The 57,671-nt window shown below is 37.9% G+C and carries 48 protein-coding genes and 1 pseudogene (1 of these 49 running past the window's edge); 22 read left to right on the forward strand and 27 right to left on the reverse strand.

The genetic code is table 11. The annotated features are described in order from the left end of the window. A partial coding sequence (locus HMPREF0013_RS0105385; protein ID WP_031978253.1) for an IS30 family transposase occupies positions 1–262 on the forward strand: 262 nt, incomplete at its 5' end. Between the two features lie 8 nt (positions 263–270). On the opposite strand, the pseudogene HMPREF0013_RS13455 reads toward HMPREF0013_RS0105385, so the two are convergent. The 3 genes and pseudogenes from HMPREF0013_RS13455 to pepN all read right to left on the reverse strand — a co-directional run. Further along, positions 271–801 (reverse strand): annotated as a pseudogene (locus HMPREF0013_RS13455) (molecular chaperone); the annotation flags it as partial. Between the two features lie 72 nt (positions 802–873). Then, entirely contained in the window at positions 874–1,410 is a 537-nt protein-coding gene (locus HMPREF0013_RS13460) for a spore coat U domain-containing protein (RefSeq protein WP_197697247.1), read from the reverse strand. A gap of 578 nt (positions 1,411–1,988) precedes the next feature. Then, positions 1,989–4,595: an aminopeptidase N gene (gene pepN / locus HMPREF0013_RS13465; protein ID WP_002119359.1), complete on the reverse strand. Its 2,607-nt coding sequence runs from the start codon at positions 4,593–4,595 to the stop codon at positions 1,989–1,991. Positions 4,596–4,913: 318 nt separating this feature from the next. Here pepN and HMPREF0013_RS13470 point away from each other — a divergent pair, with 318 nt between their 5' ends. The 3 genes from HMPREF0013_RS13470 (at position 4,914) to thiM (ending at position 7,342) form a co-directional block, all read left to right on the forward strand. Next, positions 4,914–5,171: a hypothetical protein gene (locus tag HMPREF0013_RS13470; protein ID WP_002119338.1), complete on the forward strand. Its 258-nt coding sequence runs from the start codon at positions 4,914–4,916 to the stop codon at positions 5,169–5,171. Between the two features lie 150 nt (positions 5,172–5,321). Continuing rightward, positions 5,322–6,479, forward strand: coding sequence for a hypothetical protein (locus HMPREF0013_RS13475; protein WP_002119356.1), 1,158 nt, complete (start codon positions 5,322–5,324; stop codon positions 6,477–6,479). A 35-nt stretch (positions 6,480–6,514) separates the two neighbouring features. Next, positions 6,515–7,342, forward strand: coding sequence for a hydroxyethylthiazole kinase (gene thiM / locus HMPREF0013_RS13480; protein ID WP_002119326.1), 828 nt, complete (start codon positions 6,515–6,517; stop codon positions 7,340–7,342). Between the two features lie 122 nt (positions 7,343–7,464). Here the strand turns inward: thiM and HMPREF0013_RS13485 are convergent, their stop codons facing one another. Continuing rightward, positions 7,465–7,824 carry a 5-carboxymethyl-2-hydroxymuconate Delta-isomerase gene (locus HMPREF0013_RS13485; RefSeq protein WP_002119324.1) on the reverse strand — a complete coding sequence of 120 codons (360 nt, stop codon included), beginning with the start codon at positions 7,822–7,824 and terminating at the stop codon, positions 7,465–7,467. Positions 7,825–7,867: 43 nt separating this feature from the next. Then, entirely contained in the window at positions 7,868–9,580 is a 1,713-nt protein-coding gene (locus tag HMPREF0013_RS13490) for an AAA family ATPase (RefSeq protein WP_002119362.1), read from the reverse strand. Positions 9,581–9,810: 230 nt separating this feature from the next. Between HMPREF0013_RS13490 and mdh the strand changes: the two genes are divergently transcribed. Together mdh and HMPREF0013_RS13500 are read left to right on the forward strand one after the other, a co-directional pair. Beyond that, a complete protein-coding gene (mdh, locus tag HMPREF0013_RS13495; protein ID WP_002119340.1) occupies positions 9,811–10,983 on the forward strand; it encodes an iron-dependent methanol dehydrogenase in 1,173 nt (390 codons plus the stop codon). Positions 10,984–11,178: 195 nt separating this feature from the next. Continuing rightward, a complete protein-coding gene (locus HMPREF0013_RS13500; protein WP_002119321.1) occupies positions 11,179–12,147 on the forward strand; it encodes an alpha/beta hydrolase in 969 nt (322 codons plus the stop codon). Here HMPREF0013_RS13500 and HMPREF0013_RS13505 read toward each other — a convergent pair. Then, complete coding sequence (locus HMPREF0013_RS13505; RefSeq protein ID WP_002119349.1) at positions 12,144–13,334, reverse strand: helix-turn-helix domain-containing protein; 1,191 nt, start codon at positions 13,332–13,334, stop codon at positions 12,144–12,146. The two genes, HMPREF0013_RS13500 and HMPREF0013_RS13505, sit on opposite strands and share 4 nt — an antisense overlap. Positions 13,335–13,476: 142 nt before the next feature. Here HMPREF0013_RS13505 and HMPREF0013_RS13510 point away from each other — a divergent pair, with 142 nt between their 5' ends. The 5 genes from HMPREF0013_RS13510 (at position 13,477) to HMPREF0013_RS13530 (ending at position 19,760) form a co-directional block, all read left to right on the forward strand. Further along, entirely contained in the window at positions 13,477–14,988 is a 1,512-nt protein-coding gene (locus tag HMPREF0013_RS13510) for an aldehyde dehydrogenase family protein (RefSeq protein WP_002119354.1), read from the forward strand. A gap of 220 nt (positions 14,989–15,208) precedes the next feature. Then, positions 15,209–16,645 carry an ethanolamine permease gene (gene eat / locus HMPREF0013_RS13515; protein WP_002119334.1) on the forward strand — a complete coding sequence of 479 codons (1,437 nt, stop codon included), beginning with the start codon at positions 15,209–15,211 and terminating at the stop codon, positions 16,643–16,645. A gap of 14 nt (positions 16,646–16,659) precedes the next feature. Beyond that, positions 16,660–18,045: an ethanolamine ammonia-lyase subunit EutB gene (locus tag HMPREF0013_RS13520; RefSeq protein WP_002119346.1), complete on the forward strand. Its 1,386-nt coding sequence runs from the start codon at positions 16,660–16,662 to the stop codon at positions 18,043–18,045. A gap of 10 nt (positions 18,046–18,055) precedes the next feature. Beyond that, positions 18,056–18,871 carry an ethanolamine ammonia-lyase subunit EutC gene (gene eutC, locus HMPREF0013_RS13525; RefSeq protein WP_002119351.1) on the forward strand — a complete coding sequence of 272 codons (816 nt, stop codon included), beginning with the start codon at positions 18,056–18,058 and terminating at the stop codon, positions 18,869–18,871. 166 nt (positions 18,872–19,037) lie between these two features. Continuing rightward, positions 19,038–19,760 carry a glutamine amidotransferase gene (locus HMPREF0013_RS13530; RefSeq protein ID WP_005803549.1) on the forward strand — a complete coding sequence of 241 codons (723 nt, stop codon included), beginning with the start codon at positions 19,038–19,040 and terminating at the stop codon, positions 19,758–19,760. Positions 19,761–20,186: 426 nt separating this feature from the next. Here the strand turns inward: HMPREF0013_RS13530 and HMPREF0013_RS13535 are convergent, their stop codons facing one another. Next, the gene (locus HMPREF0013_RS13535; RefSeq protein ID WP_002122255.1) at positions 20,187–21,914 is read right to left on the reverse strand and encodes a glutamine--tRNA ligase/YqeY domain fusion protein; all 1,728 of its coding nucleotides are present in this window, start codon (positions 21,912–21,914) and stop codon (positions 20,187–20,189) included. 167 nt (positions 21,915–22,081) lie between these two features. On the opposite strand from HMPREF0013_RS13535, the gene HMPREF0013_RS13540 reads away from it, so the two are divergent. Further along, positions 22,082–22,591 carry a peptidylprolyl isomerase gene (locus HMPREF0013_RS13540; RefSeq protein WP_002122280.1) on the forward strand — a complete coding sequence of 170 codons (510 nt, stop codon included), beginning with the start codon at positions 22,082–22,084 and terminating at the stop codon, positions 22,589–22,591. Positions 22,592–22,606: 15 nt separating this feature from the next. Further along, positions 22,607–23,326, forward strand: coding sequence for a UDP-2,3-diacylglucosamine diphosphatase (locus HMPREF0013_RS13545; protein ID WP_002122216.1), 720 nt, complete (start codon positions 22,607–22,609; stop codon positions 23,324–23,326). A 7-nt stretch (positions 23,327–23,333) separates the two neighbouring features. Here HMPREF0013_RS13545 and HMPREF0013_RS13550 read toward each other — a convergent pair whose 3' ends face one another. Further along, on the reverse strand, positions 23,334–23,564 hold the full coding sequence (locus HMPREF0013_RS13550; RefSeq protein ID WP_005803551.1) for a hypothetical protein: 231 nt from the start codon (positions 23,562–23,564) through the stop codon (positions 23,334–23,336). Positions 23,565–23,699: 135 nt separating this feature from the next. Here HMPREF0013_RS13550 and nfsB point away from each other — a divergent pair, with 135 nt between their 5' ends. After that, positions 23,700–24,353, forward strand: a complete 654-nt coding sequence (gene nfsB, locus HMPREF0013_RS13555; RefSeq protein WP_002122258.1) for an oxygen-insensitive NAD(P)H nitroreductase — start codon at positions 23,700–23,702, stop codon at positions 24,351–24,353. A gap of 39 nt (positions 24,354–24,392) precedes the next feature. Here nfsB and HMPREF0013_RS13560 read toward each other — a convergent pair whose 3' ends face one another. From HMPREF0013_RS13560 to tsaE, 5 genes are all read right to left on the reverse strand, one after another. Beyond that, a complete protein-coding gene (locus HMPREF0013_RS13560; protein ID WP_002122237.1) occupies positions 24,393–25,250 on the reverse strand; it encodes an EamA family transporter in 858 nt (285 codons plus the stop codon). Positions 25,251–25,390: 140 nt separating this feature from the next. Next, a complete protein-coding gene (gene hfq / locus HMPREF0013_RS13565) occupies positions 25,391–25,903 on the reverse strand; it encodes an RNA chaperone Hfq (RefSeq protein ID WP_002122267.1) in 513 nt (170 codons plus the stop codon). A 94-nt stretch (positions 25,904–25,997) separates the two neighbouring features. Further along, positions 25,998–26,942: a tRNA (adenosine(37)-N6)-dimethylallyltransferase MiaA gene (miaA, locus tag HMPREF0013_RS13570; RefSeq protein ID WP_002122252.1), complete on the reverse strand. Its 945-nt coding sequence runs from the start codon at positions 26,940–26,942 to the stop codon at positions 25,998–26,000. A gap of 6 nt (positions 26,943–26,948) precedes the next feature. Continuing rightward, complete coding sequence (gene mutL, locus HMPREF0013_RS13575) at positions 26,949–28,898, reverse strand: DNA mismatch repair endonuclease MutL (protein ID WP_002122200.1); 1,950 nt, start codon at positions 28,896–28,898, stop codon at positions 26,949–26,951. After that, complete coding sequence (tsaE, locus tag HMPREF0013_RS13580) at positions 28,891–29,364, reverse strand: tRNA (adenosine(37)-N6)-threonylcarbamoyltransferase complex ATPase subunit type 1 TsaE (protein ID WP_002122283.1); 474 nt, start codon at positions 29,362–29,364, stop codon at positions 28,891–28,893. The genes mutL and tsaE overlap by 8 nt, the downstream gene beginning before the upstream one ends. 120 nt (positions 29,365–29,484) lie before the next feature. Here tsaE and HMPREF0013_RS13585 point away from each other — a divergent pair, with 120 nt between their 5' ends. From HMPREF0013_RS13585 to HMPREF0013_RS13595, 3 genes are all read left to right on the forward strand, one after another. Beyond that, positions 29,485–30,393: a pseudouridine synthase gene (locus HMPREF0013_RS13585; protein ID WP_005803556.1), complete on the forward strand. Its 909-nt coding sequence runs from the start codon at positions 29,485–29,487 to the stop codon at positions 30,391–30,393. A 110-nt stretch (positions 30,394–30,503) separates the two neighbouring features. Then, positions 30,504–30,812 carry a type II toxin-antitoxin system RelB/DinJ family antitoxin gene (locus tag HMPREF0013_RS13590; protein WP_002122138.1) on the forward strand — a complete coding sequence of 103 codons (309 nt, stop codon included), beginning with the start codon at positions 30,504–30,506 and terminating at the stop codon, positions 30,810–30,812. 98 nt (positions 30,813–30,910) lie between these two features. Then, positions 30,911–31,354: a GNAT family N-acetyltransferase gene (locus HMPREF0013_RS13595; RefSeq protein WP_002122286.1), complete on the forward strand. Its 444-nt coding sequence runs from the start codon at positions 30,911–30,913 to the stop codon at positions 31,352–31,354. Here the strand turns inward: HMPREF0013_RS13595 and HMPREF0013_RS13600 are convergent. Both HMPREF0013_RS13600 and HMPREF0013_RS13605 read right to left on the reverse strand, forming a co-directional pair. Beyond that, positions 31,347–32,051, reverse strand: a complete 705-nt coding sequence (locus HMPREF0013_RS13600) for a pseudouridine synthase (RefSeq protein ID WP_002122183.1) — start codon at positions 32,049–32,051, stop codon at positions 31,347–31,349. The genes HMPREF0013_RS13595 and HMPREF0013_RS13600 overlap by 8 nt on opposite strands. Before the next feature lie 101 nt (positions 32,052–32,152). Then, the gene (locus HMPREF0013_RS13605; protein ID WP_002122273.1) at positions 32,153–32,371 is read right to left on the reverse strand and encodes a hypothetical protein; all 219 of its coding nucleotides are present in this window, start codon (positions 32,369–32,371) and stop codon (positions 32,153–32,155) included. A gap of 249 nt (positions 32,372–32,620) precedes the next feature. Between HMPREF0013_RS13605 and HMPREF0013_RS13610 the strand changes: the two genes are divergently transcribed. Next, a complete protein-coding gene (locus tag HMPREF0013_RS13610) occupies positions 32,621–33,073 on the forward strand; it encodes a DUF441 domain-containing protein (RefSeq protein WP_002122149.1) in 453 nt (150 codons plus the stop codon). Positions 33,074–33,133: 60 nt separating this feature from the next. On the opposite strand, the gene HMPREF0013_RS13615 is transcribed toward HMPREF0013_RS13610, so the two are convergent. Then, complete coding sequence (locus HMPREF0013_RS13615) at positions 33,134–34,054, reverse strand: LysR family transcriptional regulator (protein WP_002122195.1); 921 nt, start codon at positions 34,052–34,054, stop codon at positions 33,134–33,136. 287 nt (positions 34,055–34,341) lie between these two features. Then, on the reverse strand, positions 34,342–35,139 hold the full coding sequence (locus tag HMPREF0013_RS13620; RefSeq protein WP_005803562.1) for a DUF4198 domain-containing protein: 798 nt from the start codon (positions 35,137–35,139) through the stop codon (positions 34,342–34,344). Positions 35,140–35,353: 214 nt separating this feature from the next. On the opposite strand from HMPREF0013_RS13620, the gene HMPREF0013_RS13625 reads away from it, so the two are divergent. Further along, positions 35,354–36,553 (forward strand): MFS transporter, encoded by a 1,200-nt coding sequence (locus tag HMPREF0013_RS13625; protein WP_002119446.1) that lies wholly within the window; start codon positions 35,354–35,356, stop codon positions 36,551–36,553. Between the two features lie 26 nt (positions 36,554–36,579). On the opposite strand, the gene HMPREF0013_RS13630 is transcribed toward HMPREF0013_RS13625, so the two are convergent. The 7 genes from HMPREF0013_RS13630 to HMPREF0013_RS13660 form a co-directional block, all read right to left on the reverse strand. Further along, the gene (locus HMPREF0013_RS13630; RefSeq protein ID WP_005073642.1) at positions 36,580–37,563 is read right to left on the reverse strand and encodes an ion transporter; all 984 of its coding nucleotides are present in this window, start codon (positions 37,561–37,563) and stop codon (positions 36,580–36,582) included. A gap of 116 nt (positions 37,564–37,679) precedes the next feature. After that, a complete protein-coding gene (locus tag HMPREF0013_RS13635) occupies positions 37,680–38,114 on the reverse strand; it encodes a hypothetical protein (RefSeq protein ID WP_002119709.1) in 435 nt (144 codons plus the stop codon). 227 nt (positions 38,115–38,341) lie between these two features. Continuing rightward, positions 38,342–40,981, reverse strand: a complete 2,640-nt coding sequence (locus HMPREF0013_RS13640) for a bifunctional aconitate hydratase 2/2-methylisocitrate dehydratase (protein WP_002119674.1) — start codon at positions 40,979–40,981, stop codon at positions 38,342–38,344. A 253-nt stretch (positions 40,982–41,234) separates the two neighbouring features. Beyond that, on the reverse strand, positions 41,235–41,597 hold the full coding sequence (locus HMPREF0013_RS13645) for a hypothetical protein (RefSeq protein ID WP_005073636.1): 363 nt from the start codon (positions 41,595–41,597) through the stop codon (positions 41,235–41,237). A gap of 134 nt (positions 41,598–41,731) precedes the next feature. After that, positions 41,732–42,967, reverse strand: coding sequence for a lactonase family protein (locus HMPREF0013_RS13650; protein ID WP_002119597.1), 1,236 nt, complete (start codon positions 42,965–42,967; stop codon positions 41,732–41,734). Positions 42,968–43,238: 271 nt separating this feature from the next. Next, positions 43,239–47,747 (reverse strand): translocation/assembly module TamB domain-containing protein, encoded by a 4,509-nt coding sequence (locus tag HMPREF0013_RS13655; RefSeq protein ID WP_002119577.1) that lies wholly within the window; start codon positions 47,745–47,747, stop codon positions 43,239–43,241. A 26-nt stretch (positions 47,748–47,773) separates the two neighbouring features. Beyond that, positions 47,774–50,509 (reverse strand): autotransporter assembly complex protein TamA, encoded by a 2,736-nt coding sequence (locus HMPREF0013_RS13660; RefSeq protein ID WP_002119628.1) that lies wholly within the window; start codon positions 50,507–50,509, stop codon positions 47,774–47,776. A 166-nt stretch (positions 50,510–50,675) separates the two neighbouring features. Here HMPREF0013_RS13660 and HMPREF0013_RS13665 point away from each other — a divergent pair, with 166 nt between their 5' ends. Continuing rightward, positions 50,676–51,998, forward strand: coding sequence for an MFS transporter (locus tag HMPREF0013_RS13665; protein WP_002119599.1), 1,323 nt, complete (start codon positions 50,676–50,678; stop codon positions 51,996–51,998). Positions 51,999–52,001: 3 nt separating this feature from the next. Then, positions 52,002–52,637 carry a 2-polyprenyl-3-methyl-6-methoxy-1,4-benzoquinone monooxygenase gene (gene coq7, locus HMPREF0013_RS13670; RefSeq protein WP_002119684.1) on the forward strand — a complete coding sequence of 212 codons (636 nt, stop codon included), beginning with the start codon at positions 52,002–52,004 and terminating at the stop codon, positions 52,635–52,637. A 44-nt stretch (positions 52,638–52,681) separates the two neighbouring features. On the opposite strand, the gene HMPREF0013_RS13675 is transcribed toward coq7, so the two are convergent. Next, on the reverse strand, positions 52,682–53,230 hold the full coding sequence (locus tag HMPREF0013_RS13675) for a DUF2799 domain-containing protein (RefSeq protein ID WP_016803020.1): 549 nt from the start codon (positions 53,228–53,230) through the stop codon (positions 52,682–52,684). 406 nt (positions 53,231–53,636) lie between these two features. On the opposite strand from HMPREF0013_RS13675, the gene HMPREF0013_RS13680 reads away from it, so the two are divergent. Beyond that, the gene (locus tag HMPREF0013_RS13680) at positions 53,637–55,061 is read left to right on the forward strand and encodes a glutamine synthetase family protein (RefSeq protein ID WP_002119736.1); all 1,425 of its coding nucleotides are present in this window, start codon (positions 53,637–53,639) and stop codon (positions 55,059–55,061) included. 77 nt (positions 55,062–55,138) lie between these two features. Here the strand turns inward: HMPREF0013_RS13680 and HMPREF0013_RS13685 are convergent, their stop codons facing one another. Continuing rightward, positions 55,139–55,855, reverse strand: a complete 717-nt coding sequence (locus HMPREF0013_RS13685; RefSeq protein WP_000625746.1) for a response regulator — start codon at positions 55,853–55,855, stop codon at positions 55,139–55,141. A gap of 11 nt (positions 55,856–55,866) precedes the next feature. After that, a protein-coding gene (locus tag HMPREF0013_RS13690; protein ID WP_002119605.1) for a sensor histidine kinase crosses the window boundary here: on the reverse strand, positions 55,867–57,671 show its 3' portion. It continues 850 nt past the right edge of the window; 1,805 of the gene's 2,655 nt are visible here — the last part of the coding sequence; its start codon lies beyond the right edge, outside the window; it ends in the stop codon at positions 55,867–55,869.

Genomic DNA, 57,671 nt, shown 5'->3' on the forward strand with positions numbered 1-57,671 from the left:
AGATTTAGGCATAGATGTATATTTCTGTGACCCACATTCACCCTGGCAAAAAGGCACATGCGAAAATATGAATGGTTTAATTAGGCAATATTTACCTAAAGGGATTGATTTAAATCAGGCAGATCAGCATTATTTAAATCAAGTTGCCATGTCACTGAATACTCGTCCTAGAAAAGCGTTAGATTGGCTTACACCATTAGAGAAATTTGCTCAGCTTGTTGATTATCATAAGACTTTTCAAACTGTCGCACCTCATGTTTGAATTCGCCGACTATTTAACAGCGCATGTCGGTTACCTATATTGCTAATATTTAAAGAAGGTGTGTTCTGGTTAACATCAATTTTCCAACTCAGTTTGGTAATCGCATCTTTATTTACTACAAATACAGGTAATGATGAGCGAAGTAATACATTTACTCCCTGAGCTGCTTTACGGCTATCAATTGGTTTGGGTAACTCATCAATAATAATACGATAGGTTTTTTCACCAGAAATAGGTTCTGGGTTAATTCTAACTACACGTAAGTTATAAGAGTCACTAGGTTGTAGTTTTAAAAATGGTGGACTAACTACAATTTCATCCGTAGGGATTAACTGATCTTGCCCAGCATTTTGTCTCCACTCAAATACACGCACCTGCAAATCAGCACTTTCATTTGACTGGTTATATAAACTAATTGAAGCAGCATTTTGATTACTTAATATTTCTACATTTACAGGTGAAAGACGGATTGTTGCGGCGTTAATAGAGCTAGATAAAGATAAGAATAATCCCATAATAATAAAAATATTTTTTTTCATGATTTGCTCAAATATAACTTTTTAATGTATTAGCCCTTTCAAAAGGGCTAACGTAATTCTAATTTATGCAAATTAATAAGTTACCGTGACAGTCACACTGTCAACATAGCTACCTGCACTTGGTAAAGTTGTTCCTGCAGGAATACGACCATATACATTTATAGTTTGAACATTACCCGTTCCGGTTCCACTGTAGGCAGTCGTTGCAATACCAATTGCTGTGGCACGTCCTGTGTCAGAGAAAAGGTTGTAAGGAATATATTCATTGCTAGTCGCCCCACCGATCATGCGACGTTGTGTTGATAAAACATTCTGACCACCATCAAATGACAAAGTCCATGGCACAGTATTATTACAAAGGACTTTAATTGAGGTACCACCAGTCGTTGTGGTATCTGCATCAACATTGCCAGCAAGTGAACTTAAAGTACCAAAGTCTAAAACGGCATTTGTTGTCGTGCCAGTTGCAGAGGTATTCAATACACAACTATTCGTTACTGTTGCTCTAACAGTTAATGTACCTGTTGCTGTAGCTGCATTTGCCGCATTGAGAGAAAATACTCCTGCAACAACTGCTGATAAATAAATAAAAGTCTTTTTCATGGCCAAAACCTTTTAAACTAAATTGTCGAATTAATAGATATAAAAAATTTAACCCTTATTCTTACAATCATTTTTATTTGACTGCTCTTTTAAAGCTTATTTTTTTATCCTACTTTCCAACATAATACATAAAAATAAATAAAATGCATGTTCACGTTATTATTTTAATTTCTAATCAATAAAACAAATTTACCTAAACCTATCTTACGGATACAAAAAAACAATATTTACAAAATATAAATATTTGATTTAAATAATTTTAATAAAAACACTAGAAAAAATATTAAGATAAATTTAAATAAATATTTCAAAATTTAGCTAACTTTAAAAAATTAAATAATTTTTACGAGTCAATTTATTTTTTATATTATTTATCTCTTTAATTTTCATTTTATATTATTTCTTAAAAGTGCACCTTCAGAAAAATATTAAAGATTATAATTTATATAAAAATAAAATGATAAAAAATGATCTACAGATGAACTATAACAAGGATAGTTTTATTTATTTTAAATATTGAAGAGCTATGAGATATAAAAAAATAAAGGCCTCTTTAGAGACCTTTATTTAGTAAATTTAAATAATTAAACGCTCAGCATGCTATTTAAAGTTTCAGAAACATTTTTCGATTTCACTTTAGGCTGCAATGCTTGTAAAGCTTGTTGTACTTGAGTGCGCTGAGGCTCTGCAAGAGTATACCAACGAGATAACACCTGTAACAGGCGTGAACCTAAAATCGGGTTTTTCTCGTCTAGATACTCTGCAAGATTAATAAAGTGAGCTACACCAAAACCCCAAGTATTTTCAGGATTATTTGACAAGCCACCACTTACCGCACGAATACGATTTGGAGTTGTTAAATCATAGTCTGGATGTTGAGTAAGGTACTCAATTGTTTCTGTTGTCGCATTTGGGTTTGCAGCTTGAATCATAAACCACTGATCTAAAGACAAGGCTTCATCTTTAAAGCGATCATAGAAATCAGCAAGTACCTCTTGAGCTTGAGGTGCATTTTGCCAAACTAATACACGTAACGCACCTAAACGTTCAGACATATTGCCTGTGTTTTGGTATTGAACATGTGCTAATTCAAATGCACTTTGATCGCCTTGACGAGCCATCATCATGAGCATGATATTCTTTAATGCACGAACGCCCATGGCTAACGAGAATTCTTTTTGCAAGTCTGGGTCAAGGGTAAGATAAGTATCTTTCCAGAATGAACCCAACTCTTGTGCTAAACGATTAAGCAAGGCTTCACGTTTTACATGAATATCTGCTGGTGCATAGTTCTGATCAATACGACTACCCAAATAACCTTCACTTGGTACATCAAACAAACGTGATGCTAAAAGCGGGTCACGACCAACCAGCTCAGACAAAGTGCTCTGAATAGCTTGAATATACGCATCTGCAGAATGGTCTTCTAGCAAAATACGCTCAAGCAAGGTTTGCGTTGCTTGCCATTGGTTAAAGCCGTTGGTTTCGTGTTGAATTAAGAACGCTAATTCAGCATCGGTATAGTCAAATACAAGATTTACAGGCGCAGAGAAATTACGGAGTAACGACACAACTGGCTGTTCAGTCATACCTGTGAATTCAATGGTTGCTTCGTCTTGATCAAACAAGTACACACCATCTTTAACATCATTTACGAATAAGCTGTCACTGTGCAATGTATATTGTTCACCTGTTTTAGCGTTAAAAAGCGCTAAAGCAACAGGAATTGGAACAGCTTTTAAATTTGGATATTTAGGATGTGCTTTTAGGCTTTGTTTAAAACTTAAACGGTAAGTTTGCGTCGCTGCATCATATTCACCTTTTGCTTCAAGCTTTGGCGTACCTGGTTGGTTATACCAAGTTAAAAATGCAGATAAATCGACACCTGAACCTGCAGATAATGCAGCAACCCAGTCTTCTACCGTTACGGCTTGTCCATCATGACGGCGGAAGTATTCGTCTGTTCCCTTACGGTATTTTTCTTTACCAAGTAAGGTCGACATCATACGGTTAATTTCCGCACCTTTTTCATAGACTGTCGCTGTGTAGAAGTTATTAATTTCGACAAAGTGATCTGGACGCGGTGGGTGCGACAATGGACCAGCATCTTCAGGGAATTGATGTGATTTAAGTACAGCAACGTCATCAATACGTTGAACAGCAGCAGATTGTAAATCTTCAGAGAAAGACTGGTCACGGAATACGGTTAAGCCTTCTTTTAAGCACAGCTGGAACCAGTCACGGCAAGTAATACGGTTCCCTGTCCAGTTATGGAAATATTCATGGGCAATCACAGACTGCACACGCATAATCGCTGCGTCAGTTGTGTATTCTTCATCGGCAAGTACGCATGAAGTATTAAAGATGTTTAAACCTTTATTTTCCATTGCACCCATGTTGAACTGACTAACAGCAACAATCATATAGTTGTCTAGGTCATAAGCACGGCCGTAGTGTTCTTCATCCCAACGCATAGAATGCTTTAATGCTTCCATCGCGATATAGCATTTTGGAATATCTTTCTCGATTGCATAGATTTCTAGAGCAACATCACGCCCTTCCGAAGTCGTATAACGATCTTTAAGAACAGCTAAATCACCAATAACACAAGCAAACAAATAGCTTGGTTTTTTAGTCGGATCTTGCCAGATCGCAAAGTGACGGTTTTCACCCACCTCACCTGTTTCAAGCAAGTTACCATTGGCAAGTAACACTGGATATTTTTTGTCTGCTTCTACACGTGTCGTAAAGACTGAAAGTACATCTGGACGGTCTGGATAGAACGTGATTTTACGGAAACCTTCAGGTTCATTCTGAGTTACAAACAACTCATCTGCTTTATATAACCCTTCAAGCTGAGTGTTGGTTTCAGGATGAATAATCACTTGAGTCTGTAAAATGACTTCATCTGGTGCATCAGTGATCACCAGTTGTTCACTATCGAGTGAATATTGTGCAGGAGTAAGATCTTGACCATTGAGCTGAATAGATTGCAACTCAAGATCACGGCCCAATAACACCAAGTCTCCAGCAGTTTGACGCTTCATGACTAATGTTGAATCAACAATTGTTTTGTCATCATATACTTGAATATCAAGATTAATGGATTCAACCAAGAACGAAGGTTTTTGATAATCTTTTAAATAAACTGTTTGATCTGCCTGAACTGGAGGCTGCGCCGCAATATTCATCTTTATTCCTTATATACTTTTCGGAAACCGTAGTACGAATTTTATGAACTTGATCATACACATTCATACATACCGTGTTTGTTTACCTTTATAAAATTAATGGGACTTCATTTATACATTTCAAATTAGAATCGTCTTTTATTAGCACAGATTAGACGAAATTTACGATAATCGTTGCTTATATAATCAATCTATACAATAAAAATAAAACAACTTCAGCTTTTAACATTTTTTAGAGTCAGCTTACATTTTGGGCATGGTTCTTGCCTTCATTAATACACCAATATAAATATTTCAATCAGAACAAGAGGTGTCAGTATGGAATTAAAAGCACATTTTCATCGTTTAGAAAATATTAAAGCGATTCATGATCTAAACGCAGCAGGTCTTGATCACCATGTGATTGCGGTGTTTTTATCTGCAGAAGGTATTTCAATGACTGCTCAGGAGGTAACTTCTATCGTCAATACTTACGACGCTTTAGGTAAAGTAAAATTACCAAGTAAAAAAGTGCAGGCACTTATCAATGCCAAAAAGCTTGGACAGAATGATGAGAGCTTGCCGTGCCCTGTTTAATTTTAATTTTTAAACCCTTATGAAAACCTAAAGTTAAGACAAGACTTTAGGTTTTCTATTTTTGCACCAAACAAAAAGACAATCTCAGCTATCGGCAATGCGGCTGTGTATAATAGCTCTATCCTTACTAATTTATGCATTCGGAGCGAAATGGTCTTACAAATTCTACAGAAACAGCTAGATGAAAGTAGCCATTGTCCTCTCTGCCAAGCTTCAATGTACTGGGTAGATGCCGAGCAATTTGAACAAGACATTCAGTTTCATGAATGCAGTCATTGTCAGCACCGTGTATTTAAAGATACGAAAATGACTTGTCATTGTGAGACATGCACAAAACAACGAAAAAAGCTTTTACAGCAAACCCGCCTACAAGAACAACGCCAGTTTAAGTCAAAAGATCAACCTCAACGTAGTCTGGAACAGCTCAGTTTTTTACATAAACTTTTTTTACTTAGCCTGCTCGACGACTATGCACGAGACGATGTTGCTCATGACGAATACATTCACTGGGACCAAATTAAATATCACTCTATTACCCCGAACTGGATTTTTCAAAACTATCTGATTAAGCAACTCCATAAAGATGGAATTTTAAACGCCCAAGATCAAGCTGATGAACCTCAGTGCTTTTATTTAAACATTCGCTTGGACGGTTATAGTGACCCAAGTTTATTTAGTGTAGCCCAGCAACTACGCCACTGGTTTTATGAAAATTTAAGTCTCGGTATTCCGTTTCGTAGTGCCGATGAAGTAAAAGACGTACTTTTTCAGGTGCTCTATCAAGAAATTATTCAGTTTATGCAATTCTATTGCCGAACTTGGGGCATTCAAATTGCAGGAAGCTCTAATTTCCAAACTTTTTGTTATCGTTTAATGGATTCATTGGCAATTGGTCAGATTTATTATTTAATTCAAACCGCACTTGAGTACCTTTATAAACAGAAAGCCCTACAGCCGCGTAATGAAAAATTTATTAACACCAATTTGTTGAAGAAAACCTTAGAGCAATATCGCGAGAGAGCCTTAGCTGAAAAGTGGGAAACCTCAATGTTGCCTCGTCCTCACAATATTCCCTACAGTAAAATGAGTTATATTTTACTTAACCGCTTCTTAGGTTACGACGAACAGATCTTTGTACAACCTGTCTGGAAAGCATGGCGAAAAATTGAACCTCGATTAAACTTTTATTCAGTTAAACGTTGTATGCATTGTGGTTCAAACGATTTAAGTGTTGATTATGATGCAGCAGATTATGTTTCCTTAATTTGCCAAAGATGTAAGCATCAAGATCATTATTTTACTCACTAAATCTACAATCACTTTGGCTTAATAAGGATAATAATATGACATCAGCATCGACTTTGATTGAGCAGGTAATTGACGCTTGGCAAAACATGCAGGCAAAAACGCCTCTTGTGCAATGCATTACCAATAGCGTCGCGGCCAACTATACAGCCAATGTCTTACTTGCTTCTGGTGCTTCACCTGCCATGATTGATAATCCTTATGAAGCAGAAAGTTTTACCAACATTTCATCGGCTTTGAGCATTAATTTGGGCACACCTACTTCAGAGCAAATGCAAGCCATGCAAATATCTGCCAAGACTGCACAGCTTCATAACATCCCGTGGGTGCTTGATCCGGTAGGTTATGGACCAATTTTAGCTTGGCGTAGTCAAATGACAGACGAGCTTTTACAGTTCAGGCCAAGCGTTATTCGTGGTAATGCCTCAGAAATTAGTACACTTGCAGGCAACCAAGTTCAATCTAAAGGTGTCGATAGTACTTTAAGCAGCGATCAAGCCTATCAACAGGCTTATGCACTATTAGCACATGCGGGCTGTATCGCTATTTCAGGTGAGTCAGATTATATTTTATCTAGAGAATTAGATGCTGTGATCCAAGTAAACGGCGGAAGCCCTTTACAGCCCAAAATTACAGCAACAGGCTGTGCTTTAGGTGCGTTAATCGCAGCATATAGCGCTGTGACGACGCCAACAATTGCTGCTCTTTCAGCTCATGTTCATTTTGCGATTGCAGGTAAACTTGCTGCAAATCAAGCTCAAACTATGGGAAGTTTTAGTACCATCTTTATGGATTACATCCACATGCTAGATGACAACTTGATTGAGCAATATGCAGATATTAAGCTTTTAGAGATACTGGCATAATGTAGGTTATACCTGTATCACGCTAGACTCACTTTAAAAGTAAGTAGATGTCTGTTCATTCGATAGCACTACTTTTACATAGTGCTAATCGCTATTCTTGATCGAAATTGCGCTTTTTAGTGTTATACAACTTGCTTGAAATAATCTTCTCTTGGCATATCGACAAGCTCAACGCACAATTGAATTTCTTTATTAAACTCTTGTTGTAGATATTTTTTATTACTAAGCGCCGCTAATAACTGCTCACCCATCAGCTGCTTTTGCTCAGCAGTTCTTCCTGACAAAATGTAGGCTTTTACATGAATGTAGGCTTGATCAGCCCCTAGGCCAATGAGGAAAACATCATCTTTACGCGCACGGCTTTTAATGTCTTCTGGACTAAATAGCTCTGTCTCAACCAATGTGGTATTAATTTCTTCAAGTAATTGTTTTGCGTTTAATCCAGTTAAATTTTCTGAATAATCAACTATAACGTGCGGCATAGCCACCTCAATTTATATAATAAGTCATTAAGCTAATTAAACTTTACTCAATAAATAATAAAGCTAATCGAACCTGATCATATCCCATTCGAGGGCTGGTTGCTTCAACAATTGGTCTTAGTTTGATCGAACCATCATCAGAAAAATGATCTGGATTTTGGCGCTTTTTCAGCTTCTTATAAATTTTACGAATTTCTTCGACCACTTCTTCACCCGGATGAGCAACCGAAATATCTAGCTTTTGCTCTTTATGAAGTCGAGCCAAGTGATTAATAATTGTCGCTGGGGTTAAACCACGTTCATGCGCGATGTCTTCAATCTCATAGCCTTCTTCAAACAGCACACGTGTCTCATCTAACGTTGCCGTAGCGTAATTTTGCTTTCCACCTTTTGCGAGTTTCTTCTCATTACGAGAAATCTCGGTTTCATTTAAGGTGCCGCCACAGTGACGAATAAAGGCTTTGTGCTGAGCGGTTAAATCTACATCTGCAAAGTTGTCTTCAGCTTCTTTTGAAAGTTCTTGGAAACGACGATCCGCTTTGACAGCTAAACTGTCTAACTCTAAAGCTTGCTCGTTAATACCTAATAATTTTAGACCAGTTAAAGATTTTAAGCGTGACAATGCAACATAACCCTGACCTTTTTCAAAGGTATTCATCAGGTTAATTTCAGCGGCTTCTAAAGTCATCCCTTGGCTTTTATGAATAGTAATCGCCCACGCTAAACGAAGCGGAATTTGCTGAAAACTTGCAATCACTTTGCCTGCTTCATTTTCAACGGACCAAGTTTCAGGAGCAACCAGCAAAGTCGTGCCATCAGTCAGTTTTACTTTCGGCAGTAAGCCATTTTCGTCATCTTCCTCAAAGCCGATGACTTCACCCAAACTTCCGTTGATATAGCCCATATCAAAGTTATTTTTTACAAACATGACTTTGGCATGCTTTTTAAGTGTGAGTTCTTCTGGCGCACGCACTGAGGATTTTAAAGTTTCTAATAACTTTTCATTACCATCTAAAACAGCATTAAATTGATGCCCTTCATTATCAATTTCATTTAGGTGCTGATAATTGATATTGTCGACATCCATATTGTGTGTATAAAGACGAGTAAAGGTCTCACCAATATCATGCGAGCGTGATTGACGCAGTGCTTGCAAATGATCGGGTTGAATATTTTGCGCACGAATAGCGTTTAAAATCTGGTTAAGAATTTCATCGTCTTGACGGTGCTGTTCTGTTAAATAACATACGCGGAATTTGGCTTCGACCCATGCATCTGACATAAAGCAGAACTTGTCACGATTGGCTTCACCATTACGTCCTACAGGCGGCAACTGGAAGAAATCTCCAGCCACAATGACTTGAATACCACCGAAGGCTTCATCGCTTTCTTTAAAATATTTTAGAACTTGATTGACCAGATTAAGCTGTTTCGCATGTAGCATTGAGATTTCATCAATCACAAGAACTTGCGCATTTTCAAGGTGTTCCTTGAGATATTTACGCTCTTTCATGCGTTTTAGATCGTCGTCAGTTAACAGATCTTTAATGCCAATGCCAGCCCATGTATGAATGGTCATACCGTTCATATGTGTTGCTGCAATACCTGTAGAGGCCGTAATTGCCACAGGCACTTTACGTGCTTTTAGATATTGGATGTACTGATTAAGTGTATAGGTTTTCCCTGCACCAGCCGAACCGGTTAAAAAGACATTTTCACCTGCTTTAAGCAGTTTAAGCGCAGTTTCCTGTTTCATAATCTCATATGTACATCTTCAACAGCCCATAGCTTAACGATTTTCCCGAAAAAATTAAATGAATGTGCCAAACTTTCTAAAAAGCACATATAAATCAATAATTAAAAACAAAATAATATTTGGTAGGTTTTTGGTAGGTAGGAAAATAAACTTCACATCACAATACTAAGGCCATGGTGAGGCTCACCTGTAATAACAAACAATGGATTTATGGAAGAAGGAATCACTCCATGGCTTTTAAAAATATTGCAGATCAAACAAACGGTTTTTATATTCCATGCGTATCACTCTTTGGACCAGGATGTGCTAAAGAAATTGGTACAAAGGCACAAAACCTCGGCGCAAAAAAAGCATTAATTGTGACCGATGAAGGCTTATTTAAATTTGGTGTTGCAGATCTTATCGCAAACTATTTAACTGAAGCAGGCGTTGCAAGCCATATATTCCCAGGCGCAGAACCTAACCCAACCGATATTAATGTTCATAATGGCGTAAATGCCTATAACGACAATGGCTGTGACTTTATTGTGTCTTTAGGTGGCGGTTCATCTCACGACTGTGCAAAAGGGATTGGTTTAGTCACTGCGGGTGGTGGTCATATTCGTGACTACGAAGGCATCGATAAAAGTAAAGTACCGATGACCCCATTGATTGCAGTCAATACAACGGCTGGTACTGCATCTGAAATGACTCGTTTCTGTATTATCACCAATACCGATACTCACGTAAAAATGGCAATCGTTGACTGGCGCTGTACCCCACTTATTGCGATTGATGACCCGAAACTCATGATTGCAAAACCGGCAGGTTTAACGGCTGCAACAGGTATGGATGCGCTAACACATGCGGTTGAAGCATATGTTTCTACGGCGGCAAACCCAATTACTGATGCCTGTGCAGAAAAAGCGATTACGATGATTAGCCAGTGGTTACAACCTGCTGTCGCAAATGGTGAAAACATCGAAGCACGTGATGCAATGAGCTATGCACAATATTTGGCTGGCATGGCATTTAACAACGCATCTTTAGGTTATGTTCACGCAATGGCGCACCAGTTGGGCGGTTTCTATAACCTACCTCACGGCGTATGTAATGCAATCTTGTTACCACACGTCTGTGAATTTAACTTAATTGCTTGCCCAGATCGCTACGCAAAAATCGCAGAATTAATGGGTGTAAATACTCACGGACTCACCGTAACAGAAGCTGCCTATGCCGCAATTGATGCCATTCGCAAACTGTCTTCATCAATTGGTATTCCATCTGGCTTAACCGAGCTTGGTGTAAAAACTGAAGACCTTGCAGTGATGGCAGATAATGCTCAAAAAGATGCATGTATGCTCACCAACCCTCGTAAAGCAAATCATGCACAAGTTGTGGAGATTTTCAAAGCAGCACTCTAATACTGATGTAATGGCATATCCCTCTAGTAAGTCAAATCCCTCCGACCGTTGACTTACTTTTTTTGGGAATACTTAGCTCCAGCGGTATTCCCTTTTTTTAGAATCTATACTCCAACCTTTTCCAAACCTAATTGACAATTCGCCCATTTCATTGAAGGATACTCTGCATGTCTTAATTACAATAGCTCGATAAAAATGAATACATCTTTAGCTAATCAAACTTATGTTCCAGATATTTTAGGCACAGGTTACGAACAGCTCACACTTAGTTTTCCTGATGATTATGAAGGGAAAGTTGTAGCTACCTTAGTACGTAAAAAGGCCGCTCAATCGACTCAAAAAGCCGTGCTGTATATTCATGGTTTTTTAGATTATTTCTTTCAAACCGAAATGGCTGAGCAATTCAATGCTCATGGTTATGACTTCTATGCACTTGATTTAAGAAAATATGGCCGCTCAAAGCTACCTCATCAAATTTTCTATAATGTGCTTGATTTAAAAGAATATGATGCCGAAATTACTCAAGCATTAGAGATTATTGGCGAAGAGCAACACACTCAGGTTTTACTCGCAGGGCATTCAACTGGTGGTTTGACAGCAACACTTTATGCTGCCCATCATCCAGATCATCCTCTTATTAAAGCGCTATGGGCAAATAGTCCATTTTACGATTTTAATTTAAGCTTAGTCGAAAAGAAGTTTGGTATTCCAATGCTCAGTCGAGTAGGAAAATATCTACCAAAAGTTAAATTTCCAAGCCAATTAAACAAATGGTACACCACTAGCCTTCATAAGCAGCTGAAAGGTGAATGGGAGTTCAATCTTGACTGGAAACCGACCTCTGCCCCTACAGTTCAACTCAGCTTTGTACATGCAATTCATACAGCACAAAAAGAGATTCACCGTGGGGTTAAACTGAACGTTCCCGCCCTGATTATGCATTCGCACCAAACTAAAAATCCAAAAAAATGGGGAATAGATGCGACTCAAAGTGACGTGATTTTAGATGTTAAAGACATTGAAAAACATGGTAAAAAAATTAAAGGCGATGTTTCAGTTGTCTCTATTCACAATGGATTGCATGACTTAGTCCTTTCGGTCCAGCCAGTACGAGAACAAGTCTACCAACAATTGTTCCAGTGGCTGGATCAAAAAATTACTTAACTAAGCTTAGGTGAGTCAAGGTATTTCACCAGCAGTTGATGCGCAGGATGTTCACTTGGTAAGAGCTCCATAAGGCGTTCTACCGCATCAATTGCTTCAGGGAAATGAGCTAGATGCTTTAACAGTAAATCTGTTTCTTGGGTTTTAAAAATTGCATCGCTCAAGCGTGACTCAAGGCAGTCGCGCCATGCACATAAAAACGGACTTTCAGTTTTTGCCAGAAATACACCTGTGTAAAGCTGCAAAGCCGAGGCTGCATATCCCGCATCGAGCGCTTGTTCAGCTTGTAAAAAATCGGCTTCAACATGCACAAGCAGACGATATGGACGTGAACCAAGTAAACCGCCTAAAATATCTCGCAGTTGAGACATTTCAGCTTTAAGCGTACCCATACTGACTTTACGTTCACCATACAGCGCCTGATAAAGATGCTCTAAAGTTAAACCATGCGGACATAGTGCCAATATTGTTAAAATTTCAATTTGACGCGGCGTTAATAGCAAACTTTTACCGTTAAATTTAACTTGCGGCGTCGAAAATGCTCGGATATGTAATTGCTGGCGCTGCTGCTCTAGCAAAGCAGATTGAATAATGGATGCACAACGTTCAGCAGCCAGAATTCCTAAACTATTATGGTTCTTCCATGTGGTTGATAAATCAACGACACCTAGCGTTTGTTTTGAGTATGGATCGATAATCGGTGCGGCATAACACACCCAATCATGAATCGACTCCATGTAATGTTCGTTTGAAAAAACACAGCTTGATTGTTGAGTTTTTAAAGATAAAGCCAAGGCATTGGTGCCCACAAATTCTTCACGCCACTGACCACCTTGTACAAAATGTACACGCTCAGCAGCACTTTGCATTTGAGCACTTGGTGCCGTCCAGATAATCGTACTGCCAATATCACCGACAGCAATCACCATTGAAGATTGCTCTGCAATATGACGTAAGTCATCGGCACATTGGCTTAAAGCCATATCTAAAGCATTTTGTGAAGCAGATTTTTTTTCGACTAACGGAGCCGCAAAACGCTCTTTAGGAATCGCAGCAGAGGCTGATCGTTCCCACGAGCTTGCAATACTTTGGCCGAGTTTGGCAGCGTTCTGAGGAGAGAGACTATTTTGCGTGCGCAGTTGATCAATCAACGTCCGTTGCTGCAATAAATCCTTTTTTGTGAACATTTGTAAATTCCTTATATATCCACATTTCTATTCCAACCTTTCTCCAACCTTCTTCTTTATATCCTAATTATACAAAGTACGAAAGTACCTACTGACAGGGTTCTTGTTAGTCTTTAGTCCTAAAAAGCAAAGGAATATTTATATGCGCTATATCGATCCAAATCAACCAGGCTCAAAAGTTCAATTTAAATCACAATATGAAAATTTTATTGGCGGTGAATGGGTGGCACCTATAAAGGGTGCATATTTTGATAATGTATCTCCTGTTGATGGAAAAGCTTTCACACGTATTCCACGCTCTAGTGCCGAAGATATTGAACTCGCTCTAGATGCAGCACATAAAGCGAAAGCAACATGGAATAAAGCATCACCAACAGTACGCTCAAATATACTTTTAAAAATTGCCGATCGTTTAGAAGCAAATCTTGAAATGCTTGCGGTTGCAGAAACTTGGGATAACGGTAAAGCAGTTCGTGAAACTTTAGCAGCTGACCTTCCGCTCGCGATCGACCATTTCCGTTATTTCGCAGGATGTATTCGTGCTCAAGAAGGCGGCATCTCTGAAATTGATGAAGATACCATTGCCTACCATTTCCATGAACCACTCGGTGTAGTTGGTCAAATTATTCCATGGAACTTCCCGATTTTAATGGCTGCATGGAAACTTGCACCTGCTTTAGCAGCTGGTAACTGTGTGGTGATTAAGCCAGCTGAACAAACGCCAGTAGGTATTTTGTTGGTGGCTGAACTCATCCAAGATATTTTACCGCCGGGTGTACTTAATATTGTCAATGGTTTCGGTTCAGAAGTCGGCCGTCCTTTAGCTACCAACCCACGTATTGCAAAAATCGCATTCACAGGTTCAACTCAAACTGGACAAATGGTGATGCAATATGCGACCGAAAATATTATTCCAGTGACATTAGAACTTGGCGGTAAGTCACCAAACCTTTTCTTTGAAGATATCATGGATAAAGAAGATGACTTCTTAGAAAAAACACTTGAAGGTTTTGCTATGTTTGCCTTAAACCAAGGTGAAGTATGTACTTGCCCTTCTCGTGCTTTAGTACAAGAAAGCATTGCTGATCAGTTCTTAGAAATGGCTGTCGAACGAGTAAAACGTATTAAAACTGGTCATCCACTTGATACTGAAACGATGATTGGCGCACAAGCATCTTTGCAACAACAAGAGAAAATCTTACGTTGTATTAACACTGGTCGTGAAGAAGGTGCAGAGCTCTTACTTGGCGGTAGCGGCCGTAAAGAAGTAGGCGATGGTTACTATGTCGATCCGACTATTTTTAAAGGTCACAATGGCATGCAAGTTTTCCAAGAAGAAATTTTTGGACCTGTACTTGCTGTGACAACATTCAAAGACTTTGACGATGCAATTAAAATCGCCAATGACACCATGTATGGTTTAGGTGCAGGTGTATGGTCACGTTCAGCTCACATTTCTTATCGTGCTGGTCGTGCTATTGAAGCTGGCCGTGTTTGGACAAACTGCTATAACATCTACCCTGCACATGCTGCATTTGGTGGTTACAAGAAGTCTGGTATTGGTCGTGAAAACCATAAAATGATGCTAGATCATTATCAACAAACTAAAAACTTGTTAGTGAGTTATTCAACTAAACCAATGGGCTTCTTCTAAGTTTCGCACCAAGTTGATACCAAACTATCAACACTAGAAAGAAGTAAGATAATTAATTATATAAGAAGCCAGTAATTTAGATTGCTGGCTTCTTTATTTCCGATTGTTAAGCTTGAATTTTTATCATGTAGAATAAAAAAGCTCCATCTATTCTCTAAAGTGCTTCATTTAGGCATTGCTTTTGCATTGATTCATACAAACCCACTCGCAGGAGTATTGTATGAATCAACCAGAAACAGCTTCCGTCATTTCTTCAAGTACAGAAGTCTCATCAGCAGAATATTTTGCTCAGCGTCAACTCAAACAAGGTACGGTTGGTTGGTTACTCCTGATTGGTTTAGGCGTAGCGTATGTGATATCAGGTGATTTTGCTGGCTGGAACTTTGGTATTGCTCAAGGTGGTTGGGGTGGTATGTTTATTGCCACTGCACTCGCTGCAATCATGTACCTATGTCTATGTCTTTCTATGTCAGAAATGTCCACTATGATGCCGACAGCAGGCGGCGGTTATAGTTTTGCGCGTGCTGCCTTTGGCCCTTTTGGAGGCTATTTAACAGGAACAGCCATTTTAATTGAATACGCAATTGCTCCTGCGGCGATTGCCGTATTTATTGGCGGTTATTGCGAATCTCTATTTGGCATTAATGGCTGGATGATTTACCTCGCCTGCTACGCCATTTTTATGGGTATACACCTCAAAGGTGCTGGCGAAGCCTTAAAAATCATGTTTGCCATTACGCTTGTCGCCGCAGTTGCTCTTGTTGTGTTTATTGTGGCAATGATTCCACACTTTAATGTACAAAATTTATTTGATATTCCAGTTGGTACAGGTGTTGGCGTAAGTCTTTTTTTACCTCATGGCTATTTGGGTATCTGGGCTGCAGTTCCTTTTGCTATCTGGTTTTTCCTTGCAGTTGAAGGTGTGCCATTAGCCGCCGAAGAAGCAAAAGATCCAGCAAAATCTCTCCCACGCGGTTTGATTGGTGCAATGCTCATCTTAACGGCGTTTGCAATGCTCATTTTATTCTTAGGTGCAGGTGCAGCAGGTGCAAGTACTTTACAAAACTCAGGAGCTCCCCTCGTCGATGCTCTGGTTAAAGTTTATGGCAGCAACACTTGGCTTGCAACTTTTGTTAACTTTGTTGGATTAGCAGGTTTAATCGCAAGTTTCTTTTCAATTATCTATGCCTATTCACGTCAAATTTTTGCACTCTCTCGTGCTGGCTACTTACCTACTTCACTCTCTTTAACCAATAAAAATAAAGCCCCTTATCTCGCAATTATTATTCCGGGCATTATTGGGTTCTTGCTTTCACTTACCAAAGAAGGTGATTCACTGATTTTAATCGCGGTTTTTGGTGCCACTATTTCCTATGTGTTGATTCTTTTATCTCACATCAAACTACGCCTATCTAAACCCGACATGCCTCGTCCTTATAAAACTCCTGGAGGAATCGTTACTTCAACTATTGCCTTAGTTCTAGCAGTCGCTGCTGTAATTGCGGGCTTTGTTGTTAATCCGAAAGTTTGGTTTATTGCTGCTGCTATTTATGTCGTATTTATTGCTTACTTTTTATTCTATAGCCGTTATCATTTAGTTAAAGGTACACCAGAAGAAGAGTTTGCAAATATTAAAGCCGCAGAACAAGAACTATAAAAAAGGATGCAACTATGAGTTATCGCAATATTGTCGCCAATCAACAGTATCACTTTGCTGATTTGAAGACCTTGATGGCAAAAGCAACGCCGTTACGTTCAGGTGATGAATTAGCAGGTGTAGCGGCCAAAGATGCAACCGAACATGTTGCGGCACAAATGACTTTGGCCGATGTACCACTTAAAACTTTTTTGAATGAGGTTGTGGTCGATTACGAAACTGATGAAATTACAAGACTAATTATTGATGAACATGATCTGGCAGCCTTTGCCCCTATTTCACACTTTACAGTAGGTGATTTTCGAAATTGGTTACTTGGAGAAGAAGCCACTGCTCAAAGTTTAAAAGCCTTAGCATCAGGTTTAACTCCAGAAATGGTAGCTGCTGTCAGCAAAATTATGCGCAATCAAGATTTAATTTATGTCGCCAGCAAATGTGAAGTGGTCACCCAGTTTCGCAACACGATTGGTTTAAAAGGCCATCTTTCTACCCGTTTACAACCGAACCACCCGACCGATGATGTGCTCGGTATTTCTGCCAGTATTTTAGATGGTTTAATGTATGGCAATGGCGATGCCGTAATTGGCATTAACCCCGCCACAGATAATCTTCATAATTTGTCAGAGCTACTAAAATTACTTGATCATGTCATTCAGGAATATCAGATTCCAACGCAATCTTGTGTTCTCACACATATCAGCTCAGGCATTCAACTTGCTGAAAAAAATGTGCCAATTGATTTAATGTTCCAATCAATTGCCGGCACCCAACTAGCTAATGAAGGTTTTGGAATTTCACTCGATTTACTACAAGAAGGATATGAAGCCACACTTGCACTCAAGCGCGGAACCATTGGACAAAACGTCATGTACTTTGAAACGGGCCAAGGCAGTGCGTTATCCAGCAATGCACATCACGGAGTGGACCAACAAACATTAGAAACTCGCGCTTATGCATTAGCCCGTAAATATAATCCGCTTTTAGTGAATACAGTCGTTGGCTTTATTGGTCCTGAATACCTTTTTAACGGTAAACAAATTATACGTGCCGGACTAGAAGATCACTTCTGCGGTAAGTTGCTTGGCGTGCCAATGGGCTGCGACATTTGTTACACCAACCATGCCGATGCCGACCAAAATGATATGGATGTTCTTCTTACTCTATTTGGCGCCGCGGGTATTAACTTTATTATGGGGATTCCGGGTTCAGACGATGTCATGCTCAACTATCAAACCACTTCATTCCATGATGCCCTCTATTTAAGACAACTCCTCGGTTTAAAACCCGCTCCTGAGTTTTCAGCATGGCTTGAACAGCAAGGTATTTTTAAACAACAAAACTCTCAAATCTGTTGGGCAGACCACATGCCTGACCAATTCTCTCGTCTGCTCATGAACTAGGGAGAACACCATGAAACTGAACCGTGATATTCAATATCCATCTTCTACCCATCAAGATCAGTGGGAAAAACTTAAACAGTTTACCGATGCCCGTATTGCTCTGGGCCGTGCGGGTTGTAGTATCCCAACACGAGCCTTACTTGAATTTCAGTTGTCGCATGCACAAGCAAAAGATGCGGTTTATCAAGACATGAATGTTTCATATTTATCTGAGCAATTAACGCAAAAACAGCTGCAAAGTCTTCATGTCCAAAGTAATGCACCTAATAAAGAAATTTATCTTAAACGTCCAGATTTAGGTCGTCAGCTTTCAAACCTATCAAAAGAAGTCTTAATTAAGAAGTATGCAGAAAACACGCAACAGTATGATGTTTGTATTGTAGTTGGTGATGGCCTCTCTGCAAGAGCGATTGAAGCGAATGCTATCTCATTCATTACAATGCTGAATGAACAAATTCAGCAAGAAAACTGGAGCCTTGCACCAATTGCAATTGCGACAGGCAGTCGGGTTGCTCTTGGTGATGAGGTTGCTGAAATCTTTAAGGCACCCATGCTTGTGATGCTCATTGGTGAGCGTCCGGGTTTAAGCTCTCCTGATAGTATGGGAATTTACTACACGTTGAATGCATATTCAGGTTGCCTCGATGCTAAACGTAATTGTATTTCCAATGTCCGTTCAGCAGGCTTAAGTATTCCTGTGGCAGTACAACGGTTAATGGCTCTCATGAAAAAATCAAAACAGCTTGGTTTCTCAGGAGTTAATCTAAAAGATGAGCATCAACTTTCAAATATAGATTTTGCAGAAACTCAAAAGCTATTATTTTAGGCAATGGAATATGCAAAGAGATTTATTGAAAAATAGATAATCCTTCGCATAACAATATTATCTTAACGAAAAATATCAATTTTCAGGTATTGACGATTTATACAGATATTTTCTTCTTTATATTTATCGCTATACTCCATCTATTGATCTTCTATGAATCATTTGTATGAACACAACAAACGCCTTCCCTAAAACTATTTATGCCATTCAGCATCTTGCTTTCGAAGACTTAGGTTCATTAGAAGATGTCTTTTATCAACTCGGATTTCGCGTTCGTTATTTTGAAGCAGGTGTAGATGATTTAACTGCTGCTTTTGCACACGATGGATTAACTATTATTTTAGGTGGCCCAATCGGGGTTTATGAAACTGAAGATTATCCATTTTTAAAAGATGAAATTGCCTTACTTAAACAACGTTTAGCAGCAGATAAACCTACACTTGGTATTTGTTTGGGTGCACAGCTTATTGCTCATGCGCTTGGTGCAAAAGTATATGCAGGACATCAAAAAGAAATTGGCTGGGGTCCACTGAGCTTAAGTTTACGTCCTAATCAGGTATTATCTGCTTTGCTTAATAATATCCATGTTCTACATTGGCATGGTGACACTTTCGACCTCCCTGAAAACGCGGTGTTATTAGCTAGTTCAGAGATTTATACCAATCAAGCATTTGAAGTTGGAAATAATATTCTCGCGTTGCAGTTTCATATTGAAACAACAGAAGAAAATTTTGAGAAATGGCTCATTGGTCATACATGTGAACTTCGCCATGCAAATATTTCAATTCCAAAACTTCGCGAAGAAAATCAGCAATATGCTCAAAATCTCGAACATGCTGCTTTTGATGTTATTCAAAAATTCTTAAAAAGAATTGGTTATGGTGGATAAACTATAAAGATTCTAATGTTCGCGGATACTAAATTTTACCATTTGGTATGATTGCTTGCTTATTTTTCAAACAAAGAGAGTGCTATATTCGCCTTTAACAAACATTTAATAAAATTTTCAGTGTATTATTAATTTGTAACACAAAATATACGTTGATTTACTATGGATATCTGGAAATTTCTTAAAAGCTTTAATACGGTCAATACTTATTTATTGCTTTCATGTATTCTCCTTATAATCTTGGTTCTTTATTTTTATGTGATTAATCCAACCTAAGCTAATTTGCCAAGGATATTAATCATAAAGAAAAAGAAAATATGAGAAGACATCTAAATAAAAAGCCCAACTGAGTTGGGCTTTTTTAAATCTGCTGTTTACTCACAACATGTTGTTCGTCTTGCGAAAAAGTAAGAGATAATCAATCTCTTACTTTTTCGCAGGCTTGAAACTATCTTTCAAATCAAGAATACGGTTGAAAACCGGTTTCTCTGGTGAATGATCATATTGATCAGCAACGAAATAGCCTTCACGCTCAAATTGGAAACGATCTTCAGGATTCGCTTGTGCCAAAGCTGGCTCAATGACAGCTTGTACCACTTTTAATGATTCAGGATTAAGATTTGCCAAGAAGTCATCATCTGCATCAGGTGCAGCTTCAGTAAACAAACGATCGTAAATACGCACTTCAGCAGGAATCCCTTTAGTTGCAGATACCCAGTGAATCACGCCTTTAACCTTGCGGCCTTCCGGATTCTTTCCTAGAGTTTCAGGGTCAATTGAACATTTCAGTTCAATCACTTCACCATTTGCATCTTTAATGACTTCATCACATTTAATCACGTAAGCATGGCGTAAACGCACTTCACCGTCAGGAATTAAACGTTTAAAGCCTTTTGGCGGTACTTCTTCAAAATCTTTACGATCAATATAGATTTCCTTAGTTAAAGGAATCACACGATCACCCATATCAACATTAGGATGGCGAGCATGCGTAAGATCCATATCTTCAGGTAAATTAGTTAAAGTCACTTTAAGTGGACTTAAAACAGCCATACCACGCGCAGCAGTATTTTCTAAAGATTGACGAATACAGAACTCAAGCATTGCAACATCAACAATACCGTCAGTTTTTGACACGCCTACACGCTTACAAAAATCACGTAAGCCTTCAGGAGTAAAACCACGACGGCGCATACCGACTACGGTTGGCATACGTGGGTCATCCCAACCATTTACATACGCACCTTCCACCAATTTACGTAATTTACGTTTTGACGTAATGGTGTAATCCACGTTTAAACGTGAAGATTCGTACTGATGTGGAACAGCTTTAGATTTTACTTTTTCAACAATCCAGTCATAAAACGGACGGTGATCTTGGAATTCTAATGTACAAAGCGAATGGGTAATTCCTTCAATGGCATCAGACAATGGATGAGCATAGTCATACATTGGGTAGATTTTCCATTTATCGCCAGTTTGATGATGCTCTGAATGTAATACGCGATATAAAATCGGATCACGCATATGTACATTTGTACTTGCCATATCAATCTTGGCACGTAAAACCGCTTCACCCTCTTTAAACTCACCGCTACGCATTTTTTCAAAGCGAGCAAGATTCTCTTCAATAGAAGCATCACGGTATGGAGAGTTTTTACCTGGCTCAACAAAGCTACCGCGGTTTAACTTAATTTCTTCTGGAGATTGTAAATCTACATATGCATCGCCTTGTTCAATAAGTTGAACTGCCCATGCATATAATTGATCAAAATAACCCGATGCATAGCGTGGTTCACCATTCCAGTTAAAACCAAGCCATTTCACATCATTCGCAATACCGTCAACATACTCTTGTTCTTCAGCATCAGGGTTTGTATCGTCAAAACGCAAATTACACAAACCATCAAATTCTTCAGCCACACCAAAGTTTAAGCAAATCGCTTTTACATGGCCAATATGTAAATAACCATTTGGTTCTGGTGGAAAACGCGTTACGATCTGCTTTGCACGTCCCGTAGCCAAATCATCAGTAATGACTTGGCGAACAAAATCTAAGCCAGCCTGTTGTTCTTGCTGCGCAGAATCGACAGAGGCATGAGTATTCGGTGTCGGGTTATTAGGCAGGCTCGAGACAACATCATTAGGCTTCATAGTGTATCAATCACTTCTTTGTAGATAAATTTCGAAAAATTTAAACGCTATCTTCATTTTTCACAAAGATTTTAACGTTTTTTACTTGCCTTGTAGTTTACAGTTTGCTTATGCTTCTCTCAACCAAAAACCCATGGTCATAAGCCCATGTTTAGGAGATTAATGTAATGAGTTTTCCTCAAGTCGAATTAAACACCAATAAAGGTCGTATTGTTCTTGAACTAAATACTGAAAAAGCACCAAAAACAGTAGCAAACTTTTTAGAATATGTACGTGACGGTTTTTATGACGGCGTTATTTTCCACCGTGTCATTGATGGTTTCATGATCCAAGGTGGCGGGATGGATGAAAACTTCAAAGAAAAAGCAACTCGTGATTCTATCGAAAACGAAGCTGACAATGGTTTAAGCAATGATGTTGGTACGATTGCTATGGCACGTACTCAAGCACCTCACTCTGCTTCTGCACAGTTCTTCATTAACGTAAAAAACAACTCTTTCTTAAATCATACCTCTAAAACTGCTCAAGGTTGGGGTTATGCTGTATTTGGTAAAGTTGTTGAAGGTATGGATGTTGTTGAAGCGATCAAAGGCGTTCGCACTGGCAACCGTGGTTACCACGCTGACGTTCCTTTAGAAAACGTTGTAATCGAATCTGCTAAAATTATTTCTGAATAATTTTAGGAATAAGCTGTGACCTATTTGTTTATCTCTGATTTACACTTGTCACCTGAACACCCTCGACTTGTTCGAGGGTTTTTAGATTTATTGGTGCATTATCAAAATAAACAAACACAGCTTTATATTTTAGGTGACTGGTTTAACGCTTGGATTGGCGATGATTACTCAGCACCATGGCTCGATGAAATTATTGAGGCATTAAAAGACTTTAACAAAAAAGGAAATCGGGTTTACTTCCAAGTAGGTAACCGTGATTTTGCTTTAAATCAGATTTTCCTCAATAAATTTAACGGTGTATTACTACCTGACATTTATTATCTTAATATTGCTGGACATCAGTACCGCTTAGAACACGGTGATGCCCTATGTACAGATGACGTTTCCTACCAAAGATTTAGAAAAATTATTCGAAATCCACTTTTAGTGGCTTTTTTACGCCGTACGCCCCTGAGTTTTCGTACTAAACTGGTTAATGGCTTTCGAAAAAGAAGCTCCGCAGATAAACAGCAAAAAAGCTATGAAATTATGGATGTGAATGAACAAGCTGTTATTTCTGCTTTAACAGATGTAGATATACTGATTCATGGGCATACCCATCGCCCTGCAATTCACCAAGTACAAGCTAAACAACGAATTGTTCTTGGCGATTGGCGTGAAGATCAAGCTTATATTTTAGAAATTGATCCGTCTTCAAATATGCAACAGCTTGAATTGATTATCTGGAATTATTAACTAAAAATTAGTAACTTTTTATTTGAACTTTCAATTCTTTAATTTTGTTATTTAAATCAAAATCGTAAATCACACATATACTGGCAATAAATACAAATTTCCAGTTTATATGTCCATACTTTTGATACTCGATGTATAAAATTAAAAGACTCAAAACCAATGCAAAAATAATAAAAGCTTTAACAATTCTAATTTCCCGTAGCTTACTCTTCGCATCTGTTGGCATTAAATCAATCATTTTCAATAGATTACTAAAACTTTATATAAACATTATATTTCTTTATCAAACTATATACGAAATGTTTTTGAATAAAATAGCGTATGATGGCAAAGATTAAATTCTCTCAATTGCTATACTGATATGGAGTAAAGTATGGATTTATTAAATACGGTTAAAAGCCGCTATACAACAAAAGCATATGATTCTGAAAAGAAAATTCCTCAAGAAAAAATTAATAAATTATTAGAAATTTTACGTTTTACCCCTTCTTCAGTAAATATTCAGCCTTGGCACTTTATAGTTGCAGACAATCTTGCAGCTAAAGAACGAATCGCAAAAGCATTAACAGGAAAGTATGCTTACAATGCTCCTAAAGTACTTGAGTCATCACATACACTTGTATTCTGTACAAAAACGGATATTACATCTGAGTACTTAAATCAACTACTTGAGCAAGATGATTTAAGTGGCCGTTTTAAAGATGAAAAAGCAAAATTAGGCCAAAAAGATACTCGCCATGGCTACGTCGAGTTCTACCGAAATGAACAGAAAAATTTATTCGGGTGGATGGAAAATCAAACATTCATTGCTTTAGGACAGTTACTGTTTGCTGCGGGCTTAGAAGGCATTGATGCAACTCCAATGGGTGGCTTTGATGAAGAAATTTTAAATACTGAGCTCGGGTTAACTGAAAAAGGCTTACGAAGCTCTGTGATTGTTTCTCTAGGCTATCGCAGTGAAAATGACTTTAATGCTAAGCTTCCTAAATCACGTCTGCCAGATGAAGTGATTTTCACATATTTATAAAAATATCTATAGTTCAAGAGATTCTATTCTCTTGAACTATCAAGCCATTGCGCTAGCTAAACAAACTACCCCACTTATTCCTAAAAGAATCCCCAAAATAGTAGGCCATTTTAATTTTTCTTTATATAAAATCACTCCGCTTAAAATTCCCAATAACACAACAAGAATATTCATGCTCGCAAAAACAATAGCAGGAGAATCTTTTAAAAGAATATGAGCTTTTACATATAAAGCAATATTTGAAAAATTGAGTATTCCCAATATTAATCCAGCTATCGTACTTTTAAACTGCCACTTTTGAGTCCTCTGTAGCAATAAATAAGAAATCGACAATATAAAAGCAGTAATAAAAATAAGATTTAAAGTGAGTGCAAACTGCAGACCTAAACTACTTGTATATTTCAAGAGAATATCTACTGCTGCATAACCACACCATACACATAAAAGAGCAAAGATCGCTTTTCGAGATTGGTGATTTGCTGAAGAATTGATTTGCCCAAATAATACGAGTAAGACCGCAGAAATCCCTAGGCCTATACCCCACAGTTTTAAGGTATTAAATTGTTCATGAAAAAAGAAATATGCCGCAAGTAAAGAAAGAACAACTGAAAGACGCTGTGCAAGTTCGGTTCTCACAATTCCTGCATACTCTAATGATTTAGCAAGACATAAAAAAATACTAGGTAAAATTATTCCTAAAGCAAAGATTAACCACCAAGGCGTATGTTGTATTGAAACATGTTGAATATCAGGCTGAAACCACCAAAAACAAAGAAGACTTGCGCTTGCATAGTTCCATGCAATCATTTGTAGTGGTTGATAACCTTTTCTCTTTAAATTTTTTAATAGGATCGATACCAAGACACTGCTAAAAGCAGCAGCTAATATTAATAGCATTCATTAAAGCCCTATTTATTTAAATAAAATTAGTCATCATGGCAAATCATTCTCCATGACCAGTTAAATATTCTGAATCAACTTTTAAATACACATAAAAAAACCAGTCATTGTCTGACTGGTTTCTTTTAAGATTTCAATTAACGATTATTTTCGTCGTCTTGACCATCTTCAAATTTAGAATCGTTGTCAAAACCACCTTGATGACCACCGAAACCACCTTGACCACCGAAGCCACCTTGACCACCGAAGCCACCTTGACCACCGAAGCCACCTTGACCACCGAAGCCGCCTTGACCACCGAAGCCACCTTGAGCGCCACCGAAGCCACCTTGAGCGCCACCGAAGCCACCGCCTTGACCGCCGCCAAAGCCGCTACCTTGACCACCAAAACCGCCTTGAGTGCCGCCTTGTGCTGGGAAGCCTGTACCTTGTGCGCCTGCTGGACGAGGGTTACGTGCTGGAACAACAGTTGAAATCGCGTGTTTGTAAACCATTTGACTTACAGTATTTTTTAATAAAACAACATATTGGTCAAAAGATTCAATATGACCCTGTAATTTAATACCGTTCACAAGGAAAATAGAAACAGGGATACGTTCTTTACGGAGAGAATTTAAGAACGGATCTTGTAAAGTTTGACCTTTAGACATTTTTAACTCCAAAAAAAAATTTTTAAATCAGCGCAAAAAAACTATCTTTATTTTTCAACTAAAAATTATAAAAAGACAGTGTGCAAATTTTGCTTTATCCATAAGAGTTTCGCAAGTCTTCTTTCGCCTGCTTTATCGTCAAGTAAGTTTTAAAATCGTGTATTTCTTGCAAAGAACGTAACCACGTATATTGACGTTTGGCAAGTTGTCGTGTTGCAAATAAAGCTTTATCCTCCATTTCACGTTTACTTTTGAGACTTAGATCACTTTTTAATAGAAATTCTAGTGCTTGTCGATAACCCACCGAACGCATTGAGGGTAAATTTTCATCTAAATCGTATTTTTCAATTAGAGCTTCAACTTCACTCAAAAAACCGATATCCCACATTTTGCTTAATCTTTGCTCAATGCGTTGATGTAATTCTACCCGATCTGGAAGTAAAGCGTAGTTATGAAATATGTATCGATATGGTACGTTTTTTGGTTGTTCTGCCTGCAATTTAGTAATTGGTTCATCCGTAATTTTATAAACTTCCAGTGCCCGAATAATTCTTTGCTTATCAGTTACATTAAACTTTATAGCGGCGGCAGGGTCTACAGAAACCAACTCATCATAAACTGCTTGCCATCCTTCATTTAGAGCTTTTTCTTCAATGGCTGCCCGAACTTGAGCATCAGCACTTGGTAGATTACCAGATAATCCTTCTAACAATGCCTTGAAATATAACATTGTCCCTCCTACTAAAATAGGAGTTTTGCCACGTGAATGCATTTCATCAATCAATTTACATGCATCTTCAACAAACTGAGCAGCTGAATAGACTTCTAGAGGAGTAATAATATCAATAAGATGGTGAGGATAGAGTTCTTGCTCTTCACGAGTAGGTTTAGCCGTGCCAATATCCATATCTTTATAGACAAGAGCGGAATCAACAGAAATTAGCTCAAAATTTCCACGCTCGTATAATTCACATGCCAAAGCGGTTTTTCCGCTCGCAGTTGGTCCCATTAAATTGATGACGGGCAATTGATTTGACATGTAAAACTACTCTCCTCGAGCAAATAATTTATCTAATTGAGGTAATGGAAATGCACGCCAAGTTGGCCGCCCATGGTTACATTGGCTCGCAAATTCGGTTTGTTCCATTTGACGAAGTAAAGCATTCATTTCTGAAAGACTGAGTTGTCGATGTGCACGTACTGCTCCATGACATGCCATTCCAGCTAATAACTCATCTCTTTTTTGAAGTAATCCTTGTGCTTCATCATTTGGATCTAAATCATTTAAAAGCTCTGGAATAAGATTTTCAAAATCAGCTTTTTGTAATATAGCTGGCACACCGCGAACAATAACTTGCTCATCACCATATAAATCAATTTCCAAACCTAAGCGCTCAAGCTGAGGTTTTAATTCTTCGACCCTAACGGCTTGCATACGGCTAATGGAAATCACCTTAGGTATAAGCAATTGCTGAGATGTCCAAAATTCAGGTTTATCCCAAGCGTTTTTCATTTGCTGTAATAAAATACGTTCATGTGCCGCATGCATATCAACAATAATAAGCCCTTCGGTATTCTGCGCTAAAATATAAATTCCATGCAGTTGAGCAATTGCGATACCTAATGGAAATTCATCTACTTTAGCAACTGGCTCAATATCCTCATTTACCGAAAAATTAGTAGGTTGGTCGCGAAGTGGGGCTAAATAAGTTTTTAAAGCATTATTTAGTTGAGCAGAACCATTATATTTTGGTGTTTGATCTGCATAATGAACAGCTTTCGGACGACTAGCGTTAAAATCAGTTAATAATTCTGTCGGTGCAGGCTGAGTTCGTGCTTCACTGTCAGAATTTAAAGTTTCATTTGCACGGTGCAATGAAAATTGCTCTTGATATTTGGGCTGAGGTTGTACTGAATAATCTGAGCTTTCATCCGCTTTCATCGCTTGAGCTAGATCAGCACTCGCTGTCTGAAATTGTGCGAGAGTTTCTTTTGCATAATGTCTTACAAACTCATGCACTTCTCTTTGATTTAAAAATCGAATCTCATGTTTAGTCGGATGGACATTGACATCAATATTTTCAGGGTCAACTTCTAAAAAAAGTAAATAAGATGAATGTTGATGACCATGTAAAATACCGTCATAGGCCATGCGTAGCGCATGCGAAATCGTTTTATCTTTGACAATACGACCATTTACATAGACATATTGCATATCAGCCTGTGCACGTGCATCTGAAGGATGACCAAGCCAACCTGATAAACGCATACTAATACTTTCAGCATCAATCCAATATGCATTTTGAACAAATTGTGAGCCTAATAATTGCTGAACTCGTTGAAAACGCAGTTCTCCGCTATCTGCTATCGGTAAATTAATTCTAATATTATCATTGTGTTCAAGCACAAAACGTATATCGAAATGTGTTAGGGCTAGACGGCGAACGATTTCTTCAATATGACCAAATTCAGTGGTTGGTTTTTTTAAGAATTTACGACGCGCAGGAACATTAAAAAATAAGTCCTGAACTCGAATATGAGTACCTTTTTGTGCTGCAACAGCTTGTACCTCTTGATGATCAAATGCTGTACCGTTTACTTCAACTTGATGACCAATACCACTTTCATCTTGGCTACTGGTCAAAGTCAATCTTGAAACCGCAGCAATCGAAGCTAAGGCTTCCCCACGGAACCCCAAACTCACAATCGCATGTAAATCTTCAGCAGTTTTAATCTTACTTGTGGCATGACGCATGACAGCAAGTGCCAAATCATCGGGATGAATACCATGCCCATTATCAATGATTTCGATTAAAGTCGAACCACCTTGAGCAATCCGTACAATCAGCTCAGTTGCACCTGCATCAATTGAGTTTTCTAATAATTCTTTGACCACAGAAGAAGGACGCTCAATCACCTCACCTGCTGCAATCTGGTTCGCTAACGCTGCGTCTAATGTATGAATACGACGTTGTGTTAGCTTTTCATCAGTCATGAAGCTGTTCCTGCAAAGTCTGGTACAAATTTTCTGTTGGTAAAGTTAACGTTACTAAACGAGTCAACTCATCATCTGACTTTTGAATGTCAATGATGATATGCGCTTGTGGAATTTCATCACCACCTTTAGAAGGCCATTCAAATAAAAATAATGCATCTGTGATATCTAAATAATCACGGATTCCCATTAATTCAAGTTCGTAGGGGTCATTCAAACGATATAAGTCAAAATGAAAAATTTCTTTATCATTAATTTTATACGGCTCAACAAGCGTATAAGTTGGGCTTTTAACAGAACCTTTATGGCCCAAAGCCTGTAAGAAATAGCGCGTAAGTGTGGTTTTACCCGCACCTAAGTCCCCAATTAAATAAATTACACCCGACTGAACATGCTGCGCCAAAGCTCGAGCTAGACGCTCAGTATCTTCTTCATGATTTAAGACCAATTTCAATGAATACGACATAGCACACATAACATGATTCAAAATAATCGATATGATAACATTGCCCTGCCTTAAAAGCCTACTTAAGCCTTAGAAGTTGGCTTTTTTTATATCAATTTTCTTAAATATTCACACTTTTTTATGTCTAGTCCAAACGAATTTCTGCCGCCCATGATTGAGGGAGTAAGTGCGAGTCAAGTCTATCTTCCTGTACAAACAGATGCTCAAACGATTTATGAGTATCTCTGTGGTCACTTTCCACATATTAAAACTGAAGAATGGGAACAAAGATTTCAGGACGGCCTTATATATGCAGCAAATGGGGATAAATTAACTTTAACCAGTCCGTATGTCGGCAACACCCATATTTTTTATTATCGCTTTCTTGCATATGAACCACATGTACCTTTTAAGCATCACATTTTATTTGAAAATGATGATTTACTGGTGGTCGATAAACCACATTTTTTAACAATTAGCCCGACAGGACAATATGTTCAAGAAACTCTTTTAGTGCGGCTAAAAAAACAAACAGGCAATGAATTTTTAACACCCATTCATCGCTTAGACCGCGAAACCGCGGGTGTTGTTCTATTTTGCAAGCAGGTTGAGTCGCGTGGTATATACCAACAATTATTTGCAGAGCGCCAAGTCAATAAAATTTATCACGCTATTGCACCTTATAAAAAAGATTTAAATTTTCCTCAGACATTACATTTGCATTTAGATAAAGGTCTTCCTTTTTATACGATGCAGGTTATAGAAAATGCGAAAGCCAATACCCAGACTTATATTGAGCTGATCGAGCATAACCAGATTTGGGCAAAATATCGCTTAACTCCTACAACGGGCAAACAGCACCAACTTCGAGTGCATCTTAATTACTTAGAAATCCCGATTAAAAATGATCCATTTTATCCAGTAGTTCAGCACAAAGCTGAGGATGACTTCTCGGAACCATTACAGCTTCTGGCTAAGCATATTTCATTTACAGACCCCCTCACAAAAGAGGGAATGTCTTTTAATTCCGAGTTTGAATTGACATTGTAATGTAACCGTAATGACAAAAAGACTATTTTTTATGCCAAAAAGCATTGAAATTACATTGCGATGGTTTAAAATAAATTCCTAAAAATTAAAATCATTTGGTTTTGTTATTCATGCGAAAAACAGAAGTTTATCAGGTTCGACTTGACTCCCAAGAAAAAAAGCAGGCTTTTGCTGTTTTTAAACAACTGGGAATTACCCCTGCCCAAGCAGTACGACTTTTTTTTAAACAGGTCGTATTAACTAAATCTATTCCTTTTGCTATCGAAAATCAGAATATTAATATGGAACAATTATTAAAACTGAGAAAAGCAAAAGCATCTTCATTAAACCAAAATTCATCAACTTTAGCTGAAGATGATGACCATGAAGATTTATTTGAAGAGTTGAATGCACTTCTTGGTGAAAGCGACAAAACTTAACACTGTTGCATTTATAAACAAGTTTTAACGTCAAAAAGCTCTTTTTTTCGTTATGCTCTCTTTGTAAAAACATAATGATAAGTTACAAGGAGTGCCAAATGATCGTTAGACGAGCGACTTTTGAAGATTTAGAGCAACTCGCCGTTTTATTTGATGAATATCGCCAATTTTATGGGGCCTCTTCTAATTTTAATGAATCACTTCACTTCCTAAAACAACGTTTTGAGAATAGAGAAAGTGTGTTCTTCATTCATATTAAAGACGATAAAATTACGGGTTTTATTTTACTCTATTTAGGTTTTTCTTCAGTTGCTTGTTCCACTTACTATATCCTAGATGATGTCTATGTTACGCCTGTTTTTCGTCGTCAAGGTTCTGCTAAACAGCTAATCGATACAGCAATCTTATTTGCAAAGCAAGAGAATGCTTTGCGGATTAGTTTGGAAACTCAAAGCAACAATCATGAATCTCATCGCTTATATGAACAAATGGGATTTATTCGAGATAGCGAGTTCCAAACCTTCCATTGTTTTCTCAAATGATATTTTGAGCGAGTTGTTTTTGTTCTTCAGATAAATAAACCCATTCTCCATCTTCAAGTTCAGGTAAAACCAATTGCCCGACTTGATGGCGATGTAATGCTTCTACCTTATTTCCCACGGCTGCAATCATTCTTTTTACTTGATGATAAACACCTTGATGAATCGTCATGGTTAATTGATGCATTTCTAATATCGCTACATCCGTTGCAGCGAAAATACCTTTTTCTTGATGTAGGCTCACACCTTGGCTCAGCATTTCAATTTGCTCAGGTGTAACTGGATCTATAGTCGTAACATGATAAACCTTTGGAACATGCTTACGGGGATGAGTTAAAGCTTGAAGATATTTACCGTCATCAGTAAGTAAAAGTAAGCCCGTTGTATCTTGATCTAGACGGCCAATGGCTTGCACACCACGTTGAATCATGATTTCCGGTAAAAGGCTAAATACACTTTGATGATGGTGAGGTTGGTGTGAACACTCAAAACCTTTTGGTTTTTTTAGCGCAAGATAAACTTTTTCTCGATATTGATAAGTTTCCCCAAAAAGAGAAAATTCTAAATTTTCTGGAGAGAATTGCTTTTTGAGATCATCTGCAACCTCTCCATCAACACTTACAGATCCGTTTTTTATTAACTGCTGGCAATATTTACGAGAACCAAACCCTTGTGATTGTAAAATTTTTTCCAGCAGCATGAAGTTTTCTCATTAGAACTAAGCTGTTATTTTAACGTAGTTCCATTTTTTACTAAACACTACTCGCTACTGTTTTCATCTACTTGAACTAGCTCGCAACCTTACTCTTCAACGACTCGATAAATATTTTCGTTCTGTTCGCTTTCAAATAATAATTCTGTAGTAGGCAAAATAATTTCATTATCAACAATAATATGCTCAATTCGTTGGCTTAGTTTTAAAGATTCATTTTCATGTTCCACTAAATTTTTCTTTAGTTGTGCTTTTGCATCATGAATCTTATCAAACTGATCTTTGATCTTGATATCTATAATGTCCATAAAATATCCCGTACTCATGAGTAATGATTATTTTTATATCATAATTTTTAAACACTATACTTTTTAACTTGTTAATTTATATAACATTGTGTCCAAGCGTAACCAAAAATTAAAACTCCTTATCATTGAGAGATATACACTCAATTTTTAATTAAGAAGAGCTGAAATCAGCTGTATCTTTTAAAGCTTTCACATTCCAACTCTTAAATATTATACAATTCCATCTATTTATAATGCCCTCCGCTCGCCATGCTTGCCCAATTTGATGTTAATTTAGTTGTTCTACTCGTTCTGCTTGTCTGCGGCTTATTAAGTCAAAATGCAGCTGTAACTATTGCAGCAGGTGTATTGATTGTCGTTAAAATCACACCATTAAATGAGTTTTTCCCTTATATTCAAGCTCATGGTCTTAATTTAGGAATTCTTATTTTAACCATTGGCGTACTCACTCCAATTGCCAGTGGGAAACTCAGTGGTGAGAGTATTTTAAAATCCTTTATTAGTGTTAAGTCTCTTATGGCTATCGCAATTGGCCTGTTAGTCGCCTGGCTAGGTGGTCGCGGAGTAAAACTAATGTCGAGCCAACCTGACGTGGTCGCAGGTTTACTGATTGGTACAGTTGCAGGTGTCGCTTTACTCCGTGGTGTACCAGTCGGTCCTCTAATTGCGGCAGGCTTACTCTCTTTATTCATTGGTAAATAAGAAATCGACATAAAAAAGGTGCAATAAAGCACCTTTTTAACACTTAGGCTAAATTATTTTTTAGCCAGAATAATAAGCGTTTCGCTTTAGAGAGAACTTTTCTAACTGCTTTAAAAACCCTTCAAAATAACTTTTCTCTTTTTCTTCAGTTCGGTAGCCTGCATATAAAGTTCGTCTTAAACCTGTAGGAGAAACACAATCTAAACGACGACTTGTGACCCATCCCTTTTGTTCATACTCATTCACTACCCAATCAGGTAAAGCAGCAATACCTCGTCCACTGGCAACGAGTTGAATAAGCATTTGGGTTAAATCTGTTGTTCGTATTTGCTTAGGCTGAATATTCGCGGGGATGAAAAGTTTAGACATAATATCTAAACGGTGCTTATCAACCGGATAAGTAATTAAAACTTCTTCGGCCAACTCTTGAACTGTAATATTTTCAGCCCGTACCAAAGGATGCGTATTTGATAAGACTAACCGTGACTCATATTCAAAAATCGGAAAATACTCAATTCCTTTTAACGCAATTGGATCAGCTGTAATCAGTAAATCAAATTCTGCATTTTGTAAGAGTTCATGCGGATTGGCTTCAAAACCTGATGCAAAGTCTAAATCGACGTCAGGATATTGCTGGCGATACTGATTTAATAAAGGCATTAACCAGTCAAAGCAACTATGGCATTCCGATGAAAAAATAATTCTACCTGTCTGTCCATGCACAATACGTGTGATATCACTATGTGTAATCTGGATTTGTGGTAAAACATCATCAGCCAATTTTAATAAGCGCTGTCCAACATTAGAAAAACTAACAGGCCTACTTCGACGATTAACTACTTCTACCCCATACCAATGATCTAATTCTTTTAATTGATGGGAAATAGCAGATGGCGTTAAACAAAGGTCATTAGCTGCTGAAACTAATGAACCATGCTCGCGTAAAGCAACTAGAGTTTTAAGGTGGCGTATTTCTAACATGGGCCCAAGCCTAAAAAACAGATTTATCTATAAATGGATAAAGCTCATCTTTGCTTTTCCATAAAACTTTCGACAAATCTTTATTAATGAATTTTATTCAGTTTAACATAAAATTAATTAGTTTGTCTCAACATGAATTTTATTTCATTATCTTTTACTTGCAATGAATTTTTGTTTCCTCTGAAACTAAAGTGAAATTAAACGTTTTAATGAAGTTTTTTTAATGAGTAAGAATATGAAAACTAAAAATAGGCCTAATAAAGACCTATTTTTTAAAACGCTAAAAACTATTGCGCTAAAACATTTAAGCTAATAATCGTATAGCTCTGATCTTTAGGTTTTAATTTCAAATTTAGAGGAGCTGTTACTTCTACTAGGTACTCTCCAACTTTTGGAAACGTAAGTTCGACTTGACCGTTGCCTCCCGCCTTAAACTGATGCACTTGCTTGTCAGTTGCACCCTTTTCTCTTAAATTCACTTCAGCATAAGCTAAAGGCTGTCCTTTTTCAGTTATGGTTAATTTAACAGGTTGAGCAGCTTTAATCTGGTTTGGATGTACAGAGAAACTAACTTTAATCGGTGTATTCGGAAGCTGAATATCTGAAACTTTTCCTTTAGAAAGATAACTCTGCAATATCCACTCACGTGTTACTTGTTCTGTTTTAATTGTTTTTGTTTTAAGGTCAGTTGGAATCAAATATTCACGTTCTGCTTTCGGTGGAGCTTTATCAGCTGGCATATCAAAAAATAAATGCCATGCTTTTTGGTCGTATACATATTTCAAAGGATAACTTGCCTGAGTTTGAACAATGTATGTGCCTTCTTCAGGTAGATCTACATCAAAAACAGTAGCAGACTTATGCAGGGTTTCTGAATTGACGGTTTTAAGCTCATTTCTAGGTGTAATTACAGTAAGCTTAGCATCCTTTAAAGCATATTCACTATTTAATGCTTCTTCCGCATAACCAGCAATTACGGGTACTAGAGTCTGTTCAGTTTTATAAGCTACAGGAGCTACATAAGGTTCATGAGCAAAGCCTGTTGTACATATCAATGCAAGTGACGTCATTAGAAATCTATTCATTATTACAAAATCCTGTTATACGCAAAGTTAAAAATTTCAGACAAAATATAAGCGGATACAGTATACACAAATAAAAATAATTCTTATTATCATTAATAAATTTAATTTTACTTTAAAAAGAAATACGTAATCTTTCCCTCAATATTTTAGTTTTTTATTATTCTGTTCTGTTTTCCCTTATACTTCTCTTTTTTGTGTCTTCCCTTAACTTATTATGGCGTCCCCGCAATCTCCTCTTTCCACACCTCAACATTACTCTCTCTTTTTAGCAATTTTCTCACTCGCTGTAGGTGGTTTTTGTATTGGAACCACTGAATTCGTCGCAATGGGACTGATTCAGGAAATTGCAAATAATTTAAATATTACAGTACCTGAAGCTGGTCACTTTATTAGTTCTTATGCATTGGGTGTAGTTATTGGTGCTCCTATCATCGCTATTCTCGGAGCCAAAGTACCTAGAAAAACTTTATTGCTCGGCTTAATGCTGTTTTATGGTGTTGCGAATGCCTGTACTGCTTTAGCTCATACACCTGAAACTGTTCTAGTCTCACGTTTCATTGCAGGTTTACCACACGGAGCATATTTTGGAGTCGGTGCGTTAGTTGCAGCTGAACTAGCGGGTCCGTCAAGAAGAGCTTCTGCAGTTGCCCAAATGATGATGGGGCTTACAGTCGCAACAGTAATTGGAGTTCCTCTAGCAACTTGGTTAGGCCAAAACTTTGGTTGGAGAGCAGGTTTTGAGTTTTCAGCAACTATTGCTTTCGTCACTTTAATTGCTGTTGGCTTCTTTGTACCCAATATCCCAGTTCAAGCTACTGCCAGTATAAAAACTGAAATAGCTGGCCTTAAAAATATCAACATGTGGTTAACACTAGCAGTGGGTGCAATCGGTTTTGGAGGCATGTTTTCAGTTTATAGCTATGTCTCTCCAATTTTGACCGAATACACAGAAGTTAATATCCAAATCGTTCCTATCGCTTTAGCTATCTGGGGTATAGGTATGGTTATTGGTGGTTTAGCGGCAGGATGGCTTGCAGATAAGAACCTCAACAAAACTATAGTGGGTGTATTAATTAGCTCAGCTATCGCTTTTGTTGTCACTAGTTTTTTAATGAGTAATATCTATACTGCCATCGCATCTTTATTTTTAATTGGCCTCACGGTAATGGGGTTAGGCGGAGCATTACAAACTCGTCTAATGGATGTTGCAGGTGATGCCCAAACTTTAGCTGCCTCACTCAACCACTCTGCCTTTAATATGGCCAATGCATTAGGTGCATTTTTAGGGGGCTGGGTACTCAGCCACCAAATGGGTTGGATCGCTCCAATCTGGGTAGGTTTTGTTTTAAGCCTTGGCGGTCTGATTATCTTACTTATCGCATTTGCAGTAGAAAAAGCCAGCAAAAAAGCTTAATTAAACAAAAGGCTAACTTATTATTTCTAATCAGTTAGCTTTCCACCACAGTGCGGGCAATAACATTTTTTCTCTCGAACCGTCTCTTCTTCCTCTAATACTTTTTCACGCATAATTTGAATAATCAGGTTATGCGCTTGCTCTTTTGGCAATCCTACTTTTTGACGGACCCGCTCTATTTCAATTTCATCATGTAAAATATCAATACCTCGTGCTTGAAGTAGCTCACGAAACTCTTGCTCTAGTCTCTGATTCCGTTGATTAAGCTCATTTGCAAGTCCAGACGCCAAAATACCAGCAGGCAATGCTGCAATACCCACACCTAAAATAGTAATAAGCGCCCCTAATAACTTTCCTAGGCTAGTTACAGGAGTGACATCGCCATACCCCACTGTAGTTAAGGTAACCACTGCCCACCACATAGATTTAGGTATTGAGCTAAAAGCTTCTGGCTGAGCTTTGTTTTCAACCACATAAATTCCAGAAGCAGTCATAATAATCATGATAATTAAAATAAAGATAACTGCTTGAAAAGATCCCTTCTCGCGTTTAATCACACATAACAATATCTGTAGTGAGATAAAATAGCGTGTTAATTTTAATAAACGAAGTAGACGTAAAATCCGAAGCATACGAAGATCGATTCGTACAAAGAAATTCAGGTAAGCTGGCAAAATTGCCATCAAATCAATAATTGCTTCCCCACTTTTCATCCAATTCAAGCGAGTTTTCCATGCGGATTGTGTCGTATCTCGATCTGCAACACTCCACAACCTTAATAAATACTCAATACTAAAAATTGCGATTGAAATATTCTCAAAGTAGTCAAACCAAATACGATAATTTGAGTACAAATCATTTACTGTTTCTAATAAAACAGCAGCGACGTTACCAATAATTAAAATAACTAAAAAATAGTTAATGCATTTACTTACCGTCGTTTCATAGTCATGGTTATGAAGATTATTATAAAAAAACTTACGTAATCCCTTCCAAGCTGAATTATGCATATTGATCTGACCACTTAATATTGTAGATATAGTAAGCTCATCGCCTCTATTCACCAATATAGTCTTTAACAATTTTTGTTTTACTTACCCCAATATTTGAGCCTTAAATTTTTTCATCAATTCGTGGCTACACATCGAAATTCATTCTCTTCCCACCACATCACATCATAGATGCCTGGATGCGATTTTAAGATAATATTTATATAATTTTGCAACATCATAATATGATGAGTAATATCAATTTTTCTAAATAGAAATTTTCTTAAAATCGGAGTATTTGGAGAAATAAAAATTGCGAATCCATTACTATATTCTTCATAGACACTTATTCCAAGATACATCGTTATTTCAGCTAAGGGAATCTCAATTTCCCACCCCCAGGTTTCACTATATAACTCTACATTTAAATGATATCTATTCTTTAATATACTAAAAATATATTGTGCAATATCTTCAGTTTTTTGAACTAAAATACCACCTTCATCAGCATAAGTTTTTTGGTCATATAATTGATAATCATCAAATTTAAATTCAACAATTGTCTTTAGCATTCTTAAGTTCCCTATATAAAATACTCATATTTTTTTAATTATTTTCAAGTTCGTTCGAATATTTTAAAACAAAAATCAATTTAATATCTAGAGTAATATTTATTTTTACATTTTCATTAAATAAAATTTGATCTATTTATTATTTTCTAAGTCTAATAATGTACAAAGTCTCATTTAAAATAAAAAGGAGCTGAATAATCAGCTCCTTTTTTTACTAAATTGACGTATTAAGTCAATTGAGCAGCTTGGATTTTCTTAGTATCAACTTGATCAGCTTCTTTAGTATATTCGCTCATCTTGTCGAAGTTTAAGTATTTGTAGATGTCAGCAGAAGCGCTGTCGATTTGCGACGCGTACTGTTGATATTCTTCTGGGCTTGGTAATTTACCAAGAACCGCAGCTACAGATGCAAGCTCAGCAGACGCTAAGTAAACGTTAGCACCTTGACCTAAACGGTTCGGGAAGTTACGAGTAGAAGTCGATACACATGTTGTGTTCGGCGCTACACGTGCTTGGTTACCCATACATAATGAACAGCCAGGCATCTCTGTACGTGCACCAGCACGACCATAGATGTTATACAAGCCTTCTTCCATTAATTGGTGCTCGTCCATACGAGTTGGTGGAGCCAACCATAAACGAGTAGACAATGAACCACCAGGTACTTTATCTAGTAACTGACCAGCTGCACGGAAGTGACCGATATTCGTCATACAAGAACCGATGAATACTTCATCAATTTTGTCGCCTTGAACGTCAGAAAGAAGTTTCGCGTCATCTGGATCGTTCGGGCAACAAAGAATTGGTTCTTTGATGTCAGCAAGATCGATTTCGTAAACTTTTAGGTATTCTGCATCAGCATCAGCTTTTAACAAGCTTGGGTTATCTAACCACTTCTGCATGTTTTCAGCACGACGAGCAAGTGTACGTGCATCGCCATAACCTTCTGCGATCATCCACTTCAACATCGTGATGTTAGAACGTAGGTATTCAGCAACTTTCTCTTCAGAAAGTGTGATTGAACAGCCAGCAGCAGAACGTTCAGCTGACGCATCAGAAAGTTCGAATGCTTGCTCAACAGTCAAGTCATTTTCCATTTCTGATAAATCGATCTCAAGGATACGACCAGAGAAGATATTTTTCTTACCTTTCTTCTCTACAGTTAAATCACCCGCTTGAATTGCGTAGTAAGGAATTGCATGTACAAGGTCACGTAAAGTGATACCAGGTTGCATTTTACCTTTAAACTTAACAAGTACAGATTCAGGCATATCAAGTGGCATAACACCAGTTGCTGCTGCGAACGCAACAAGACCAGAACCCGCTGGGAATGAAATACCGATTGGGAAACGAGTATGTGAGTCACCACCAGTACCTACTGTATCTGGAAGTAACATACGGTTTAACCAAGAGTGGATAATACCGTCACCTGGACGTAAAGATACACCACCACGGTTCATGATGAAGTCAGGTAATGTATGGTGAGTTGTTACGTCAACTGGTTTTGGATACGCAGCAGTGTGACAGAAAGACTGCATCACTAAGTCAGATGAGAAGCCCAAGCATGCTAAGTCTTTTAACTCGTCACGAGTCATTGGACCTGTTGTATCTTGAGAACCAACTGTAGTCATTTTAGGTTCACAGTAAGTTCCTGGACGGATACCTTGACCTTCTGGTAAACCACATGCGCGGCCAACCATTTTTTGAGCTTGTGTGAAGCCTTTGCCAGTGTCAGCAGGTTGTACTGGAGTACGGAATAATGTAGAAGGTGCAAGACCTAATTCTTCACGTGCTTTAGCAGTTAAACCACGACCAATGATCAAGTTAATACGACCACCAGCACGTACTTCGTCTAAAAGTACTGGAGTTTTAAGATCTGCTTCAGAGATTTGCACGCCATCTTTAAAAGCAGTTACTTTTGCAGCAGCATGGTCAATTTTCAATACTACTTCGTCGCCCATGTTCATATTAGCAACGTCGATTTCTACAGGTAATGCACCTGCATCTTCCATAGTATTGAAGAAAATTGGAGCGATCTTAGAACCTAAGCACACACCACCGTCTTTTTTGTTTGGAATGTGTGGAAGTTCATCACCAAAGAACCAAAGAACAGAGTTAGTTGCAGACTTACGGCTTGAACCTGTACCAACAACGTCACCAACGTAAGCAACTTGATTGCCTTTAGCGATAAGTTCTTTAATTTGGCTTAATGGACCAACTTCACCTGGTTTTTCAGGGTTGATACCATCACGCTCGTTTTTCAACATTGCATTTGCGTGTAATGGAATGTCTGGACGGCTCCAAGCATCTTGAGCTGGAGACAAGTCATCAGTATTTGTTTCACCAGTTACTTTAAACACAGTGATTTTGATTTCTTCTGGAACGTCAGGACGGCTAGTGAACCATTCTGCTTCAGCCCAAGATTGTAAAACAGCTTTAGCAGCTGCATTACCAGCTTTTGCTTTATCTGCTACATCATGGAATGCATCAAATACAAGAAGAGTTTTCTTTAATGCTTCAGCAGCTAAGCCTGCAAGTTCAGCATTGTCAAGAAGTTCAACAAGTGGTGCTACGTTATAACCACCTAGCATAGTGCCAAGTAAGTAAACTGCACGTTCTTTAGAAACGAGTGGTGAAGTTGCTTCGCCTTTTGCAATCGCTGCCAAGAATGCTGCCTTTACGTAAGCTGCTTGGTCAACACCTGCAGGAACACGGTTTTCAAGCAAATCTACCAAGAACGCTTCTTCGCCTGCTGGTGGATTTTTTAATAGTTCAACAAGCTGAGCTGTTTGAGCGTCATCAAGTGGCTTCGGTGGGACTCCGAGTGCGGCACGTTCTTCAACGTGTTGGCGGTAAGCTTCTAGCACGGTGTTCATTCCTCTTTTTTTGAAAAATTACTTGCAAATTCCAGCTTTCTTAAAAGCTTCACAAGTAATATGGACTACAAAAGTTTACTAGAGTTCAAGGTAAAAGTTAATGAGCGCGGGGTGTTTCTCCGTGATGCCCATTATTTTGTATCTAAATACCTATGTTCAAATAATGAGCATATTGGGTAAAATTGAGCTATTTTTAAGCAAAAAGAGCTTCAGCCAGATGAAAATTCAATAACCTCATCCACAATTAGAATGATTTATATTTTGGCATTTTGTCATGAGGGGTTGCCAAACATTCATTCATCATTTGCTTTCTAACTTTTTCTTGGATTGCTTGAGGATCTTTTGTCAGTTCTTCTTTTGGAATTGCATAAACTTTTTCAATAACATTAAGAATGAATTTTTTAGTTATCTCATCTTCAATCTTATTTGCATGCTCAACTGCCTGCGTTTTTTCAATTGCTTGCTGACGATCAAAAACAATACTTCTTGCAGCATTTCCTACGCTAGTACAAAAGCCATGCCACTGCTCTTCTGGTGTTAATGGTTTCTTTTCTGAACAACCCACAAAGAGCAAACTCATTGCAATCAATAAAATCTTTTTCATCATTTCACTACACTAATTATTGCTGTCCATATCATACGGAAAATCATCGTTTTTGCCAAAACTGCTATAAAAAACCGAGATCAAAAAATCTCGGTCTTTTGTATTAAGCATTAGACATGCCTGTTTCATGTTTTGGATTAATTAAAGAATTTAATATCCGTAGGTGTTGATATTTTTGCTGCATCGCCAGCTGGTTTTAAGGTGCCATTTTTTGCATCAAAACGGAATAAACTAATATTGTTACTATAAACATTGGTTACATATAGATATTTACCAGATGCATCAAATGAGAAGGCACGTGGTTCAATACCATTCGCTTTATAAGCAACTGGCTTAGCTAGCAATCCATTCTGTTGGATTTTAAATACTAAAAGTTTGTTGTCTGCACCTCGATTGGCAGCAATCACATATTTACCATTTGGGCTAAGGATAATTCCACTCGCACTCTTAAATTCAGGTGTTTTATCCTCGTGGATTAGTTTTAGCTCAGCCACTTTTTTCAAATGACCATCTTGCACGTTAAATGTCACAATTTCACTTCGCATTTCTGCGGTAACATACGCATGTTTGCCATTTGGTGAAAAGACCATATGACGCGGGCCAGAACCATGCGTAAAAGTTACATCGCGGTTAGTATCCGCTTCAAGTGGCTGAGCCTTGTTCGGGTTATAATGAAATGTATAGACTTTGTCATTTCCAAGATCGCTAGCATATAAATACTTACCATCTGGACTGAAAGTTGTCGAATGAGCATGACCACTTTCTTGGCGACCTTTAACGTGGCCAGAACCTTCCTCAAAAACTATATTTTGTACTTTTTCACCCAAATGGCCATTTGGTAAAATTGGCAAAACAGCCACACCACCACGGCCTTTATCGAATGCAGAATAGTTCGATACAAACAGGAACTTACCATCTAAACTGATTGTTGCATGTGTTGGATGTCCACCATGACTATCCACAGTGTTCAACACTTCCACCTTTCCGTTTTGAATAGATAATGCAGTCACCGCACCTTCGTTTTCTTCATTAGTGGTATATGCAAAACGACCATCTTTCGATTTCACAATCCAAGAAGGACTTTTCATTTTCAGCACTTTAACAGGAGTTAAAGTTCCATCCTTATTCACTTGAAGCTGGTACAAACCTTCACTGGCTTGTTTTGGTTTTTGCGCAAGCGGTGCATTAGGAATTGATGTCCATGTTCCTACTAAAGCAATTTGTTGTTGTGCAGCATTTACGGTGGAGCACCATCCAAATGACAAGAGCGTCAATGACAATGTTGCTGTTAATTTTTGAATTAGGCCACGATATTTAACGTTGATATCGTTTTCCTTGCCATTTTTAATTTCAACATAAGTATCTATATTCACTACTATATCCTTGAAAAAAACCACCTTATTTGCATTTATCAACAAGGTATATCAATCTAATTTCATTTAATGTTTCTGAAAACTAATTTATAAAACAGCAATTTTCAAGTGAATTTTCTTTAACCAATACCTATCCAAGGCTTCTTTACTCTTAAGAGAAGCGATACTTTAGATGATAAACACTCAACTTTTTTAAATGTTATGAAGACGTTATTAAATTAAAAGCCCACAATAGTGAGCTCTTAATTCATTCATTATTAGTTTCAACTAACTAAAAGCGCCAGTTGTAGAAAAGATCGATTGCTCTTTCTAGAGATTGACTTGCTTCTAAATATAAACGTCGATTCATTTGATAACGTAAAGTGAGTTTGTTTACAGGAGTAAACACTCCAACACCATAGCGAATAAACAGATCTGGTGTGATATAACCCGTTAAACTCACTTGCGTATCATCACCTGTACCTTGTGCATCTAAAGCTAAACCGCTCAAACCAAACGTACGTCCAATCTGGTTAGTTAAAGCACGTGTACCACCCAAGCCCATACTAATACCCGCAGCAGCAATGGTGTTGTTTACATCAGATTTAAAACCTTCTGCATTACTCAAGCCACTCGAACCTTCATTAATACGACCCGTAACGAGCGCGTTCAATGCTTCTTGCTCAGATAGACCTGCATCGTTATAAACCTGAATGTTTGGTGATGTCGCAGTACCCGTAACACGTACGCCAACCATGCTTCCCTGAACATTTTTGTTCGCATCGATATCTAAAGTCGGGTTAGCCAATGGTCCATTAAAACGGGCAATTGCTCGGTTCAAGTCTAGACTTTGTCCATAAGCTTCAATTTTCACTTTTTGGCTGACACCAATCGCTCCATTAGCTCTCATTGCAGTTTCATAACCACGTTGGCTTAAGTTTAGACGACCAACTAATGGAATATTACTGTTAAAGCCTTGGAAGATAACTTGTTTTCCAATATTAACAGAAATATCAGCTCGAATATCCCAAGATTTAGCGGCCCGTAAAATTGCAAGTGGATCTTGACCTTGGCGCACAATGCGAACATCTGATGAAGTATTAATAATTGGAACAGTCGTTTCTGGCATTGAAATACGTGCACGAGGAACATCTACTGATCCTTTTAAGCTTAAACGCTTATCAAAAGGATACATATCAAGTGTCAGATTCGGGTTGGCAATTGCTGTAATTAATGGCGCTTGACGTACCAGTAAATTATCACCTTTCAGATTTAATTGAAGGCGCGGCGCATCTTTCCACTCAAAACTACCTTTAAGCAAGCCTACACCTTGCCCACTATTAAACGCTCCATCAATTGTTGCCATATCCTGACGAATTGATGAATACACCTGCACATTGGTTAGATTCACTGGCAGAGAAATCATGCTGATCGCACCATTCTTCAGGCGCATTTCACCAGTAAATTGAGGTTGAGTTAATGTACCGTTGACTTTACCAGCCAAGGCTAACGTCCCACTCATTGAGCGAACATCTTGAATAAATGGTTTCAAGACTTTTAATTGAACATCATTAAAGGCCACTTCACCATGCATTGGCATTGATGACTGGAATGGGTTGATAATAACGTTCGCGTAACCCGTACCAATATCTGGTGTTTTCACATCAACACGAAATAACAGACCCTCTGATACACTTTTTGCAATTACCCCTAACTCATCATAAGCCAAAGTCGTTGCAGGATCTTGTGGATCTTCAGCAGCTAAACCGATTTCACCTTTACGCGTAATTAAACGCGCATCAAGTTTTGGATTACCGCCATTTACCCACGATGCCTTAGCGTAACCATTTAATTGTCCAGTCATCGCTAAGCCTTCTGGCATAAATGCCGCGAAATCACTTAAGTCCATGTTCTGAGTTACAAAGGAAATATTCCCTCGTGCTTTACTCACTCTTACAGGCTGATCAAAACAGAGCTGACTATTGGTACTTTGCCAGCAATGTTGGCCCACATATAGCTCAGATTTCGCAGAAGAAAAAATTACTGGAGCATTTTGATTTTGTGCCAGACGAATTCGTCGTGAATCAAAACTTCCTTTCTGAATTTGACCTAACCAATCATTCTTTTGGTTAAACCCGCCTGCCAGCTGAACATAGAACTTGGAAACACTATTATTGCCAAGTACTTTTAATAAATGTGCTTTTCTTGTTCCTGTCAAATTCACTTCAGCGGACTGGATTTCTCTATTTCCGCTACGCAGATTATTTAATTTTGCGGTTAATTGAGTCGGTGTTGTTTCCGATGTTGGAAGCTCACCCTGAATACTCAATCTCTTCACACTTACGAGTGTATTAAAAGCAAAATTATCTACGGCAATATTGGCTGTTGCTTTTAAACGTGGTTGTGATTGAACATTCAAATCACCATAAGCTCGACCACGCAGTCCCGGATATAACTCGTAGAGTGCTGGCGCATTCAGCTTAATTTTTAGATTTTGTGCATTGCCAGTAGCTTGTAGCTGGTTCTGTCCATACACTAAAAATAAGTTATTTGCTTCAAATTGCTGAGGTAAAAAGCCATTTTGATTGGAATCCATCAATAGAGATAGATTACCCTTACCCCGAACAGGTTTATTATTTAAAAAGCCTGCAAGATTCAATTGCTGAATATTAATTCGCTTCAAGTGATCAGACCAAACCCCTTGAGTTTTCAGATTTCCTGAAATTTCACCTTTAACAGTTGAGGCAAAATATTGAGGCTTAAAGCGTACTAATGAACTATTAATATCCCATGCAATGCGGTCTTTTAAATTGACAGAACCAGTAGCATAGATTTTTCCAGCCACACCATCATGTTGTAACTGGCTAATTCGAATAAAATCTGGCGTGCCCGCTATAGAAAACTTCAACAAACCATTTGCCTGTTTTAAGGCTTTTAAAGACCCGTCATAATTAACCGCAAAGCCTTTAAAGCCGCCACCAGCTTTAACATCATGAAATAATAATGCTGCTGTACTTTTTCCACCTAAACTTACAGTTTCTTGACCTGCTTGAGCCAATCGACCAGTTAAATCAATTTTCTCAAACTGAATAATTTGCTGGTTTGGTTTAGCGAAACCATTTGCCTTAATCGAACCGTTTAACAGATTAACTGGCGCTGCTGCTTGAATACTTTGCGGATTAAAATCGTTTGCATTTAATAAAGCATTCCAAGCCAGCTGACGTTTTTCAGTAGGTAATAAAACTTTAGCCTGACCTGTTAAGCTACCTTTTTCAGCAGCAAAACTAAAATTAGGCACATTTAAGATATTATCTTTAACATTCAGGTTGGCTAGATATTGTCCTGCTGGCAATAAAGTTTTTTCATGCTGATATACTTTTGTAGCAACCTTAATATCTTGTTGACCGTCACGTAATGTTAAATCGACTTGACCATTATCACTACTTAACCATCCAATATAAGGCATTGCACGGTCTATATTCGCCCACGCCACATTCATGAGCATTGGTTGAGGTTTATTATTTTTTTCAGGCGCCTGATTAAGCTTGAGTTTCCAAGACTCATAACGGTCAAAATCAACGTTAGCAAATACTTCTGTGCCTTTTTCCAAAGAACCAGTTGAAGCAATAGCAGCATCTAAACTTGGCGGTAAGAAGTCTTGAACCACCTGAGGAATCGCTTTGTCTTTAGGATTAATGCGATCTAAACGACCTTTGATGTCCCAAGTCACATGATCTTTCCAATTCACCAGACCTTTAAGATTAACGGCACCTTTCATAACTTGGCCATTAAAATCGGTAATATTAAGCTGATGAACTAAATCAGTATTCATTAAAGCGTTGTACTGACCTTCAGGTAAATTCTCACCCTTTAAATCTGTATCAAGTGCCAAATTAAGCTGTTTAATATCACCTTGAAACTTAATCACACCATTTTTTGCAAATAGTTTTTGTTCTTGTAGCAAAGGTAAATGATAGTTTTTTAATAATAGTTCACCTTGCATTGGAACTTCATCGCGAACAGGATGCAATATTACCCAACCTGTTAATAGATCGGGAGTGGTTGTTGCAACCCCAGCTTTTATAGTATCTAAACTTCCCCGAGCAGCCACTTTAATATTTTGAATATTTAGACTTTTTAAAGATGGGATTCTTAAATCTGCTGTGGCATCTAATGGATATTTACCACTGAAATCCATTTTACCTGTTGCGTTATGGACTGAAAGATAGCCCATATCCATACTAGATTTTTCAAATTCCAGTTTGGTCTCTGACCAAAGTGCATCCTGCAAATGAACGTCATGAAAACTTACATCTGAGGTTGCCAACTTAATTTCTAAATGATCAACATCACCTTCATCTACGCGTAAAACAAAGGGTAACTTGATTGGTTTAAATTCAAACGGTTTACCAGAGGGCGGAGTTTTATTAATAATACGTAAGTTGCGTACATCTGCATGGCTTAAATGCACTTCTTTTTCTAATAATAAAGAACGCCATCCTAAGCCTACATCAGCTCGATCTAATGAAACATCGACATCTTTTAATTGCACCAACACATTTTTGAGAATAATGCCTCGCAATAAGTTGCCGCCTTCATATTCATATTTAATTATTTTCTGAGCTTCTAAAACTCGATCTAATAAAAAACGGCTTCCGCGATCCGTTGACATCATGATGACTAACGAAGAAGCCAATAATAACAATATGATCAATATCGTCAGCAAGAAGCTACGCAAAATGCGACGCTTCTTCTTAGGAGAGCTTGGTGCCGAAGTGGGCTGCTGTTCTACTTCCGCCATAAAATAAACCTAATAAAATTTTATTTTTAAAGTTGTGGGCCTATAAAGAAATGTAAACGAATCGGATGGTTCTCATCTGAAATACCCGAAGCGACATCTAAACGGATTGGCCCAATTGGAGACTTCCAGCGAATTCCGACCCCAACACTATAAGCTGCTGGATTACTGAAATCTTTATCGTAAGCATTACCAAAGTCAGAGAAAACAGCTGCTCGCCATCCATCTTTGAACTGATAGTTATATTCTAAAGAACCTACAGCTAAAGCTTGGCCCCCAATTTTATATCCATCTACTTCTGGAGAAAGACTTTTATAGTCAAATCCACGAATCGTTTGGTCACCACCCGTAAAGAATCTAAGATTGTATGGAACTTTGTCAAAGTCATCTGTAAAAATATAACTAAGGTCAGATCTTCCAACAAATTGGTGATCATCATTTTTACCTAGAGAATAAATAAATCTCCAGCCTGCACTCGCAATCGCCATATTGGCATCTGAGAGTAAACTCTCACTGCCTAATTCTAATTTATAAGTTTGTTTAAAAGCTTTTGTTGGGTTTAAACGTGTATTACTTGAGGTTTTAGATGTTTCATAACTAAACAATAATGCTTCTTGCTCAGATGCAGCTGTTTTAAAAGCATCTGGTAATTCAGAAATATCAACATTACCTTTTTGGGTCAAACGATCTAAACGATAACGAACACCAATAGTATGCTGCCAATTACCTAATGGACGTTTGATTATACGCTCACCGCCCACAACAGCAGATTCGGTTAACAGGCTTACATCCGGACCAATATCATCCCGTGTTTCACGCTCATAACCGCCAACGATATTGAAATAGTCATTTAACGGATGTTTATAGGGAATACTATATCGACCATCAATCGATTGACGAATTTCAGAAACTTCTAAGTTGGCATCAAAAGAATGACCATATTTATTTACGATAGAACGGCGATATTGACTACGTAAACGCGCCCCCGTATCGGTTCCATAACCAATACCAGTTTCCAAACTATTTAGCTTGTCAGCATTTAAAGTCACAATAACTGGAATTCTTTTTGTTTCACGTGCTTGAGCTTGTAAACGATCCTGTTCAGTTTCCTGTTCATCATGCTGAGCTGCGGCGCTTTGCAACATTGCAGTTTGAGGCTCTGCCTGTTTCGCATTTTGTGTTCCGGCAAACTGTTTTTCATCGACTACGTTCTGCGTAACTTCTTTATTGGATGTCGCTAATTGACGTGCTTTCGCAAGTTGTCGTTGTTCTGGTGAAAGTAAATTAGACTCATCAACATCAATATTTTGTTCATCCACCAAAGCTTGTAAATCTGGTGGTAGCTCAAGTGGCTTTTCAATTGGGTCTGGTTTAATACTATCAACCAAGGTGTAATTGAAATAACGTGAGTTGGTTAGGTTATTTGCGAGCACATTTACACGCCAGAAGGCATAGTCATCACCCTCTTTCCAAGGCGCCATACTTTCTAAGATATTTTGGTTTAATGGCAAAGGTTTCGAAGGATCACTCATACGAAACTCGACCTTGTCTAATTTATAGCGCTCACCAGTCTCGTAGCGTAAATTGATATCGGCCTTATTTTCTGGCTGACTTACTTTTACATCATGCAATCGCCAATAAGCATCAAAATAACCATTATTAGATGCGGCATCAACAATACGGCTTTTAGTGGTTTCATATAAACCGTGGTTAAAGATATCACCCACATCTTGATCGGGAACTAAACGAATAACCTGAAATTGCGGCTGCTTTTCGCCTGGACCGGTAAACTCAATATTTTGCTCATTAATTCGTACTGGTTCATTTGGTGTCACTCTGACACGAACACGACTCGGACTTAATTTTTCAAATCGGAACTCAGCATTATAGTAGCCAACAGCTTGAGCAGCCTGATTACTTAATGTTCTAAGCTGAGGTAAAGCAGCATTGAAGTCTTCAAATGACTCTTGGGTAAATGTTGAAAGCTTACCTTTAATATTTTTAGCCAACACATCTGAAGCACCTTCTACCTCTGCGCTAATACGCGGTACTTGTTCCATCGGAATTGCACGTGGCGGACGTACTTTATTTAAAATACGCTTAAAGAAACCAACTTGCTCAGGCGGTTCTTCGGCCTCTGGTGTCAATTCAGGCAGTGTTTTTCCAGTCTCATTGGCTTCAACTACAATCTTACTATCAGACTTAATCTCTTGCATAAGCTGATCAATATTTACAGGTGCCTGATTAATTTGATTTAATTCAGATTGAGTTGCATCGCTTACAGTAACTTCAGGGAGTTTCTGAGTCCCATTTTGAAAGTTCTGTGCTTCATTCTTCGCTTCTTCCGCTACCCTATAAATTTCATTTGCCATGTTTTGATCAACAGGCATATCGGGTAAATCTTCAAGATTATCAAGAGTAATTGGCTTAAATTCATCAATTTGATTTGGAAATTGTTCTTGTTGTTGCAATATAGCCAAGCTATCTTGTTGCTGCTGAGCTTGGGTTACAAGTGTAGCGATATCTGTAACTGGAGCAGTATATTGCTCATTAACCTGAGCTGACTGTTCAGTTGACTCCTCAGATACTGTCTGGTTTAAAGTTGTTGATGAACTATTCTCAACAGAAGTTTGAGCAAAACTTGGCGTTACGCAAACGCTTAACAACAAGCTGCTACAAATAAGTTTAGGAATGCCCTGCATTTTTAAAATTAAATGCATAGAATGTGAGAGAGTTGACTGTTTAAACTTAATTTTAGAAGGCATAGAAAACTCTAGACTTATTTTTTAATAAAACGCACCAATGTGAGTGTAAAACTCACTCAAAACCATTGATTTTTCATTTAATCAAGCGTTAAAAATATCATACATGGTTTTCTATGCAAATTAACACTCGGTCACATTTTTTTATAAAACACAATGAAGTTTGCACATGATGAAACAAGATGAGCACCTGATGACCTCACGTCGGTTTGTACCGATGTTTTTTACCCAGTTTTTTGGCGCATTAAATGATAACGTTTTTAAGCAAGCTTTATTATTGGTGATTACTTATGGATGGATTCAGCAACAATCTGCTCCTGTAAGTACTCTTAATAATTTGGCAGCCCTCTTGTTTATTCTGCCATATTTCTTTTTTTCAGCCACAGCTGGACAAATCGCCGACAAATACGAACGATCTCAACTCGTCCGTGGTATTAAAATTTTAGAAATCATCATTATGCTCATCGGTACTGCGGGGTTCCTGTTAGGAAACTTATGGCTACTTCTTTTTGCTTTATTTTTGATGGGTACGCATTCGACGTTCTTCGGCCCAATTAAATATGCAATTTTGCCTGAAATCTTAAAACCGAACGAATTAATGTCGGGTAATGCGCTATTTCAATCCGGTACATCTATGGCGATCTTATTCGGTATGATCTTAGGTGGTGCCGTAATTGCCTCATCAGATGGTAATTTATTGTGGATTAGTATCACCGTAGTGGCTATTGCTTGCATAGGCTATTTATTTAGTCGCTTCATTTTGCCGCAAAAAGTTGCTGCACCTGACTTAAAGATTGACTGGAATTTCATCCGTACCAGCTTTCAAACCATTAAATATGCCAAAAGCTTACCGTTAGTATTCACAATTTTGCTAGGCAACTCTTGGTACTGGTTTTATGGTGCGACCTATTTAACTCAAATTCCACAGCTTACCCAGCAAAACCTTCATGCATCAGAAAATGTCGTTAGCTTGTTACTGACTTTCTTTTCAGTCGGTATTGGTGTGGGTTCTCTTCTTTGCCGTAAAATTGGTGGTTCAGAAATTAATATTAAAATGATGCCGATTGGTGCAGTTGGCCTTACTGTTTTTGCGATCTACCTTGCTGCCAGTTTAGCTTTTGTACCAGAAAGAACTGGGGCATTACTTACCTTAAAAGACGTTTTCACCCAAGGCTGGGTTTACTACCATGTCATGATTGCTGTGACTTTATTGGGTATTAGTGGCGGTTTTTATATTGTTCCCCTATATGCCATGATGCAGGCTTATTCACCACGTTCACATCGTGCACGTGTTGTTGCAGCGAATAACATTTTAAATGCTGTATTCATGGTTTCTTCTGCAATTTTTTCAATCTTAATCTTAAGTGTTTTAAAAATTGATATTAAAATACTATTTATTATTACAGCTGTACTTAGTGCAATCTTTAGTATCTGGCTTCTCGCTAGACTAAAACCAATGCTTGCCACAGCCCACCTTTCTTTAGAGGACTAATTTATGCGCCACTATACTGGAATTGATCAACTTATTAACTCATTTGATCAGGCATTGCGTAGTCTTGTTCCGGGTGCAACAGCAGCACAGCGTCAAAATCCAGCTGAAACAGTAGAAACAAAACTTGGTGTAGAAGATGCTCGCCATGTCGCAGGTTTAATGCGTGTTAACCACAGTGGTGAAGTATGTGCTCAAGCACTTTACCATGGGCAAGCATTAACGGCGAAATTGCCAAATGTACGTCAAGAAATGCAACAAGCAGCGATTGAAGAACAAGATCATTTAGCTTGGTGTGAAGATCGTTTAAAAGAATTAAACAGTCATACAAGTTTGTTAAACCCAATCTGGTACGGGTTGTCATATGGCATGGGTGCCCTTGCTGGTATTGCAGGTGATAAATATAGCTTAGGTTTTGTTGCTGAAACTGAACGTCAGGTTAGTCTGCATTTACAAGATCACTTAAACCAGTTACCCGCTCAAGATGAACGCTCTCGTAAAATTTTAGAGCAAATGAATGAAGATGAATTACATCACCGTCATACTGCACTTGAAGCAGGCGGTGTTGAATTACCATATGCAGTAAAAATTACGATGACTGCTATTTCAAAGTTAATGACAAAAACCAGTTATTATCTTTAAAAACCAAAGGATTGATCTCATTCGGATCAATCCTGTTTTAAATATTATTTTAAGCCGTGATCATATTTGAAACGTTCGATATCTCGAATTGAATTCCAATAGTTTCTGTTAATACGGTCACGATCAATTTGTAATTCTCTTAAAAGCTTACGATAACGCTCACGCTCTTCTGGCTTTAATTTTTCGTTATAAGCACTATCAGAATATTGCTTAAACTTTTCATCATAACGGTCATATTCATTTTTTGCATTGTAGTAATCTGAGGCAGCTCGATAATAAGGTCTTAAACGATTACGCTGCTCGATTGGGCATACATTAATATTGCCGTTACCCTCTAAAGCGTTATAAAAAATATTTGATGGCTGGCAATAATACCCTAAGCCCTCTTTATACCCACGTTCATATGACTTTTGATCTGGAACAATATTGGCTTTTCCACACGCTTTATAATATTGATCTAAACGTGGCGAAGCCCCCTTTGAACCATCTTTCTCACCCACTAATGACCAATTCGCAGTCTTACATTCTTCTACGCTCATTGCAGCACAACCTGAAAGACTGATTGCTAAAATGGCTAAACCGATATTTTTCATATTAAGAAAACTCAAAAATAAAATTAAAAAAACGCAAAAAATAAAATTCCAGTACATGTGCTATATAAGCCTTGCTCAATTCAAGATTTATACATAAATGTTTAACTGGATAAGCGTTTAAGTTTAAAGCAGTTTGACCATCTCACCAAATAAGAAGCTAAAATTTTTAGCTTTGTTTAATTTTAAAAAGAGAAATCCATAGAATTTTATAATGCGCCGACTGCTCTTATACGCTAATTTTACCTTAAAAATTGATTATAAAAACCAGACTCAAGTTATTGATTATTAATAAATAAAAACAATAAACCCCATAAAAAAACCTTTCATTATTTTACTCTTTTTTTACGAGATTAACTTCAAAGGCTACGTTAGGATTTTAGCTAAATAACCACCAAGGTTTTTTATAATGAGTACGCATATTTACCCAAATTTAAACTTACAAAATTCTCACTTTAAGGCATTTAAAATAACAGATGATTTTATTCCTCCAACACAAACCGACATTTTCAACTCAGAGCTTTTTTTAAAAGAAGTTGATGAATATTTAAGCTTATATCCACACACTCAGCACATGGATATTTATCTGCACGACTTAAACGGGCATATTCGTGGCAAACGTATTGACGTTAAGAGTCTGAAAAATCTATCTAATGGATGTTATTTTCCTCTTTCTGTTTATGCCATGAGCCTTGATGGAAAAGTAATTGAAGAAACAGGCCTGGGAAAATATATTGGTGAACCAGATAGACTTTGCCTGCCCATTTTAGGCCGCTTGCAACCAAGTGCCTTATCCCCAGAATTAAATGCTCAGCTTTACCTATCAATGCAAGAAGAAGATGGTTCAGACTGTCGCTATGAACCACGCAATATATTAAAAAAATTATTAAATCAGTTACATACTAATAATTATTTCCCTGTCATGGCTGCCGAGCTAGAGTTTTACCTTTTCTCACCTCAGCATCAGTCTGAAACCTGCATAGAAAACCAATGTTTCGATATAGATGCACCGAATAACTATCAGCAAGTCCTAGATGAAGTTGAGAAAGCAGCCCTACTACAATCAATTGAAATTACCGCTATTGTTGCGGAATCATCCCCTGGACAATACGAATTAAATCTTCAACACAGCCATGATATTTTAAAGCTCTGCGATCAAATTAATGCTTTAAAAAGAATTGTAAAACAAGTTGCAAGAAAGCATGATCTAACTGCTTGTTTCATGGCGAAACCGAACTTATCAAAGGCTGGTAGTGGCATGCATTTTCATATGAGCATACTTAATCAATACCATGAAAATATATTTAGCTCAGAAGTAGAAAAAAATGAGCTTTCAGCCAAATTATTGAGCGCGATTAGTGGCCTAATTGAGTTAATGCCTGCATCTATGGCGATTTTAGCGCCTAATATCAATTCTTATAGACGTTTTAAAATTGGTCATCACGTGCCATTAGAAGCCAATTGGGATACTAACAACCGAAATGTTGCAATCCGAATTCCATGCTCAGATGTACAAAATCAACGCTTAGAATATCGTGTTGCTGGAGCTGACTGTAACCCCTATCTAGTTACAGCGACTATTTTAGCGGGTGCATCTTATGGCTTATCTCATAAATTACCGCTGCCAAAACCTGCACATCTTTTAAAGTTTCCAGACGAGCACATTTTATTAGCCAACAATCAGCCGGAAGCCTTAAAAATATTTAAAGGAAGTCTTATTTTAAAAGGGTATTTAGGGGCAGACTTTGTAGAACATTGGTACACGGTTAAACAGGCTGAATATCAAAATATTTACAGTCAAATGACTGAAGCAGAACAACATTGGGATATATAAATAAAAAGAGCAAAAAAACTATAAACCACTTTGCAAACCCTTAGGGAGAAATACCCTAAGGTTTTTTTTATATCTAATTAATGATTTTTCTGTTTAGCTAAAAAACGTAACCCAACACCTGGTTCAGTAGCAATATAACGTGGCTGAATCGCGTTATCCCCCAGTTTACTGCGTAACTTGCCCACTAAAATACGTAAATAGTGCGTATCTTCCTGATGGGTGGGTCCCCATAGCTCTTTTAAGAGCTGAGGCTGTGTTAAAAGCTGCCCTTGATAGCGCATTAATAACGTCAAAAGCTGAAACTCTTTTCGAGTTAAAGTAATTGGTTGTTGCTCGATCCAAACTAAACGTTGCATGACATCAACCTTGAGATAACCATCGTCATACACATGTGCTTCTTGTTGAATCGGTTGATTTCTTAAAATGACACGTATGCGCGCCAAAAGCTCTTGCACACTAAAAGGCTTGGTCATGTAGTCATTTGCGCCTGCGTCTAGCAAGGCAACTTTTTCATATTCATCAGCACGTACAGATAACACAATAACGGGAACATTCGACCAGCTACGTAATTCTTGAAGGACTTCTTTTCCATCTAAATCAGGTAAGCCTAAGTCTAAAATAACCAAATCGGCCCCTTGGGTTGCCAAAGCCTCTAGACCTTTGTAACCTGTTTCGCAAAGCGTGGTTTTGTATTTTTGAGTTCTTAAAGCAATGTCTAAAAATTTACGGATTTGAGGCTCATCATCAATAATCACAATACGTGTTTCTACAGGTGAGGTTTCGGAACTTATCATGAATTTACAACTTATTCTTTTACTGGGTGAATGGGTAATCTGATTTGAATTAAAGTACCTTTATTTTGGCGCCCTGAAAATGCTTCTATTGTACCCATATGAGCACCAATAATCGCTTTTACGATTGTAAGCCCTAAACCTGTACCAAATTTTCCACGGTCTCCACGCTCCATAGTATAAAACATATCAAAAATGCGGTGTCTTTCGTCTTCGGGGATTCCAGCACCTTTATCTTCAATTTCTATTTTCACCTCATCTTCTGACACAAGATGAGTACGAATCATGACTGGTTCATCTGGAGGTGAAAAGTTTGCCGCATTTTCTAAAACATTAAAAATAGCCTGTTCTACCAGTGCTGGGTGAACATACAAACTAATCGGTTGCTCAGGTAACTGAACTACTACTTGTGTATCTGGTTTATAGCGCTTTAAACGGCGAGTTGCCGAACCAATTAATTCATCTACGCCAATCCAGTCTCTCTTTAAAGTTAGACCTTCATGTCCCAAACGGGTCATATCAAGCAAGTTTTGAATATAACGGTCTAAGCGTTCACCTTCTAAATGAATTGTTTCAAGCAGATCTTGTTGGTCTTGTTCTGTCATTTCAGCTTTAAAATTGGCAAGTGTGTCTGCTGCCCCAATAATAGAAGCGAGTGGCGAGCGTAAATCATGCGATACCGAAGATAATAAAGCAGAACGTAAGCGCTCTGTTTCACTGGTGACTTTTGCTTGTTCAAGCTCATTCACCAATTGGGTTCGAAGTACTGCCTGTGCAATATACTCAATTACACTTTCAGTCAGTTTCTTTTGCTCAAAATTTAAGGAAACCACTTCATCCTTAAAGTAAATTCCCACAATACCTAGGCTATTTTTTTGTTCTAAAAGAGGTAAAAACCACCAGTTTGATTGACTCAGCGTATCAGTAAAACGCCCACATGGCTGCTTGTGTTTCAAACACCATTCTGCGGCTACTTTTTCTTTATCATTTAGCTCAATATCAGATGAAATTACCTTATCTCGAATAGAAATCCACACTTTAGTTTGAAGTTGTGTTTCTAAAGTCATACGTCCTGTTTGCATGACTTCTTCAAGATTTACTGCACTAGAAAGCTTACGTGCCAAGTCTTGCATTACCCTAGTGTAGGCATTGGCAGCTTTTAAAGATAAAACTTGCTGGCGTAACTGAGAAGCCAAACGCCCGGCAATTAAAGCTGCTGCAAAAAAAGCCACAACGGTGACTACCCCTTGGTGTGCTGAAATCTGAAAGGTATAACGCGGGGCAATAAAGAAAAAATTATAGGCTAAGAAACAAATAAGAGCAGCCACTACTGCAGCTAACATTCGGGTTTTCGTTGCAACAATTAAAACAGAAATAATAAAAATGACAGAGAAGTCTTCAATACCAAATAGAACTTCGGCGAAGTGAGCTAGAAAAATGCTACCGCACGTCACAGCTAAAACAAAAATACTTTCTTTTAATGATAAAAATGAAGGTTTTTCGAGCTGATTAATCTTTTTAGTGCCCTGTTCTGGGTGCAAAATGGTTAAAGCAATCGAGTTTTCTTGATTTAATAATTGCTGAGCTAAATTTTTCTTAAATAACTTTAACCACCACGGTGAAATACTTTTACCAATGACAAGATTGGAAATACCTCGATCAACGGCGGCATCCATTAACACTGATGCAACTCGCGGCCCATATAAAACTTCAGTTCGACCACCTAGTTGTCGAGCTAGCTCAAATGCACGGTCAATCTCGATGTATTCTTTTTTATAAGAACTCACTGAACTCTGCCCAAAGTCCAAACTTCTATCAA

This window comes from Acinetobacter sp. SH024 (genome assembly GCF_000163635.1).
Taxonomy (GTDB): domain Bacteria; phylum Pseudomonadota; class Gammaproteobacteria; order Pseudomonadales; family Moraxellaceae; genus Acinetobacter; species Acinetobacter pittii.

Bases quoted from the DNA above. Each gene is read 5' to 3' on its own strand.
- HMPREF0013_RS13630 (WP_005073642.1), bottom strand. From the start codon at position 37,563: ATGCATAATTCAGCTTGGAAGGGATTACGTAAGTTTTTTTATAATAAT.
- HMPREF0013_RS13585 (WP_005803556.1), top strand. From the start codon at position 29,485: ATGTCTAGTCCAAACGAATTTCTGCCGCCCATGATTGAGGGAGTAAGT.
- HMPREF0013_RS13665 (WP_002119599.1), top strand. From the start codon at position 50,676: ATGATGAAACAAGATGAGCACCTGATGACCTCACGTCGGTTTGTACCG.
- HMPREF0013_RS13535 (WP_002122255.1), bottom strand. From the start codon at position 21,914: ATGAAGCCTAATGATGTTGTCTCGAGCCTGCCTAATAACCCGACACCG.
- eat (WP_002119334.1), top strand. From the start codon at position 15,209: ATGAATCAACCAGAAACAGCTTCCGTCATTTCTTCAAGTACAGAAGTC.
- HMPREF0013_RS13560 (WP_002122237.1), bottom strand. From the start codon at position 25,250: ATGCTATTAATATTAGCTGCTGCTTTTAGCAGTGTCTTGGTATCGATC.
- HMPREF0013_RS13595 (WP_002122286.1), top strand. From the start codon at position 30,911: ATGATCGTTAGACGAGCGACTTTTGAAGATTTAGAGCAACTCGCCGTT.
- thiM (WP_002119326.1), top strand. From the start codon at position 6,515: ATGACATCAGCATCGACTTTGATTGAGCAGGTAATTGACGCTTGGCAA.
- coq7 (WP_002119684.1), top strand. From the start codon at position 52,002: ATGCGCCACTATACTGGAATTGATCAACTTATTAACTCATTTGATCAG.
- HMPREF0013_RS13505 (WP_002119349.1), bottom strand. From the start codon at position 13,334: ATGTTCACAAAAAAGGATTTATTGCAGCAACGGACGTTGATTGATCAA.
- nfsB (WP_002122258.1), top strand. From the start codon at position 23,700: ATGGATTTATTAAATACGGTTAAAAGCCGCTATACAACAAAAGCATAT.
- HMPREF0013_RS13610 (WP_002122149.1), top strand. From the start codon at position 32,621: ATGCTTGCCCAATTTGATGTTAATTTAGTTGTTCTACTCGTTCTGCTT.
- HMPREF0013_RS13510 (WP_002119354.1), top strand. From the start codon at position 13,477: ATGCGCTATATCGATCCAAATCAACCAGGCTCAAAAGTTCAATTTAAA.
- HMPREF0013_RS13685 (WP_000625746.1), bottom strand. From the start codon at position 55,855: ATGATAAGTTCCGAAACCTCACCTGTAGAAACACGTATTGTGATTATT.
- mutL (WP_002122200.1), bottom strand. From the start codon at position 28,898: ATGACTGATGAAAAGCTAACACAACGTCGTATTCATACATTAGACGCA.
- HMPREF0013_RS13615 (WP_002122195.1), bottom strand. From the start codon at position 34,054: ATGTTAGAAATACGCCACCTTAAAACTCTAGTTGCTTTACGCGAGCAT.
- HMPREF0013_RS13635 (WP_002119709.1), bottom strand. From the start codon at position 38,114: ATGCTAAAGACAATTGTTGAATTTAAATTTGATGATTATCAATTATAT.
- HMPREF0013_RS13605 (WP_002122273.1), bottom strand. From the start codon at position 32,371: ATGGACATTATAGATATCAAGATCAAAGATCAGTTTGATAAGATTCAT.
- miaA (WP_002122252.1), bottom strand. From the start codon at position 26,942: ATGTCAAATCAATTGCCCGTCATCAATTTAATGGGACCAACTGCGAGC.
- HMPREF0013_RS13660 (WP_002119628.1), bottom strand. From the start codon at position 50,509: ATGCCTTCTAAAATTAAGTTTAAACAGTCAACTCTCTCACATTCTATG.
- HMPREF0013_RS13645 (WP_005073636.1), bottom strand. From the start codon at position 41,597: ATGATGAAAAAGATTTTATTGATTGCAATGAGTTTGCTCTTTGTGGGT.
- HMPREF0013_RS13675 (WP_016803020.1), bottom strand. From the start codon at position 53,230: ATGAAAAATATCGGTTTAGCCATTTTAGCAATCAGTCTTTCAGGTTGT.
- HMPREF0013_RS13620 (WP_005803562.1), bottom strand. From the start codon at position 35,139: ATGAATAGATTTCTAATGACGTCACTTGCATTGATATGTACAACAGGC.
- hfq (WP_002122267.1), bottom strand. From the start codon at position 25,903: ATGTCTAAAGGTCAAACTTTACAAGATCCGTTCTTAAATTCTCTCCGT.
- HMPREF0013_RS13520 (WP_002119346.1), top strand. From the start codon at position 16,660: ATGAGTTATCGCAATATTGTCGCCAATCAACAGTATCACTTTGCTGAT.
- tsaE (WP_002122283.1), bottom strand. From the start codon at position 29,364: ATGTCGTATTCATTGAAATTGGTCTTAAATCATGAAGAAGATACTGAG.
- HMPREF0013_RS13485 (WP_002119324.1), bottom strand. From the start codon at position 7,824: ATGCCGCACGTTATAGTTGATTATTCAGAAAATTTAACTGGATTAAAC.
- HMPREF0013_RS13530 (WP_005803549.1), top strand. From the start codon at position 19,038: ATGAACACAACAAACGCCTTCCCTAAAACTATTTATGCCATTCAGCAT.
- HMPREF0013_RS13500 (WP_002119321.1), top strand. From the start codon at position 11,179: ATGAATACATCTTTAGCTAATCAAACTTATGTTCCAGATATTTTAGGC.
- HMPREF0013_RS13490 (WP_002119362.1), bottom strand. From the start codon at position 9,580: ATGAAACAGGAAACTGCGCTTAAACTGCTTAAAGCAGGTGAAAATGTC.
- HMPREF0013_RS13680 (WP_002119736.1), top strand. From the start codon at position 53,637: ATGAGTACGCATATTTACCCAAATTTAAACTTACAAAATTCTCACTTT.
- eutC (WP_002119351.1), top strand. From the start codon at position 18,056: ATGAAACTGAACCGTGATATTCAATATCCATCTTCTACCCATCAAGAT.
- HMPREF0013_RS13550 (WP_005803551.1), bottom strand. From the start codon at position 23,564: ATGATTGATTTAATGCCAACAGATGCGAAGAGTAAGCTACGGGAAATT.
- HMPREF0013_RS13600 (WP_002122183.1), bottom strand. From the start codon at position 32,051: ATGCTGCTGGAAAAAATTTTACAATCACAAGGGTTTGGTTCTCGTAAA.
- HMPREF0013_RS13470 (WP_002119338.1), top strand. From the start codon at position 4,914: ATGGAATTAAAAGCACATTTTCATCGTTTAGAAAATATTAAAGCGATT.
- HMPREF0013_RS13655 (WP_002119577.1), bottom strand. From the start codon at position 47,747: ATGGCGGAAGTAGAACAGCAGCCCACTTCGGCACCAAGCTCTCCTAAG.
- HMPREF0013_RS13590 (WP_002122138.1), top strand. From the start codon at position 30,504: ATGCGAAAAACAGAAGTTTATCAGGTTCGACTTGACTCCCAAGAAAAA.
- HMPREF0013_RS13475 (WP_002119356.1), top strand. From the start codon at position 5,322: ATGGTCTTACAAATTCTACAGAAACAGCTAGATGAAAGTAGCCATTGT.
- HMPREF0013_RS13540 (WP_002122280.1), top strand. From the start codon at position 22,082: ATGAGTTTTCCTCAAGTCGAATTAAACACCAATAAAGGTCGTATTGTT.
- pepN (WP_002119359.1), bottom strand. From the start codon at position 4,595: ATGAATATTGCGGCGCAGCCTCCAGTTCAGGCAGATCAAACAGTTTAT.
- HMPREF0013_RS13625 (WP_002119446.1), top strand. From the start codon at position 35,354: ATGGCGTCCCCGCAATCTCCTCTTTCCACACCTCAACATTACTCTCTC.
- mdh (WP_002119340.1), top strand. From the start codon at position 9,811: ATGGCTTTTAAAAATATTGCAGATCAAACAAACGGTTTTTATATTCCA.